At 67.3% G+C, this 56142-nt stretch carries 53 protein-coding genes (1 of these 53 only partly in view); 27 read left to right on the forward strand and 26 right to left on the reverse strand.

Annotation, left to right across the window (positions count from 1 at the left end):
- Positions 1-500: IS1 family transposase (locus EBL84_RS07125; RefSeq protein ID WP_123140181.1), on the forward strand; the 500-nt coding region annotated here is incomplete at its 5' end.
- A gap of 67 nt (positions 501-567) precedes the next feature.
- Here the strand turns inward: EBL84_RS07125 and EBL84_RS16875 are convergent.
- The 14 genes from EBL84_RS16875 to EBL84_RS07190 form a co-directional block, all read right to left on the reverse strand.
- A complete protein-coding gene (locus EBL84_RS16875; protein WP_148040274.1) occupies positions 568-1446 on the reverse strand; it encodes a hypothetical protein in 879 nt (292 codons plus the stop codon).
- A gap of 705 nt (positions 1447-2151) precedes the next feature.
- On the reverse strand, positions 2152-3969 hold the full coding sequence (locus EBL84_RS07130; protein WP_207301302.1) for a V-type ATP synthase subunit A: 1818 nt from the start codon (positions 3967-3969) through the stop codon (positions 2152-2154).
- Entirely contained in the window at positions 3962-4603 is a 642-nt protein-coding gene (locus EBL84_RS07135) for a V-type ATP synthase subunit E (RefSeq protein ID WP_123140182.1), read from the reverse strand. Before EBL84_RS07135 ends, EBL84_RS07130 begins: the two co-directional genes overlap by 8 nt.
- Complete coding sequence (locus EBL84_RS07140) at positions 4587-4964, reverse strand: V-type ATP synthase subunit F (RefSeq protein ID WP_082806062.1); 378 nt, start codon at positions 4962-4964, stop codon at positions 4587-4589. The genes EBL84_RS07135 and EBL84_RS07140 overlap by 17 nt, the downstream gene beginning before the upstream one ends.
- A gap of 7 nt (positions 4965-4971) precedes the next feature.
- Positions 4972-5421 (reverse strand): ATP synthase subunit C, encoded by a 450-nt coding sequence (locus EBL84_RS07145; protein ID WP_005223689.1) that lies wholly within the window; start codon positions 5419-5421, stop codon positions 4972-4974.
- 33 nt (positions 5422-5454) lie between these two features.
- Positions 5455-7341, reverse strand: a complete 1887-nt coding sequence (locus EBL84_RS07150; protein ID WP_123140183.1) for a V-type ATP synthase subunit I — start codon at positions 7339-7341, stop codon at positions 5455-5457.
- Positions 7341-8414, reverse strand: coding sequence for a V-type ATPase subunit (locus EBL84_RS07155; protein WP_123140184.1), 1074 nt, complete (start codon positions 8412-8414; stop codon positions 7341-7343). The genes EBL84_RS07150 and EBL84_RS07155 overlap by 1 nt, the downstream gene beginning before the upstream one ends.
- A 9-nt stretch (positions 8415-8423) precedes the next feature.
- Complete coding sequence (locus EBL84_RS07160; RefSeq protein ID WP_123140185.1) at positions 8424-8741, reverse strand: ATPase; 318 nt, start codon at positions 8739-8741, stop codon at positions 8424-8426.
- A gap of 95 nt (positions 8742-8836) precedes the next feature.
- Positions 8837-10468, reverse strand: coding sequence for a PAS domain-containing methyl-accepting chemotaxis protein (locus EBL84_RS07165; RefSeq protein WP_123140186.1), 1632 nt, complete (start codon positions 10466-10468; stop codon positions 8837-8839).
- Positions 10469-10478: 10 nt separating this feature from the next.
- Positions 10479-12059, reverse strand: coding sequence for a PAS domain-containing methyl-accepting chemotaxis protein (locus EBL84_RS07170; protein WP_123140187.1), 1581 nt, complete (start codon positions 12057-12059; stop codon positions 10479-10481).
- Positions 12060-12375: 316 nt separating this feature from the next.
- The gene (locus EBL84_RS07175) at positions 12376-13380 is read right to left on the reverse strand and encodes a TIGR00341 family protein (protein ID WP_123140188.1); all 1005 of its coding nucleotides are present in this window, start codon (positions 13378-13380) and stop codon (positions 12376-12378) included.
- A 17-nt stretch (positions 13381-13397) separates the two neighbouring features.
- Positions 13398-13811, reverse strand: coding sequence for a hypothetical protein (locus EBL84_RS07180; protein WP_123140189.1), 414 nt, complete (start codon positions 13809-13811; stop codon positions 13398-13400).
- 7 nt (positions 13812-13818) lie between these two features.
- Positions 13819-14013 (reverse strand): hypothetical protein, encoded by a 195-nt coding sequence (locus EBL84_RS07185; RefSeq protein ID WP_123140190.1) that lies wholly within the window; start codon positions 14011-14013, stop codon positions 13819-13821.
- Positions 14014-14250: 237 nt separating this feature from the next.
- Positions 14251-15177 carry a LysR substrate-binding domain-containing protein gene (locus EBL84_RS07190; RefSeq protein WP_123140191.1) on the reverse strand — a complete coding sequence of 309 codons (927 nt, stop codon included), beginning with the start codon at positions 15175-15177 and terminating at the stop codon, positions 14251-14253.
- Between the two features lie 144 nt (positions 15178-15321).
- Here EBL84_RS07190 and clpB point away from each other — a divergent pair, with 144 nt between their 5' ends.
- The 4 genes from clpB (at position 15322) to EBL84_RS07210 (ending at position 22242) form a co-directional block, all read left to right on the forward strand.
- Positions 15322-17922, forward strand: coding sequence for an ATP-dependent chaperone ClpB (clpB, locus tag EBL84_RS07195; protein ID WP_123140192.1), 2601 nt, complete (start codon positions 15322-15324; stop codon positions 17920-17922).
- A gap of 310 nt (positions 17923-18232) precedes the next feature.
- On the forward strand, positions 18233-18685 hold the full coding sequence (locus EBL84_RS07200) for a hypothetical protein (RefSeq protein WP_223805969.1): 453 nt from the start codon (positions 18233-18235) through the stop codon (positions 18683-18685).
- A gap of 25 nt (positions 18686-18710) precedes the next feature.
- Positions 18711-19847, forward strand: coding sequence for a porin (locus EBL84_RS07205; protein WP_223806970.1), 1137 nt, complete (start codon positions 18711-18713; stop codon positions 19845-19847).
- Between the two features lie 7 nt (positions 19848-19854).
- Positions 19855-22242 carry a bifunctional diguanylate cyclase/phosphodiesterase gene (locus EBL84_RS07210; protein WP_123140194.1) on the forward strand — a complete coding sequence of 796 codons (2388 nt, stop codon included), beginning with the start codon at positions 19855-19857 and terminating at the stop codon, positions 22240-22242.
- Positions 22243-22544: 302 nt separating this feature from the next.
- Here the strand turns inward: EBL84_RS07210 and EBL84_RS07215 are convergent, their stop codons facing one another.
- The 4 genes from EBL84_RS07215 to EBL84_RS07230 form a co-directional block, all read right to left on the reverse strand.
- Complete coding sequence (locus EBL84_RS07215; protein WP_123140195.1) at positions 22545-23795, reverse strand: NupC/NupG family nucleoside CNT transporter; 1251 nt, start codon at positions 23793-23795, stop codon at positions 22545-22547.
- A gap of 13 nt (positions 23796-23808) precedes the next feature.
- Positions 23809-24681 carry an Hsp33 family molecular chaperone HslO gene (gene hslO / locus EBL84_RS07220; RefSeq protein ID WP_123140196.1) on the reverse strand — a complete coding sequence of 291 codons (873 nt, stop codon included), beginning with the start codon at positions 24679-24681 and terminating at the stop codon, positions 23809-23811.
- Positions 24682-24760: 79 nt separating this feature from the next.
- The gene (locus tag EBL84_RS07225; RefSeq protein WP_123140197.1) at positions 24761-25612 is read right to left on the reverse strand and encodes a metallophosphoesterase; all 852 of its coding nucleotides are present in this window, start codon (positions 25610-25612) and stop codon (positions 24761-24763) included.
- Positions 25613-25688: 76 nt separating this feature from the next.
- Positions 25689-26003, reverse strand: coding sequence for an MTH1187 family thiamine-binding protein (locus tag EBL84_RS07230; RefSeq protein ID WP_123140198.1), 315 nt, complete (start codon positions 26001-26003; stop codon positions 25689-25691).
- Positions 26004-26278: 275 nt separating this feature from the next.
- Between EBL84_RS07230 and EBL84_RS07235 the strand changes: the two genes are divergently transcribed.
- From EBL84_RS07235 to EBL84_RS07245, 3 genes are all read left to right on the forward strand, one after another.
- Complete coding sequence (locus EBL84_RS07235) at positions 26279-26743, forward strand: hypothetical protein (RefSeq protein ID WP_123140199.1); 465 nt, start codon at positions 26279-26281, stop codon at positions 26741-26743.
- Between the two features lie 59 nt (positions 26744-26802).
- Positions 26803-27057: a DUF6489 family protein gene (locus EBL84_RS07240; RefSeq protein WP_123140200.1), complete on the forward strand. Its 255-nt coding sequence runs from the start codon at positions 26803-26805 to the stop codon at positions 27055-27057.
- A 166-nt stretch (positions 27058-27223) separates the two neighbouring features.
- Positions 27224-29755, forward strand: a complete 2532-nt coding sequence (locus EBL84_RS07245) for an EAL domain-containing protein (RefSeq protein ID WP_123140201.1) — start codon at positions 27224-27226, stop codon at positions 29753-29755.
- Positions 29756-29801: 46 nt separating this feature from the next.
- Here the strand turns inward: EBL84_RS07245 and purN are convergent, their stop codons facing one another.
- Together purN and purM are read right to left on the reverse strand one after the other, a co-directional pair.
- Positions 29802-30467, reverse strand: a complete 666-nt coding sequence (gene purN / locus EBL84_RS07250) for a phosphoribosylglycinamide formyltransferase (RefSeq protein WP_123140202.1) — start codon at positions 30465-30467, stop codon at positions 29802-29804.
- Positions 30460-31533 carry a phosphoribosylformylglycinamidine cyclo-ligase gene (purM, locus tag EBL84_RS07255; protein ID WP_123140203.1) on the reverse strand — a complete coding sequence of 358 codons (1074 nt, stop codon included), beginning with the start codon at positions 31531-31533 and terminating at the stop codon, positions 30460-30462. The genes purN and purM overlap by 8 nt, the downstream gene beginning before the upstream one ends.
- A gap of 238 nt (positions 31534-31771) precedes the next feature.
- Between purM and EBL84_RS07260 the strand changes: the two genes are divergently transcribed.
- Entirely contained in the window at positions 31772-32329 is a 558-nt protein-coding gene (locus EBL84_RS07260; RefSeq protein WP_123140204.1) for a CDP-alcohol phosphatidyltransferase family protein, read from the forward strand.
- 7 nt (positions 32330-32336) lie between these two features.
- On the opposite strand, the gene hda is transcribed toward EBL84_RS07260, so the two are convergent.
- Positions 32337-33041, reverse strand: coding sequence for a DnaA regulatory inactivator Hda (gene hda, locus EBL84_RS07265; RefSeq protein ID WP_123140205.1), 705 nt, complete (start codon positions 33039-33041; stop codon positions 32337-32339).
- Entirely contained in the window at positions 33038-33655 is a 618-nt protein-coding gene (gene wrbA / locus EBL84_RS07270) for an NAD(P)H:quinone oxidoreductase (RefSeq protein WP_123140298.1), read from the reverse strand. Before wrbA ends, hda begins: the two co-directional genes overlap by 4 nt.
- 135 nt (positions 33656-33790) lie before the next feature.
- Between wrbA and EBL84_RS07275 the strand changes: the two genes are divergently transcribed.
- Positions 33791-34087: an acylphosphatase gene (locus tag EBL84_RS07275; protein WP_123140206.1), complete on the forward strand. Its 297-nt coding sequence runs from the start codon at positions 33791-33793 to the stop codon at positions 34085-34087.
- 2 nt (positions 34088-34089) lie between these two features.
- Here the strand turns inward: EBL84_RS07275 and EBL84_RS07280 are convergent, their stop codons facing one another.
- Positions 34090-34899, reverse strand: a complete 810-nt coding sequence (locus EBL84_RS07280; protein ID WP_123140207.1) for a metallophosphoesterase — start codon at positions 34897-34899, stop codon at positions 34090-34092.
- 351 nt (positions 34900-35250) lie between these two features.
- Between EBL84_RS07280 and EBL84_RS07285 the strand changes: the two genes are divergently transcribed.
- Complete coding sequence (locus tag EBL84_RS07285) at positions 35251-35670, forward strand: rubrerythrin family protein (protein WP_123140208.1); 420 nt, start codon at positions 35251-35253, stop codon at positions 35668-35670.
- Positions 35671-35815: 145 nt separating this feature from the next.
- A complete protein-coding gene (locus tag EBL84_RS07290; protein ID WP_223806971.1) occupies positions 35816-36043 on the forward strand; it encodes a BPTI/Kunitz domain-containing protein in 228 nt (75 codons plus the stop codon).
- 27 nt (positions 36044-36070) lie between these two features.
- Here the strand turns inward: EBL84_RS07290 and EBL84_RS07295 are convergent, their stop codons facing one another.
- The 3 genes from EBL84_RS07295 to ftsH all read right to left on the reverse strand — a co-directional run bounded on the left by EBL84_RS07295 (position 36071) and on the right by ftsH (position 40369).
- Positions 36071-37486, reverse strand: coding sequence for a lytic transglycosylase domain-containing protein (locus EBL84_RS07295; protein ID WP_123140210.1), 1416 nt, complete (start codon positions 37484-37486; stop codon positions 36071-36073).
- 217 nt (positions 37487-37703) lie between these two features.
- On the reverse strand, positions 37704-38312 hold the full coding sequence (locus EBL84_RS07300) for a nucleoside triphosphate pyrophosphatase (RefSeq protein WP_123140211.1): 609 nt from the start codon (positions 38310-38312) through the stop codon (positions 37704-37706).
- Between the two features lie 128 nt (positions 38313-38440).
- The gene (gene ftsH, locus EBL84_RS07305) at positions 38441-40369 is read right to left on the reverse strand and encodes an ATP-dependent zinc metalloprotease FtsH (protein ID WP_123140212.1); all 1929 of its coding nucleotides are present in this window, start codon (positions 40367-40369) and stop codon (positions 38441-38443) included.
- Positions 40370-40531: 162 nt separating this feature from the next.
- On the opposite strand from ftsH, the gene EBL84_RS07310 reads away from it, so the two are divergent.
- From EBL84_RS07310 to EBL84_RS07380, 15 genes are all read left to right on the forward strand, one after another.
- The gene (locus EBL84_RS07310; protein ID WP_190287902.1) at positions 40532-41356 is read left to right on the forward strand and encodes an ABC transporter permease; all 825 of its coding nucleotides are present in this window, start codon (positions 40532-40534) and stop codon (positions 41354-41356) included.
- A gap of 423 nt (positions 41357-41779) precedes the next feature.
- Positions 41780-42859, forward strand: coding sequence for a beta-N-acetylhexosaminidase (gene nagZ / locus EBL84_RS07315; RefSeq protein WP_123140214.1), 1080 nt, complete (start codon positions 41780-41782; stop codon positions 42857-42859).
- The gene (locus EBL84_RS07320) at positions 42856-43407 is read left to right on the forward strand and encodes a hypoxanthine-guanine phosphoribosyltransferase (RefSeq protein ID WP_123140215.1); all 552 of its coding nucleotides are present in this window, start codon (positions 42856-42858) and stop codon (positions 43405-43407) included. Before nagZ ends, EBL84_RS07320 begins: the two co-directional genes overlap by 4 nt.
- Before the next feature lie 154 nt (positions 43408-43561).
- Positions 43562-44011, forward strand: a complete 450-nt coding sequence (locus EBL84_RS07325) for a hemerythrin domain-containing protein (RefSeq protein WP_123140216.1) — start codon at positions 43562-43564, stop codon at positions 44009-44011.
- A gap of 116 nt (positions 44012-44127) precedes the next feature.
- Positions 44128-44868, forward strand: coding sequence for an S-methyl-5'-thioinosine phosphorylase (locus tag EBL84_RS07330; protein WP_123140217.1), 741 nt, complete (start codon positions 44128-44130; stop codon positions 44866-44868).
- Positions 44869-45027: 159 nt separating this feature from the next.
- Positions 45028-45666, forward strand: coding sequence for a hypothetical protein (locus tag EBL84_RS07335; RefSeq protein WP_132229579.1), 639 nt, complete (start codon positions 45028-45030; stop codon positions 45664-45666).
- A 297-nt stretch (positions 45667-45963) separates the two neighbouring features.
- Entirely contained in the window at positions 45964-46419 is a 456-nt protein-coding gene (rimP, locus tag EBL84_RS07340; RefSeq protein ID WP_123140219.1) for a ribosome maturation factor RimP, read from the forward strand.
- 90 nt (positions 46420-46509) lie between these two features.
- Positions 46510-48006: a transcription termination factor NusA gene (gene nusA / locus EBL84_RS07345; RefSeq protein ID WP_123140220.1), complete on the forward strand. Its 1497-nt coding sequence runs from the start codon at positions 46510-46512 to the stop codon at positions 48004-48006.
- Between the two features lie 18 nt (positions 48007-48024).
- Positions 48025-50733 carry a translation initiation factor IF-2 gene (gene infB / locus EBL84_RS07350; RefSeq protein ID WP_123140221.1) on the forward strand — a complete coding sequence of 903 codons (2709 nt, stop codon included), beginning with the start codon at positions 48025-48027 and terminating at the stop codon, positions 50731-50733.
- Between the two features lie 22 nt (positions 50734-50755).
- Positions 50756-51148 (forward strand): 30S ribosome-binding factor RbfA, encoded by a 393-nt coding sequence (gene rbfA, locus EBL84_RS07355; RefSeq protein WP_123140222.1) that lies wholly within the window; start codon positions 50756-50758, stop codon positions 51146-51148.
- Between the two features lie 2 nt (positions 51149-51150).
- Entirely contained in the window at positions 51151-52074 is a 924-nt protein-coding gene (gene truB, locus EBL84_RS07360) for a tRNA pseudouridine(55) synthase TruB (RefSeq protein WP_123140223.1), read from the forward strand.
- Positions 52075-52237: 163 nt separating this feature from the next.
- The gene (rpsO, locus tag EBL84_RS07365) at positions 52238-52507 is read left to right on the forward strand and encodes a 30S ribosomal protein S15 (protein ID WP_062276050.1); all 270 of its coding nucleotides are present in this window, start codon (positions 52238-52240) and stop codon (positions 52505-52507) included.
- Between the two features lie 188 nt (positions 52508-52695).
- On the forward strand, positions 52696-54795 hold the full coding sequence (pnp, locus tag EBL84_RS07370) for a polyribonucleotide nucleotidyltransferase (protein ID WP_123140224.1): 2100 nt from the start codon (positions 52696-52698) through the stop codon (positions 54793-54795).
- A 101-nt stretch (positions 54796-54896) separates the two neighbouring features.
- Positions 54897-55643: a molybdopterin-binding protein gene (locus EBL84_RS07375; protein ID WP_123140225.1), complete on the forward strand. Its 747-nt coding sequence runs from the start codon at positions 54897-54899 to the stop codon at positions 55641-55643.
- Between the two features lie 147 nt (positions 55644-55790).
- Positions 55791-56142, forward strand: partial view of a transporter gene (locus EBL84_RS07380; protein WP_123140226.1) — the 5' end (the start) only. It continues 611 nt past the right edge of the window; the window shows 352 of its 963 coding nt (coding positions 1-352); its start codon is at positions 55791-55793; the stop codon falls past the right edge of the window.

The raw sequence follows: 56142 nt of genomic DNA on the forward strand, positions 1-56142 counted from the left end.
GAGGCTTGGCTGCAGAACTACGTGAACGAGAAGTACAAGAAGGTTCCTCGTCAGGTCGCGCTAAAAAAAACACCACACCCTACGGAGTAATCCTGGAGTGCGACGAACTGTGGTCCTTTGTCGGAAAACGCCTGAACAAACAATGGATCTGGCTCGCCATGGATCGCCTGACCCGGCGCATCGTCGGGGTCCATGTCGGCGATCGTGCGGAGCGCTCCGCACAGGCTCTGTGGGATTCCATCCCAGCGCAATATCAGACTTCCGCTCCCGTCTACACAGATTTCTGGAGCGCCTATGCGCGGATCATCCCGGCACACCGACATTATCCCAGTGCGAAGTCACAAGGGGAAACCAACCACATCGAACGGTTCAACGGTACACTCCGGCAGCGTATCTCCCGCTTGGTGAGAAAGTCGCTTGCGTTCTCGAAGAACCATGAAAACCATCTGGGTGCACTCTGGAACTTCATTCATCACTACAACGCTACGATGTGCGTGTGATTCATTGCGGGAAAGCTCAAAAACATCGAGCTATTCAAAATCCTATCAGTCAGGGCACTACCAATTTTTATGCATAAATCGCGATGGGGAGGATTTGAATGGCCGGCCCTTTAATTTCCAATTTTAAGTCTGGAATATCAAACCCTTGTTCGCTTCCTAGCGAACTTAAATGTCCAAGTGCTTCAAGCATTAGATGTGATGGCATTTTGCTAAGCGCAGTTTTTCTGAGTAAGTTTATGGAATCTGAATGTTCATTAACGCTTTTAATAACTTTTCCAATTATTTTGAACTGACCGTCAACCAAGTCTGACATCAATGGATCGTTAAGGAAGCTGGTCTCGACTGTTACGACAGCGGTGTAACCGGATTTCAAGCTTGCCGAACTTAAGTCAATAGTGCTGCCAGCTTTTAATGCATCTGAAAATCGCTCCATTTGTTGCTTAATTTTCTGAATTTCAGAGACCTGATTGCGACCTCCTTTTTTCGGTTGCGGTTTGTCTTCAAATGCCTCTACCATATCCATCATTTCAGCAAGGCTATCGATTGTTTCTACGATGGGGTTTCTTTTTAGATAGCCCTCAAACTCTACAAAATCCCCAGCCTTAGGTAGTTCATTCCCCGTATTTTCTGTTAAATATCCTTTTTCTATTAAAATATTTCTTAGTTGAAAAAGCAATGATGCAGGGGTGTGAACTCTTTCCTGAGATGAAGTGCTTTTTTCTTCATTTCCAGAAGAATTGTCTCGTGATCCAGAAAGGTCAATTTTAAGGAGTGTTGAAAAAGCCTCACTTAACCCAAAGCCAGCGGATACTTTTTCTCCTTCAGAATGATTGCTCTTTGAAGTCTCTGTTACAGAGGTAATCGTGCTTATCCCTCCCTGAAGCATCGCTAGTAAATCAAATACAAATTTTTGATTAAGATATACAGGGATTATTAATCTTTCCACAGTTTCTCCTTGTGTATGGCACCGACAGCAGGGCGCGACTTTAAGTGGCGCCCCTTACCTGTATTTTTTAGGTGGATTACAGTACATATTGACCCATTTTCGCTGAAAGCCAAAAAATAATCATTGCCGCTTATTTTTGTTTTCGTCTCAGCTTTCTTGGTGTCAATACAACGATCACCTTTTGGTATCTCTATTTTTACTGTGATCTTTTTCGGCAACCCTAAAGAAGTATCGGTAGCGCCCTGGTCGATAAGTTTCGATAAGATCAGAGTCTCTTATTTTAAAGGTGAAGAAGATGTATTTGACATGCCCGCAGTGTCACTTTAACTGCGTGACAAAAAATGGATTCAACTGGCTGCATAATCAGTTGTGCAAGTGTCAAGATGGCGGCCGCCATTTCGTTTTTCATGCTTCCATAGTTAGCCGTTTCTCAGGAAGTCAGAGAACTGATCGACTGATGCTGGGAAAAATCTCCCTGGCACGGAGTTGCTCGTGCGATGAAGGCATCTAAGGCTTTGCTGCAGAACTACGTAACGAGAAATACAAGAAGGTTTTTCGTCAGGTTGCGCTAAAAAAATACCAGGCTCTACGGAACGATCTTAGACGTAAATCATACATTATGATGCTAGTATGATCTCTAAAAATTAAGAATTAGGCGTAAACTCAAAGCCCCCGATGATCTGCGAATTTGCGACGGCAATAAATCTATTCCACGCCGGCTCCTCTATCCAGCTTCGCATACTCACCCCGAACCCCCTCCATCGCCTCCTCCACCTCATCCCGAAACCCCTGTATCCGATCCAGTTCCTCACTCGAATACAGTGACTTGATCCGGCGCATCTTGGCCAATAGCGGCAGGTTCTGCAGTTCCGAGACCGGCACGCCGAGTCGAATCAGCGATTCGCCGCTGCGGTAGATCTCGATGGCCAGATCCAGCAGGGCGAATTGCTTGGCCGGGGAGCAGAAGGTGTCGATGTCGTCGAGCGCGCTCTGCTGCAGCACGCCTTCCTTGATGAGCGCGGCGCCTTCCAGCTCCCAGCGCTGGGGATCGGAGAGGGCCTCGGGGCCGACCAGGTTGACGATGCGCGAGAGTTCGGCGTCGCGGGCGAGGAGGGCGAGGGCGGCGGTGCGGCGTTGCTCCCAGTTCGGGTCGATCTCCTGGTGCCACCACTCGGCGGCGGTGTGGACATGCCCGGAGAAGCTGCCGACCCAGTCGATCGAGGGGTAGTGACGGGCGTCGGCCAGCTCCTTGGAGAGCGCCCAGAAGGTCTCGACGATGTCCTTGGTGTGGCTGGTGACGGGCTCGGAGAAGTCGCCGCCCGGCGGCGAGACCGCGCCGATCAGGGTCACCGAGCCGGAGGCCCCGGCGAAGGTCTCGACCCGTCCGGCGCGCTCGTAGAGCGCGGCCAGACGCGAGGCGAGATAGGCGGGGTAGCCTTCCTCGACCGGCATCTGTCCGAGCCGCCCGGAGACCTCGCGCAACGCCTCGGCCCAACGGCTGGTGGAGTCGGCCAGCATCACCACGTCGTAGCCCATGTCGCGGTAGTACTCGGCCATGGTCAGGCCGACATAGACCGAGGCCTCGCGCGCCACCACCGGCATGTTGGAGGTGTTGGCCACCAGCAGGGTGCGCTCCATCAGCTTGCGCCCGGTGTAGGGGTCGTCGAGCTGGGGGAAGGTCTCGAGCACGTCGACCAGTTCGTTGCCGCGCTCGCCGCAGCCGACATAGATGACGATGTCGGCGTTCGACCAGCGCGCGATCTGCTGCTGCACCACGGTCTTGCCCGCGCCGAAGGGGCCGGGGACCGCGCCCTTGCCGCCCTTGAGCTGGGGGAAGAAGGTGTCGATCACCCGCTGTCCGGTGATCAGCGGCGCGACGCCGTCGTCGCGGCGCCGGTAGGGGCGCGGCTGGCGCACCGGCCAGCGGTGATAGAGCCCGAGCCTGCGGCTGGCGCCGTGGGCGTCGCGCACCCGGGCGATGGTCGCCTCGAGGTCGTAGTCGCCGGCCGGGGCGATCTCCTCCAGCTCGCCCTCGATACCGGGCGGCACCAGTACGCGATGCTCGATGGTGGCCGTCTCCGGGACGGTGCCGAGCAGGGTGCCGCCGCCGATCCGGGCGCCGGGTTCGAGCGCCGGGTTGGGGGTGAAGCGCCACTCGCGGGCGCGGTCGAGGGCGTTGAGGTCGATACCGCGGCGGATGTGATCGCCCGAGGCCAGGGCGATCGCCTCGAGCGGTCGCTGTACGCCGTCGAAGATGCCGCCGAGCAGCCCGGGGCCGAGTTCGACCGAGAGCGGTCGGCCGAGTCCGCGCACCGGCTCGCCGGGACGCAGCCCGTCGGTCGATTCGTAGGTCTGGACGATGGCATCGCCGCCACGCAGCGAGATCACCTCGCCGAGCAGCCCGAGTTCGCCGAGCTTGACCTGCTCGCCGCTGCGCGCGCCGGGCAGTTCGATGGTGACGATGGGGCCGTTGATGTCACGCACCCGGCCGGTTCTGTTGGCGTCTTTCACGGCATCATCCATTGAACAGGTTGGCGGTATCGAGCCCGTTGGGGAGCAGGCGTTCGAGGATCACGCGCTGGATCTCGGGGCGCAGCCGTTCGAGCCGACCGGCATGGGTGTCGTCGATGCGCACCCGCCCCTCGGCGTCGCTGACCCGCACCCCGCCGAGGGCGGTGATCGGCTCCTCGACCAGCTCGGCCTCGCGCCCCTCGGGCAGCGCCTCGAGGATCGCCGCCCAGCGCTCGCGCAGCAGCACCAGATCGTGGGCGTTGGCCTCGACGCGCAGCCGCGGCTGCTCGATCAGCCCGGCATCGCGCACGATCAGCGTCGCGAGCCAGTCGCCATAGGCGTCGCGTTCGGCGACGAAAGCGCGCATCCGCTCCTCGAGGCCGCGCTCGACGGCCTGCATCAGGTTCCAGCGCACCCGGTCGAGATGGGTCTGGAGCTTCAGCTCGCTGGCCTGGACCTGCTGGCGGAAGCTGCGTTCGGCCAGGGCGCGGGCGACCTGCTCCTCGTGTTGCTCGCGCGCGCGCAGCCGCTCGGCGGCCTCGCGCAGGATGGTGTCGCGACGGCTGGCGGCGCGCGCCCGATACTCGGCGGCGAGGCGCTCGGCGCGCGCGAGGATCGCCTGTTCGAGTTCATCGACCTGGGTCATGTCGTTCCTCCGTCTCGTCGTCCGGCGCGGCGCCGAACAGCGCATCGAGCCGATCGGCCACCGCGCTGGACAGACGCGGCGGCTCGGCGCCGAGCGCGGGCACCGCGACCACCACGATGCGTCCGCCCTCGCGGCGGATGCGCTGCAGGCTGGGGATGTCCGCGGCCATCAGCGCATCGTCGACCACCACCAGCGCCTTGGCCCGCGCGCGCAGCAGCCCGCGCAGCAGGCGCTCGACGGTCTCCGGGGCGGGGTTCTCGTGGGCCTCGAAGCCGATCAACCGGAAGCCGTCGGCGAGCCGCTCGTCACCGATGAACACGAGCCGCGCCGGGGTGGCGGTCTCGGTGCTGGGGGTGTCCATGCCGCGCTCAGATCTTGTTGATGAGCAGGATCGAGACCACCAGCCCGTAGATGGCGATGCCCTCGGCCAGACCGAGATAGATCAGGGTGCGCCCGAGGTTCTCCGGCTTCTCGGTGATCGCCGCCAGCGAGGCCGCGCCGATCGGGCCGACGGCGATGCCGGCGCCGATGGTCGAGATCGCGGTGGGGATACCGGCGCCGATGATCGCCAGCCCCATGCCGAGGCTGATCTCGGGCGCGGCGGTCTCGGCGAGGGTCTCGGTGGCGGCCAGGGCGTCGTTGAGCCCGAGCACGAGCAGCCCGAGCTGGGCGCCGACGAAGACCACCAGCTGGGTGCCGAGCGCCGGGCGGAACCAGTCACGGAGCCGGGCGCTGGCGCGGGGGCGCAGCTCCAGCACCAGTCCGGTGAGGATCAGGCCGAGGATGGCCAGGGTCATGAGGGCGACGAGCCAATACATGTGACGCTCCTGATGTGGTGGATGGTGCCGGGGTCAGTCACGCGGCAGGCGCAGTGGCGCGAAGGCGTGTCCGTCCCCGGAGAAATAACGCGAGAACCCCTCGTAGTACTGCAGTCGCATCACCTGGATCATCACGATCCCGCCCTCGAGCACGATGATGAAGAGGTTGCCGAGGACCAGGGTGATGAGGTGGCCGACCTCGCCGAGCATCCCGGCGAGGGTGTAGACGGCGATGGCGAGCGCGACATGGTTGAGTCCGAAGGCGGCGACGCGGAGGAAGGAGAGGGTGTTGGAGACATAGCCGATCACCGTCTCCAGGGTGGCGATGAAGACCACCAGCGCGCGCTCGATCAGCGGGCCCTGTTGCTCGCGCCAGCTCGCCCAGGCCAGGGTGGCGAGGGCGAGCCCGGCGATGGTCGCCGGCCAGGGGGCGAGTGCGCCGTCCTCGGCGAGTCCGACCCCGGCGCCGACCAGCGCGAGATAGAACACCAGATTGACCGCACCGTGATGCCCGAGCACGGCGTCGCGCCAGCGCCCGACGGCCACCCGGTTGTAGATCGCCAGCGTACAGGCGAGGGTGATGAACCCCACCCCCCAGAGGAGCGCCAGGGTGAGCATCCGCAGCGGATCGGTGAGCGGGCTCATCCACAGCGCCGGGATCAGGTGCTCGTTGCCGAAGACGCTGCCGAAGACCAGTCCGAAGGCCATCGACGACAACCCGGCGAGCAGTCCGAAGGGCCAGAAGCGCCCGAGCCGTCGGCGCAGCAGCCAGGCGGCGAGCGCGATCACCGCGCCCTGACCGAGGTCGCCGAACATGCTGCCGAACATCAGCAGGAAGGTGACGGCGAACAGCGGCGTGGGGTCGACCTCGCCGTACTCGGGGATGCCGTACTGCCCGACCAGGGTGGCGAAGGGCGCGAGCAGGCGATTGCGGGTGATCACCGTCGGCACCAACCTTCGCTCGTCGGCGCGCGGGTCGCGGGCACTCAGGGCGAAGGGATGCGGGAGGGTCTCGCGCAAGCGTTGTTCGAGCGCCTCGACCGCACTCGCCGGCACCCAGCCGGCGAGATGGGCGAGCGGTCCGCTGGCGCGCAGCGCCGGGTCGAGCGCGACCAGCGGGGCGGCGAGCAGCAGGGTCTGCTGCGCGGCGAGCAGCTGTGCGCGATGGTCGGCACCCCACTCGGCAAGCTCGCGTTCGAGCGCGGCGCGGCGTCGGGCGATGTCGGCGCTGCGCGTCTCGAGCTGCTGGCGTACCCGCGCCGGTTCGCGGTCGAGTTCGACCGGGATCGGCAGCGCCTGGAAGCCGGCGGCGGCGAGCACCTGGGGCAGTGACTCGGGAGCGGCGTCGCTGGGACCGACGATCACCACATGGGTCTGGTCGCCACGCTGCATGTAGACGTGGACCAGATAGTGGGCGAGCCCGAGCGCGCCGCCGAGCCGGGCGAGGTTCTCGCGCGGCACCATGCCGACATGGATATCGAGGAAACGGGTGTTGTTGCGCAGCACCGCCAGATCGATGTCGAGCGCGGCGAAGTTGGCGAGCGCGGCCTGGTGCTCGGCGACCAGTCGCGCCTCGTCGTCGAGCTGGCGCAGGCCCTCGGCATGTGCCGAGGCGGTCTGCCACAGCTCGCCGAGCCAGTGATCGAGCGCGGCGAGGGACTCGGGCTCGATCACCCGAGGCCGGTCGATGTGCTGCGGCAACGCGAGGTCGAGCAGCTCGGCGAGCTTGTCGAGCCGCTGTCGGGCACGCTCGTGATGACGGCGATAGTCGCGTGCCGGGGCGGTGCCGAGCCGCGCCTCGTCGGGGTCGCGCGCGTCGGGGTGGAAGTGACCGGTCTCGGCGAGCGCGAGCGAGGCGGTGGGCAGGTCCTCGGCGAGGACCAGCAGGCGGACGTGTTTCATCGCCGTGGGCGAGAGCATCAGGTCTCCTCTCGCCGGGTACAGGCCGCGGCGCGCCAGGTACAGCCCGAGGGGGCGCGCTCGAGCGCCGCGTCGATGGTGTGCTGGGCGAGACCGAGCAGACGCCCCTGGATGATGGCGAACAGCCTCAGCAGGTCGGCCTCGCGCAGCATCAGATAGGCCAGCGCGCGCGCTGGCGCCGAGTCGCCGTGGGCGAGCAGGGCGCGGGCGATGGTGGCGCTGTGGATGTTGACGCGTCGCTGCACCTCGGCGATGTCCTCGCTGCCGGCGAGCTGACCGGCGAGCGGCGCGGGCAGGGCCTCGATGACCGGTTCGAGCCCGTCGAGCGCGACCAGGCGCAGCAGTCGCTCGCGTCCGAGCAGTCCGGTCGAGGGCACCAGCCAGTAGAAGGTCTCGGAGGGTGAGAGTCCGTAGCAGAGCCGGAAGCGCAGCAGCCACAGCAGGTCGACGCGGTCGAGCGCGGCGCCGATCAGGCGTCTGAGCGCGGTGCCGTGCGGTGCGCCGAAGGTGCGGACGTGGCGCGCCAGCCCGAGGTAGTAGTGCTGGTCGATCGCCGCCTCGAGGGCGAAGGGTTCGCGGCGCCGGGCATAGACCTCGCGTGCCTGGCGGGCGATCTGGCGGTAGGGACCGGTCTCGAGCTGGCGCAGCAGCTCCTCGACGCTCTCGGCGCGGAACAGGGTATGGATCGGCAGCCGGATCGGGGCGGGCAGGTCGAACAGTTGCTCGGCGATGGTCTCGGCCTCGAGCGCATGGAGCTTGCCGCGCAGCAGGGTCTTGAGGTTGTAGAGCGCATACTTGCGCCCCCAGGCGAGCATCAGCTCGCGCTCGTCGCCCTGCAGCGGTCGGATCAGCACCTGCAGCTCGGCGAGCAGCTGGTGGACCAGCGCCTGCTCGATGGCGCGGCTACGCGCGCGCGGTGATGGTGCGGCGTCGAGCAGGGCGTCGAGCCCGAGCTGGTCGACCAGGGCGCTCAGCGGCAGGGTGGCGAGTCGATCGATGGTGTCCGGGTCGTGCAGCCCCGTGGCCATCATCGAGACCCGGGCGTCGAGATAGGCGTGGTCGGCATCGGCCATGGCGCGGGGTCAGCGGCTGGTGTCGATCAGGACCTGGAAGGCGGCCTCGAGTGCCTCGGCCTCGCGCTGTTCGGCCTGATCGCGCAGGTGGACGTGGCGCTCGTCATAGCGGCGTCGCAGCTGGGCGATGCTCTGTTCGGCGCGCTCTCCGGCCTTGGCGACGAAGCCCTGGCGCAGCTCCGGGATCCTGGCGGTGAAACGCGCCTGCTCGGCGTGGACCTCGGCCATCGCCTGATCGACGATCCGGCCCTGTTCGGTCTCGGCCTGCTGGGCGAGCCGCTCGGCCCGCATCTCGACATCGAGCAGTCGCTTGAGGGTGTCATCCATCGGTCGCGCTCTCGGCTGGTCTGGGCATTCGCGACCCTAGCTTACGCGAAAGACGCCGGCGATGGCGCAGAGCATCGTCGGCGTCTTGCGCCAGGTCAGCCGCGTTGCCCGCCCGCCGAGCCGTTCAGGCGAACCGCATCGGTCATGCAGACCCGGTGGCTCCAGAACTGATCGGCGAGCACCCGCAGCTCCTCGGCGAGGGTGGCCAGTGTCTCGGCGGTGCGCTCGATCTCGCCGGTGGTCGTGGCGTTGCCGTCGGCCGACTGGCGGATATTGGTGACGCTGCGGTTGATCTCCTCGCTGACCGCGCTCTGCTCCTCGACGGCGGTGGCGATCTGGGTGGTCATGTCGGTGATCTGCTGCACGCTGGCGGCGATCGCCTCGAGCGCGCCGCCGGCCTCGCGCGCCTGGGCGACGCTCCGCTCGGCCTGGGCGCGGCTGCCGTGCATCACCTCGACCGAGGCGCGCGCGCCGTCCTGCAGCTTCTCGATCATCGCCTGGATCTCGGTGGTCGACTGCTGGGTGCGATTGGCGAGGTTGCGCACCTCGTCGGCGACCACCGCGAAGCCGCGTCCCTGCTCGCCGGCGCGCGCCGCCTCGATCGCGGCGTTGAGCGCGAGCAGGTTGGTCTGCTCGGCGATGCCGCGGATGACGTCGAGCACGGCGCTGATCTCGTCGCTGTGCTGCTCGAGGGTGTGGATCACCGCGGCGGCGTTCTCGACCTCATCGGAGAGTCGTGCGATGGCCTCGCGGGTATCGATGGTGACACGTTTGCCATCGCGCGCGGCGCTGTCGGCGCTGTCGGCGCTGTCGGCGGTGTGCTGGGCATTGCGCGCGACCTCGCGCACGCTGGCGCTCATCTCCTCGATGGCGGTGGCCACCAGATCGGTCTGCGACTGCTGGTTGAGGATGGCCGCGCGCAGCTCGGTGATGGTCTCGACCGCGGCCTCGGCCTGACGCGAGAGCTTGGCCGCGGTATCGGAGATGCGCACCGCCGACGAGCGGCTCTCGGTGCGCAGCATGCGCATCGCCAGGGTGATGGCGCCGTACTCGGTGTTGCTGCCGGTATAGAGATACTGTGCGGTGGGGTCGTCGATGACCTGACGTGCCCGTGCGTTGAGTCGCGCCAGCGCACGGGTCTGAATCCATGCGACCAGGGTGCCGGCCGCCAGCAGCAGCGCGATGAGGGCGAGCCCCGGGGTCGGCGGCAGGTCGGTCAGCGGCAGGGTGGCGAGGGCGAGCAGCGCGGCGAGCACCAGCCAGCCGGTCAGTCGCCAGAACGCCGAGAGCCGTGGCAGGCGCAACGCCAGCGGCAGGCGTCCGGCACGGATCCCGGCATAGAGCCGCTCGGCCTTGTCGACCAGATCGCGCGCCGGGCGCAGGCGCACCGACTGGTACTCGAATACCTTGCCGTCGCGCATGATCGGGTTGACGAAGGCGTCGACCCAGTAGTGATCGCCGTTCTTGCAGCGATTCTTGACCAGGCCCATCCAGGGGCGACCCGATTTGATGGTCTGCCACAGATGGGCGAAGGCCGCCGGTGGCATGTCGGGATGACGCACCACGTTGTGGTTGACGCCGACCAGTTCGTCGCGATCGAAGCCGCTGATCTCGACGAAGGTCTCGTTGACATCGGTGACGATGCCCTTGAGATCGGTGGTCGACATGATGTTGTCGGTCTCGGCGAAGGAGCGCTCCTGGCCGGTGACGGGGAGATTGGTCTTCATCTTGGAGTCCTCAGCGCCGATGTTCCCAGAATTGCCGTGCCAGGGTGCGTAGCTCGCTGGAGAGCTCGACGACCTGGCTGGAGGCCTGTCCGATGGCATGGCTGCCGGCGGCGGTCTGGTCGGCGCCTTGACGGATATCGGCGATGCTGCGGCTGATCTCTTCGCTGACCGCGCTCTGCTCCTCGACGGCGGTGGCGATCTGGGTGCTCATGTCGGTGATCGACTGGATACCGCTGGCGATGCGCTGGAGTGCCTCGCCGGCCTCGCGTGCTTGGGCGACGCTCTGCTCGGCCTGGGTGCGGCTGTTGCCCATGACCTCGACCGAGGAGCGGGTGCCGGCCTGCAGCTTCTCGATCATCGTCTGGATCTCGGTGGTCGACTGCTGGGTGCGGTTGGCGAGGTTGCGCACCTCGTCGGCGACCACCGCAAAGCCGCGCCCGGCCTCACCGGCGCGCGCCGCCTCGATCGCGGCGTTGAGCGCGAGCAGGTTGGTCTGCTCGGCGATGCCGCGGATGACGTCGAGCACGGCGCTGATCTCGCCGCTGTGTTGCTCGAGGGTGTGGATCACCGCGGCGGCCTGCTCGATCTCCTCGGCGAGCCGGCCGATCGAATCGCCGGTGGCGCCCACCACCTCGCCGCCGTTGGTGGCATTGGCGTCGGCCTCGTGGGCGGTGTCGGCGGTCTGTTGGGCGCTTTGCGCGACCTCGCGCACGCTGGCGCTCATCTCCTCGATGGCGGTGGCCACCTGATCGGTCTCCGACTGCTGCTGGAGGATGGTGCCGCGCGCCGACTCCACCGCCTCGACCATGTGCTCGGCCTGTCGCAGCAGTCGTGTCGCCGAATCGTCGACTCGACCCACCGCCGCGCCGCTCTCGGCCTCGAGCATGCGCAGGGCGAACTCGACCGCGCCGAACTCGTCGCGACGCTGGGTATAGGCGTACTGGCTGATGGGGTTGTCGGCGACCATGCGCGCCTGGGCGGCGATGGTGGCGAGCGGGCGGGTCTCGAGCCAGGCCAGGGCGATCGCCGTCAGGGTGAACACCAGCACCGGCGGTGCGGCCTGGAGCGTGCCGAGTCCGAGCAACGGGGCGGCGGCGAGTGCGCCGGCACCGAGCAGCGCGATGGTGCCGAGCAGGCGCCAGCGCGCCCGGGTCATGCCCAGGCGCCAGCGCCAGGGGCGCCGGTCGCGCATCAGCTCGGCGTAGAAACGCTCGGCCTGCTCGACCCTGGCGCGGCTCGGCTTGGTGCGCACCGATTGGTATTCGGTGACGGTGCCGTCGTGGGTGATCGGGGTGACATAGGCGCTCACCCAGTAATGGTCGCCGTTCTTGCAACGGTTCTTGATCAGGCCCATCCAGGGACGCCCGGACTTCAGCGTCTTCCACAGGTCGGCAAAGGCCGCCGGCGGCATGTCGGGATGGCGCACCATGTTGTGGTTACGCCCGATCAGCTCGTCCTCGGTGAAGCCGGAGATGTCGACGAAGCGGTCGTTGACGTAGGTGATGGCGCCCTTCAGATCGGTGGTCGACAGGATGTTGGTGTCGTCCGGGAAGGACACCTCCTGTTGCGTCACTGGATAGTTCTTTTTCATGCGGGGAAATCCCTGGGGGTACAGCCCTCGGTTAGCGTAGGGTCGGGACCGCTGATGCCTTGGCCAGTCGCAGTACCGAGTCGATCTCGGTACACATTGTGTTTCTGGCGGGCGATCTCGACCTGACAGGCGGGGCGGTTTGCCCCCCACCTGCCGGTTTGCGATCACGTTCACATCGATCCCGTGCTGTGGCGCCGTCCTGGCCCCCGGGCATGAGGGACGCGCGTGCCCGAATCGGCATCGTCCAATGATGACACGACTCGTCGAGCGATGCGCGCTCTGCTCGGCTCGCTCATCGGGGCGCTGTCTGAGCGGCTCAGGCGAACTGGGGCAGGCCGCCCGAGCGAGTCAGGATGACGGTGATCAGAGCAGCGAGCAGCAGCGCCCAGAGCGCCAGATAGAGCCGCATCGACTGACGTGCGCGGTTGCGCTCGGTCCAGGTGCGCGGTCGCACGCCCTTGAACAGGAAGACCAGCTTGGCGGCGAGCAGGACGCAGACGATGTTGACGGCGAGCAGCAGCAGGGCGCCGAGCGCGAGGTCCCAGCGGGCGCTGCCGAGGGCGAGCCCGATGGTCGCCGTCGGGGGCAGCAGGGCGACGGCGACCATCACCCCGACCAGGGTCGAGGACAGCCCGGAGGTGAGCGAGAGCACCGCCGCGGCGCCCGAGGCGAGCGCCAGCACGACCCCGGCGAGTCCGACGTCGGTGCGCGCGGCCAGCTCGTTGAGCGAGAAGTCGATCTCCCAGATCAGGCCGATGGCGACGGCGAGCAGCAGCGACAGGCCGAGTCCGGCGGCATTGGTGCGCAGTGCCTGCCACACCAGGGCGCGATCGCCGAGCGAGGTGGCGAAGGCCAGGGCGATGTTGGGGCCGAGCAGCGGGGCGATGACCATCGCGCCGATCACCACCGCGACATTGTTCTCGAGGAGACCGATGGCGGCGACCAGGGTCGAGAGCGTGGTCAGCACCAGGTGGTTGGTGTCGAGCCGCGCGCCCTTGACGATCTCGCTGTAGAGCTCCTCGCGCGTGGCGGCGATCGCCCGCGCCCGGCGCAGCTCCTCGTCCTGGCGGCGCGGGGTATCGCGGGTGAGCACGGTGTCGACCGGCTGGATGACGATGCGGGCGTCGGCATCGGCCTTGAAGAGGTCCTGCAGCGAGTCGGTCAGCGCCTGGCGCGACTGGTCGTCGACCAGCATGCGCACGGCGCGCCGGCCATCCTCGCCGGCCTCGCCGCACCAGGCGTCCTCGGCGCCATAGAAACCGGCCATGCCGAGCAGCGTCTTGGTGTGTCTGGCGTCGGCGATGACCTCGACGATGCGCATGGCGGTGTTCTCTCCTCTCAGGGCCCGAGCAGGATGCCGAGCGCCAGCAACAGCAACAGGGCGAAGACGCCGATGGCATTGAACACCAGGTCGACCCGGCGGGTGTGGGTGCGGTAGCGGGCGATCAGCGGCGCTAGTCCGGGGTCAGACTCCACGGCGGGATCGAACATGATCCGGCGGTGGGGCAGGGCGATGGCCTCGATCGCGGCGCAGGCGGTGACCGGATCGACACGATAGAGTCCGGCGTCGATGTCGACCAGACGGCGTCGCAACCGCTGGTGTGCGTGCATGCGAGCGGTGTCGACGTCCTCGAAGCGGATTGCGCAGCGTAGCTGCGGGGTGACCGACGGCGGTTGATCGCACGCCTGCAGGCGCACCAGTCCGGGGTGGTCCGGATGGGTCTCGACGGTCAGGTGTCCGCTGTGCATCATGAAGTGGTCAGGCTTGGACGCTGACCCTGTCGATCTCCCAGTTGCACTGTTCGATCAGGGTCTCGAGCGAGCGCGGGATGTGCAGCGCCCCATCGGGCTCGTAGCGCCGGCCCTCGCTCCAGTGGCGGGCGGCCGACTCGGCGATGTCCGGTAGTCCCTGGCGCTGTAGCTCCCACAATGCCTGTGTCTGTTTGGTGTGCATGGGCTCCCCTGGGTGGATCGCAAGATCCGTGCTTGAATGTGGTTTTTTAGAGACGTGGTATCCGTTGGCCGGATCTTATCCTTTTTTCTTCGAGTTTAGTCGAAGATTCGGGGCTAGAAGCCCGGCCAACAAGGCTTGGAACGCATTGTTGCGGTTTTTTCCCAGTGCCGTCAAAAGGATGCTGGGTCTTGTGCCGACGGGTGTGGCGGTGATGATGCGTCTGGTCGTGAGGTGGAGTCAGGCGACGGCCCCGAGGCTGTGGACGCTATCGGGGAGCTGGTCGCGCACGACCTCGGCGAAGCGTTCGAGGACCTGCCGTCGCGGGAAGCTGCGCCGGTAGACCAGCGAGATGCGCCGATAGGCATCGGGCAGGTGCAGCTGGCGCGAGACGATACCGTGGTCGCGCATCCAGGTCTCGCGCACCGCCAGGGCCGGGACCAGGGTACAGCCGAAGCCGGCGCTGACCAGTTGCAGCAGGGTCTCGAGGCTGGAGGCGCGCAGATCGGCCATCTCGCCCTGGCTGGGGCGCTGCGACAGCCGGCAGACCTCCATCACCTGATGGGCCAGGCAGTGACCGTCGGCGAGCAGCAGCAGCTCGCACGACTCCAGGTCCGCGGCGCTGATCTCGGCGCGTTGCTGCAGCGGGTGGCCCGTGGGGTGGGCGAGCCAGAAGGGTTCGTCGAACAACTCGATGGCGGCGAGGTCGGAGTCCTCAACCGGGGTGGCGAGCAGCGCGGCGTCGATCTCGTGGTGGCTGAGGCGCGTGAGCAGGGTATCGGTGATCTCCTCGGAGAGCACCAGCTGCAGCTTGGGACAGCGCGCGCGCAGCGGGCGCAGCAGCAAGGGCACCAGATAGGGGCTGACGGTGGGGATGGCGCCGATGCGCAGCGGTCCGGCCAGCGGGTCCTGATGGGCGTGCGCGACCTGCTCGATGGCGGCGGTCTGCTCCAGCGCCAGTCGGGCGTGATGGAGGATCTCCTCGCCGACCGGGGTGATCTCGACCGAGCGGTTGGTGCGCTCGAAGATGACCACGTCGAGCTCGTCCTCGAGCTTCTTGATCTGGCCGCTGAGCGTCGGCTGACTGACGAAGCAACGCTCGGCGGCGCGCCCGAAGTGGCGCGTCTCGGCGACGGCGAGGATATATTTCAGGTCACGTAGATTCACCCGCCCATGATAGCGGAAATCGCGCCCGATTCGGACCCATGATGTGCGCCGCGCGGCGATTCCTGGGGCGGTGGGGGCGGCTTGATTCGATTCGGCGCCTACCCAATCTTCGACAATAACTTACAAAAAACCGGAGAATTCACCGTGAGAATGGACAAGTTGACGGCAAAGTTCCAACTCGCGCTGGCCGATGCCCAGAGCCTGGCGGTCGGTCGCGATCATCAGTTCATCGAGCCGGTCCACCTGCTGATCGCGCTGCTCGATCAGGAGGGGGGCACGGTACGCCACCTGCTTACCCGCGCCGATGTCAACGTCAATCAGCTGCGCTCGGCGCTCGGCGAGCTGCTCGACCGTCTGCCGGTGGTCGAGGGCGCCGGTGGCGAGGTGCACGTCGGCAACGACCTGGGGCGCCTGCTCAACCAGACCGACAAGCTCGCCCAGCAGCGCCAGGACCAGTACGTCTCCTCCGAGCTGTTCGTGCTCGCCGCGCTCGATGACCGCGGCGAGCTGGGCCGGGTGTTGCGCGAGGCCGGCGCTTCGAAAGGGGCGCTGGAGCGTGCGATCGAGTCGGTTCGAGGGGGGCAGAAGGTCGACGACCCCAACGCCGAGGAGCAGCGTCAGGCGCTCGAGAAGTACACCATCGATCTGACCGAGCGTGCCGAGCAGGGCAAGCTCGATCCGGTGATCGGGCGCGACGACGAGATCCGCCGCACCGTGCAGGTGCTGCAGCGGCGCACCAAGAACAACCCGGTGCTGATCGGCGAGCCCGGCGTCGGCAAGACCGCCATCGTCGAGGGGCTGGCGCAGCGCATCGTCAACGGCGAGGTGCCCGAGGGGCTGAAGTCCAGGCGGCTGCTCTCGCTCGACATGGCCGCGCTGATCGCCGGGGCCAAGTTCCGCGGCGAGTTCGAGGAGCGGCTCAAGGCGGTGCTCAACGACATCGCCCGTCAGGAGGGCAACGTCATCCTCTTCATCGACGAGCTGCACACCATGGTCGGCGCGGGCAAGGCCGAGGGCTCGATGGACGCGGGCAACATGCTCAAGCCGGCGCTGGCGCGCGGCGAGCTGCACTGTGTCGGCGCCACCACCCTCGACGAGTACCGCAAGTACGTCGAGAAGGACGCGGCGCTCGAACGGCGCTTCCAGAAGGTGCTGGTCGACGAGCCCAACGTCGAGGACACCATCGCCATCCTGCGCGGGCTCAAGGAGCGCTACGAGGTCCATCACGCCGTCGAGATCACCGACCCGGCGATCGTCGCCGCGGCGACCCTGTCGCACCGCTATATCTCCGATCGTCAGCTCCCCGACAAGGCGATCGACCTGATCGACGAGGCCGCCTCGCACATCCGCATGGAGATCGACTCCATGCCCGAGGAGATGGACCGCCTCGATCGGCGGCTGATCCAGCTCAAGATCGAGCGCGAGGCGCTGAAGAAGGAGTCCGACGAGGCCTCGCGCAAGCGCCTCGCCGACCTCGAGGGCGAGGTGGCGCGGCTCGAGCGCGAGTTCGCCGATCTCGACGAGGTCTGGAAGTCGGAGAAGGCGGCGGTTGCCGGCACCGCGCACATCAAGGAGGCGCTCGACCGTGCCCGGGTGGAGATGGAGACGGCGCGCCGTGCCGGCGACCTGGGACGGATGTCGGAGCTGCAGTACGGGCGCATCCCCGAGCTCGAGAAGCAGCTCGCTTCGGCCGCCGCCGGGGCCGAGCAGGGCGATAACCGGCTGCTGCGCAACAAGGTCAGCGACGAGGAGATCGCCGAGATCGTCTCGCGCTGGACCGGTATCCCGGTGTCGCGGATGCTCGAGGGCGAGCGCGACAAGCTGCTGCGCATGGAGCAGGAGATCGGCCGGCGGGTGGTCGGTCAGGACGAGGCGGTGGGCGCGGTCAGCGACGCCATCCGCCGCTCGCGCGCCGGGCTCTCCGACCCGGCCCGCCCGATCGGCTCCTTCCTCTTCCTCGGACCCACCGGCGTCGGCAAGACCGAGCTGTGCAAGACGCTGGCGAGCTTCCTCTTCGATACCGAGGAGGCGATGGTGCGCATCGACATGTCCGAGTTCATGGAAAAGCACTCGGTGGCGCGGCTGATCGGGGCGCCGCCCGGCTATGTCGGCTATGACGAGGGCGGCTATCTCACCGAGGCGGTGCGCCGCCGCCCCTACAGCTTGATCCTGCTCGACGAGGTGGAGAAGGCCCACCCCGACGTCTTCAACGTGCTGTTGCAGGTGCTCGACGACGGTCGGCTCACCGATGGTCAGGGGCGCACCGTGGACTTCCGCAACACGGTGATCGTGATGACCTCCAACCTCGGCTCCGAGGTCATCCAGCAGCACGCCGGCGAGGCGGCCTATGCCGAGATGAAGGCGGCGGTGATGGCGGTGGTGCGTCAGGCCTTCCGTCCCGAGTTCATCAACCGGCTCGACGAGATCGTCGTCTTCCATCCGCTGCAGCAGGCGCAGATCCGCGCCATCGCGCGCATCCAGCTCGACTATCTGCAGCGGCGCCTGGCCGATCGCGAGATGCGTCTCGAGATCAGCGACGCGGCGCTCGATCTGCTCGGCGAGGCCGGTTTCGATCCGGTCTACGGTGCCCGCCCGCTCAAGCGCGCGATCCGCGCTCAGCTCGAGAATCCGCTGGCTCAGGAGATCCTCGCCGGCAAGTTCGCGCCCGGAGATCTGATCGAGGTCGGGGTGGCAGACGGCGCCCTGCGCTTCGAGCGGGTGCTCGCCGGCGAACTGGTCGACTGACCGACCCCGCCTGCTGGCGCCACCGCCCCGTCCAGGTCGGACGGCGGCGGTGGCGAGCGGCTGGTTTCGCCATTCCCGTTGTTTCCCTGAGACAATAGCCTCGGGGTCTCGGTATGCTGTATGGTCGCGCATCACCGCGCCGCATCCGGCGGCGCGGTGATGGCACCGAGCAGTGCGCGAGGCCCGCGGGGGCATTTGCCCCGGCCGATGGTGTGCGCGTTGCATGACCCGCCCGGTGGCGATCGCCGCGCGCAATGGAACGGAACTGATGGTCAGGATATGCGACCGGGCCTAACCTTGGACATCCGCCTTGACACCTCTCGCATCCCGTCGCGCCCCTCGCCTGCGTCCCAGCGCCAAGTCCCTGATCTGTTCGCTGCTGTTGATCTGGATGGCCTCGGTCGATGCCCAGGTGTTGATCGCGCACGCGGCGGTGGAGGTGGATCACCTGACCCAGAACGAGGCGCGGCGCTATCTGATGATGCGCGTACCGCGCTGGCCGGACGGGCACGCGGTACGGGTGTTCGTGCTACCCGACGAGCATGTCCTGCACCGTCGCTTCGTCACCGGCGTGCTCGGGCTCTATCCCTACCAGTTGCGACGGGTCTGGGATCGTTTGCTGTTCTCGGGCACCGGTCAGGTGCCGATCACCGTGACCTCGCCACATGAGCTGGTCCGCAGCGTTGCTTCCACTCCGGGGGCGCTCGGCTATGCCGACGCTCCGCCTCCGGGCTTCGAGGTACGTATCATCGAGGTGCGCTAGGGTGCGGGCGGCATGGATGAGTGGCATGGTGTTGGCGCTGTACTGGCTGCCGAGCCTCGCCTGGGCGACCGAACCGGCGCTGCAACTGCACGGGTTCGCCAGCCAAGCTCTGGTCTGGACCTCCGATAATCGCTTCTTCGGCGACAGTCCCGACGGCTCGCTCGATTTCACCGAACTCGGTCTCAACGGCTCCTGGCGCGCCGACCCGCGCCTGCTGCTCGCCACCCAGGTGTTGGTGCGGCGCGCCGGGGAGATGAGCGACGCCACGCCCTGGCTCGATTACGCCCTGGCCGACGCCACCCTGGTGAGCGCCCCGACACACCGCATCGGGCTGCGCATGGGGCGGATCAAGAACCCGATCGGTCTCTACAACGAGACCCGTGACGTTCCCTTCACCCGTCCCGGGATCTTCCTGCCCCAGGTGGTCTATTTCGATCGGGTGCGCAACATGATGCTCGCCTCCGACGGGCTGATGTTCTACGGCGAGCGCTATACCGATCTCGGCACCTTCTCGGCCACCCTGGGGGCTGGACTGCCGCTGCTTGACGCCAACGTCGAGTGGAACTATCTGCTCGACGACCATGATGGCGAGCTCGAACCCGAGCATCCGGTGCCACTGCTCAGCCTGTGGTATGCCGATCCCGCCGAGCGGTTGCGCCTGGGACTCAGTGGCGCGGCCATGCACAGTCGCTTCGATCCCGGCTCCGAGGCTGCGATCGGCGCCGGCAACCTGGATATCCGCTACTGGCTGGTATCGGCACAGTACAATGCGGCGAACTGGACCCTGGCGGGCGAATACGCCCATATCCTGATCGATTGGCGTCATTTTCGGCCCGAGGCCGATCGTCATCACGCCATCCAGACCGGATGGTACCTGCAGGCGGCCTATCGGCTCTCGCCGGCGATCGAGCTGATGCTGCGCTATGAGGAGGGGGATGCAGATCGTCGTCTGGGGGACCTGCACCTTCACTGTCCCGCCTCGGATCACTCCCGGATCTGGGTCGTCGGGACGCGCTGGGATCTGGGTAGGCGGTTGATGCTGCGTCTGGAGTATCAGCGTCATCACGGCGGTTTCACCCTCTCGTACCGTGAGAACCCCCCAGGCGACGGGGTGGTCGAGGACTGGGACCTGTTTGCCGCCCAGATCTCACTGAGGTTCTGAGGTGTCCATGAACACCGCCCCCGTTACGCCCACCTCGCCGCCGATCCTCAGCCTGCGCTGGAAGGCGCTGGTCGCGCTCAGCCTGTTGCTGCTGGTGGTCAACCTCTCGCTGGTGCTGCTCGCCAATGCGCGGGCCCAGGCGCAGTTCGCCCTGCACCAGTCGCAGTTGCGCGAGCAGCAGGTGCGCCAGCTCCATGCGATCCTCAAGACGCGCGAGCACGAGCTCTCCAAGCTCGCCACCCTGGTGCCGGGGTTCGGCGTCGATGTCAGCGGCGCGGGGCGCGCGGCCCAGCTCGCCGCCGCGCTCGCCAGCAACGGGGTGTTGCTGGAGATCGAGTGGGGCATCGGCTCGGCGTACTGGATCGATGCCGAGGGGCGTCTGTCGGTGAGCTGGCCGGAGGGCGTCGAGCCACCGCCACCGGTGCTGCTCCATGCACTGGCGGATGACCCGGAGCGCTCGCTGTGCAAGCTCGTCTGTCGCGGCCGCGACGGGTGTGCGCACTATCTCGCCACGCCGCTGCTGTGGCAGGGTCGGTATGCCGGCAGCCTGGTGCTGGGACGCTCGCTCGCCGATGTACTGCTCGACTTCAATGCCCTCACCGGGGCGGAGGTCGCCGTCGCCAGTGCCGCCGGCGAGGCCGCCTTCCCGGTGCTCACGCACCCCGAGTACTCGCGTCCACTGCTCCGGGCGGCGGGCCCCGCACTGTTCGCACTTGCCCCCGACGAGACCCTGGAGCTGCGCCACGAGGGCCGCGAGTTCGTGCTCTATCGGGTGGCGGCGCTGGCCCCCGGGGTCGATGCCTATGTGATCAACGAGGTCACCGAGCAACGCGCCGGCATCCGCGCGAGCACCCGCGATGGCCTGTTGCTCGGGCTGCTCGGGCTGCTGCTCTCCGAGGGCTTGTTGCTGCTGATCATGAAGCCTCCGCTGCGTCGGCTGCGGGCGTTGGCGCTGGCCTTGCCTCTGCTCGCCGAGCAGCGTTACGCGGCGTTGCGCGAACGGCTCGCGCGTCCGCCTCGGGGCTGGTTGCAGCGTGATGAGATCAGCCTGATGTTCGAGACCGTGTGGCAACTCAGCGAACGGATGGAGCGGTTGCAGCGCGCCCGTGATCAGGCCGAGGCGCAGCTGATCTGGCTCGCCGAGCACGACCCGCTGACCCAGCTCGCCAACCGTCGTCGCTTCAGCGAGTCGTTCGCCCAGGTGGTCGACCAGGCCTGTCGCTTCGGACACGGCGGCGCGCTGCTGTTTCTCGACCTCGACGACTTCAAGGAGGTCAACGACCTCAGTGGTCACCAGGTCGGCGATCAGTTGCTGCAGGGGGTGGCCGATCGGCTGCGCGGGCTGGCCGAGCGCGGTGACCTGCTGGCGCGTCTCGGCGGCGACGAGTTCGCCTTGGTGTTGCCCGAGTCCGAACCCGAGCAGGCGCGCCGGTGCGCCGAGCGTCTGCAGCAGGCGATCGCACAGGTCTGTATCGAGTCGCGCGGCCGGTTGCACCGGGTCTCGGCGAGCATCGGTATCGTGCTCTTTCCCGCTCAGGGCGAGTCCACCGAAGAGCTGCTCGCGAGCGCCGATCTCGCCATGTACCGGGCCAAGCGGCAGGGACCCGGACGCTGTCATCTGTTCTCGCTCGAGGATGCCGAGCGCGAGCAGCTCGATGCCCGGATCCTGTGGCGCGAGCGTATCGCCGGCGCGCTGCGCGAGGATCGCTTCGAGCTCCATGTCCAGCCGGTTGTCGAGGTCGCCAGCGGCGAGACCTGTCACGTCGAGGGGCTGCTGCGGATGCGTGATCACGACGGCTCGCTGATCTATCCCGATCGCTTCATCCCGGTCGCCGAGCACAATGGACAGATCCAGCTGATCGACCACTGGGTGGTCGAGCATGCGCTGTGCTTGCTGGTCGCGCATCCGGGCTTGCGCCTGGCGGTCAATCTATCGGCCAATGCGATGGTCGATACCGGGTTGCTGGATCTGCTCGAGCGACGACTTGCGACGCTCGAACTCGATCCCGGGCGGTTGATCTTCGAGGTCACCGAGACGGCGGCGATCGAGTGCCTGTCGAGCGCGACCCGGCTGATGCACCGTATCCAGGCACTCGGTTGTCGCTTCGCGCTCGACGACTTCGGCACCGGCTATGCGTCCTACGCCTATCTGCGCCAGCTCCCGGTCGACGAGGTCAAGATCGACGGCGCCTTCGTGCGTGAACTGAAGAGCAGCCGCGAGGACCGGATCTTCGTCGCCGCCATCACCGACATGGCGCACGCCATGGGCAAGCGGGTGGTGGCCGAGTTCGTCGAGGACGCCGAGACGCTCGCGCTGCTGCGCGAGATCGGCGTCGACCGCGCCCAGGGCTATTACTTCGCCCGCCCCGCGCCGCTGCGGCTCGATGGGGAGTGAGCGACCAGCGACCAGCGACCAGCGACCAGCGACCAGCGGGATTGAACCGCAAAGCCGCGAAGGGCGCAAAGGGGCTTGAGTTGCAAGCGACCAGCCTCCAGCCGCCAGTGGGTGTGTGCCCTCGACGACAGCACGGCTTGCCCGCATCCGTGGCGCACGTTCTTGGCGCCAGTGTTTGTGGGTAGCCAGCCACTGGCGGCTGGAGGCTGATCGCTGGAGGCTCTTCTTCCCTTTGCGGCTTCGCGGTTCAATCCCCCGGCTGGCGGCTGGCGGCTGGCGGCTGGCGGCTGGCGGCTGGCGGCTCAGATCACCAATGCCACCACCGCCCCGGTCATCAGCGTGGCCAGGGTGCCGGAGACGATGGTGCGTGGGCCGAGGGCGACGATCTCGGCGCGTCGTTCCGGGGCCAGGGTGCCGAGCGCGCCGATCATGATGCCGAGGCTGCCGAGGTTGGCGAAGCCGCACAGCGCATAGGTCATGATCAGCCGGCTGCGTGGGCTGAGCGTCTCGGGCGGCAGCGCCGCCAGATCGAGATAGGCCACCAGCTCGTTGAGGACCGTCTTGACCCCGAGCAGGGCGCCGGCGGCGGGGGCCTCGGACCAGGGGATGCCGATCAGCCAGGCCGCCGGGGCCATCAGCCAGCCGAGCACGCGCTGGGCGCTCAGCGGCGCGCCGGCGATCTCTGGCAACAGCCCGAGGGCCTGGTTGACCAGGCTCACCAGGGCGACCATCACCACCAGCATGGCGATGATATTGAGCCACAGCGGGATCGCCTGCAGGGTGCCGCGGGTGATGGCGTCCATCGCCCCGTGCGCCTCGCTGAGCAACGGGGCACGGGTCTCGGCGGTCTCGCGCGCCGTCTCCGGGATCATCACCCCGGCGATCACCAGCGCCGCCGGGGCGCTGATCAGCGAGGCGGTGAGGATGTGACCCATGGCCTCGGGGATCGCCGTGGCGAGGAAGCTCGCGTAGAGCACCATCACCGTGCCGGCGATGGTGGCCATGCCGCAGGTCATCAGCGCGAACAGCGCCGATCGCGACATCTCGCGCAGATAGGGGCGGATCAGCAGCGGCGCCTCGGTCATGCCGACGAAGACGTTGGCCGCCGCGCCGAGCCCCAGCGCGCCACCGCTGCCGAGGGTGCGCTCGAGCACCCAGGCGAAGCCGCGTACCAGCAACGGCAGCACCCGCCAGTGGAACAGCAGCGCCGAGAGCGCGCTGATCACCAGGATCAGCGGCAGGGCGCGGAAGGCGAGGACGAAGCCGTTCTCCGGGTACTGGGTGGCGAAGGGTGCGGCGCCACCGCCGAGATAGCCGAACACCAGCGCGGTGCCGGCCTCGGTGGCGCGCTCGAGCGCGAGCACCAGATCGTTGAGGGCGAGAAAGCCCTGCTGGACCGGGGCGAGCTTGAGGAGCGCCAGGGCGAGCAGCAGCTGCAGGCCCAGCCCCACGAGCACCAGGCGCGGGCGGACTGCGCGACGCGACTCGCTGACCGACCAGGCCAGCGCGAGGATGACGACGAGCCCGAGCAGCGGCTGGAGACTGGTCAGCATGGCAGGTCCCGGCTCAGTGCTGGGTCGGCGGCGAGCTGTGGTGGCTGTCCTCGGCGAGCAGCTGGCGGGCGTCGACCGGATCGAAGCGATAGGTGCGGTTGCAGAACTCGCAGGTCACCTCGAGCCCGTCGCGCTCGGCGAGGATCGACTCGATCTCCTCGGCGCCGAGCAGCTTGACGGTCTGCTCGATGCGCGCGCGCGAGCAGCCGCAGCGAAAAGCGATCGGGTCGGGCTCGAAGAGTCGCACCGGCTCCTCGTTGAACAGCCGGTAGAGGAGTTGCTCGGCGGGCAGCGCGAGCAGCTCCTCGCGGGTCAGGGTGTTGGCGAGCATGCCCACCCGCGACCAGTCCTCGGCAGCGCGGTCTGCGCCGGGCAGGCGCTGCAGCAGCATGCCTGCGGCGCGCTCGCCGTCGGCATCGAGCCAGAGTCGGGTCGGCAGCTGCTCGGAGCCGCTGAAGAAGTGCTCCATGGCATCGGCCAGGCGCTCGCCCTGGAGCGCGACGATGCCTTGATAGGGCTCGCCGGTGCGCGGTTCGATGGTGAGTACCAGACGGGCGGTGCCGAACAGCTCGGCGAGCGGGGCCTCGGGGTCGAGCTCGCCATCCCAGCGCGCCAGCCCGCGCACCGTGCGTGCGCTGGTGGCCTGGGCGACCAGGGTGCGCAGCGGGCCGTCGCCCTGGGCCTGGAGGATCAGCGCGCCGTCGAACTTGAGGGTGGCGGCGAGCAGCGAGACCGCCGCCAGCGCCTCGCCGAGCAGGCCGCGTACCGGCTCGGGGTAGTCGTGGGCATCGAGTACCGCGCGCCAGCTGGCGTCGAGATGCACCAGATTGCCGCGGATGTCGGTCTGTTCGAAGAGAAAACGGTGGAGGCTGTCGGTATCACTCATCGATAGGTCCTGGTCGCCGGGCGGATTCGCCCGGCGCTGATCGTGGGGTGGGTCCCGGCTGGCACCGGGCACCCGGGATTCAATCCGGTGGTGTGTCGAGCTCGGCGAGGAAACTGTCCACGGCGGTCTCGAGCGCGAGTGTCCCGGAGAGCACCTCGGTCTCGAAACGCTCGCGCCATTGCGGCATCAGCAGCTGGGCGCGGTGCCACTCCTCGTAGAGGATGTGCGCGAGCGGTCCGCCCTGTTCGATGAAGCCGGAGTCGAGAAAGGTCCGGCGGGCGCGCTCGCGATCGTAGTCGAAGCGCACGATCTCCCACTGCCAGCGCCCCTGATGGAATTCGAGCAGGGCGTAGCTGCCGCGCGGGTCGCCGTCGAAGGGCGAGCCGACCGAGCCGACGTTGAGGATCGGCAACCCGTCGAGCACCCGGGTGAGCGGGCGGTGGGTGTGGGCGGTGACGAACAGCGCCACGCCCTCGGGCAGGGCGCCGTCGCGTAGCGTCTCGTCGGGGAGCGCGGCGGTGACGCCGTGGCGGTTGCCGCGCATGGTGCCGTGGGTGACGTGCACCCAGCTCGTCTCGCTGCCGGCATGGAAGCACAGATGGTCCGGCCACTGGTTGAGCGTCTCCAGCGCCGGGGCGATCTGGTGCAGCGTCCAGTCGGCGAACGCGCGCATGCGCGCGTCGAGCGCGTCGCGCGGGGCCTCGCGCTGGCAGCGCAGCATCCAGGTCTCGTGGTTGCCGCGCACCGGCAGCCAGCCGTGCTCACGGCGCAGACGCTCGAACAGTTGCAGGCATTCGAGGCTGCTGGGGCCGCGATTGACCAGGTCGCCATCCATGATCACCAGGTCCGGCGACCAGTCGAGGATGCGGGCGACGGCGACCTCCATGGCCGGGAGGTTGGCCTGGACGTCGGAAAAGATCGCGACCTTCATCGGGCTGTCGAGTGCGGCTGTCGTGCGGTGCGCCAACCATACCGGTAAGCGCCGCGCTCGGCCAGTGCCAAGCCGCTCACTCAGGGGCGCCGAGCCGATGCTCGACCGAGGCGATCTTGCCCGCGAGCCGGCCCTCGGCGCGCTTGCGCATATCGAACTTGGCCACCGCATAGACGCGCTCGCAGCCCATCGCGTCGAGGATCGCCTGGGCGCGCTCGATCAGCGCCAGCGCCTCGGGCAGGGTCTCGGTCTCGACCACGGTCCCCATGGGGCCGAGTTGGTGGGGGTAGCCGCTGTCGCGGACCATCGCGACCACGGGGGCGACGAAGCGGCTGACCCCGCTGCCTCCCTGATCGAGCGGGAAGATGGTCAGTTCGAGAAGCACGGACATCGGGGTCTCCAGTGTGGTCTTGGGAATGATCGGGCATGCACGCGATTTGCCGCCCGCGCGCGCGGCGACTTAGACTAGACATCTCCGCCACTGGTCGGGTCGTGACGCGCTGTCGGCATCAGCCTTGCCACCGCTTGCGCGTCGATCTCGATCCGGCGCTCCGCTGCCACTCGGCGTGCCTCGCACGACCATCGGGCCCCGGAGTCCGCAGTGCGCTCCGAACACCCTGTGGGGTCGCCGTCGCTGGCATGGTGGCCCGTTGCTCCGAGAAACGCATGCCCTTAGAAGATACCGTCGGGGATCCCGATCTGGATACCCCCTTGTCGCTCACCCTCTCGCCCGCCATGCTCTTCCATGCCCTGATGGGCTCGGCCAGCGCCGTCCATACCGGCTGGCAGAGTTGTATCGACAATGCCCTGGTGGTCTCCGAGCTGATCGCCACCGATGACCGCGTCGGCAACTATTGTCGTCTGGTCGAGCAGGAGTTCGTCGAGGACGAGCAGCCCGATACCGTTTGGCATGACTGGACGCTCGAGATCCGTATCGATCCGGTGCTGATCACCGGTCACTGGCAGCTCCCGGCCACCGCCCACCCCTCTGAGTGGGAGTGGAACGCCCGCGAGGCCCGCCGCGCCTTCGAGCGCGCCTGTGTCTTGTTCGGGCGCCGTACCCGGCCGGGTGTGGTGATCGATGAACCGGCGCCGGCGGCACCCTCGGTGCCGCGTGCAAGCCGTCACTGACGCCGATCGCGACGTACGGCGTCGCGATCCAAGCCACCGCCGCGAGGAGGTCCGCCGAGATGAAGATCAAGGTCGATGTCGAGATGACCCCGGAGGAGATGCGCAAGCTGTTCGGCCTGCCCGATGTGGAGGCCTTCCAGCGCCAGCTGCTCGACGAGATCGGCGCGCGCATCAGCGAGGGCGCCGAGGGCTACGAGCCGCTCAAGCTGTTCCAGCCCTACATGAACAGTACGCTCGCCTCCTGGGAGATGTTCCACCGCATGATGGGGGGGGTGGCAAGCGCCGAGCGGCGCTCGTCCGAGGCCGACGACTAAGGCGCGCTGATGTCGGAAGAGGGCGTTGATCCTATAATGGCTGGCATGTCGATTGCCCAACCTCCGTCCTGTTACGAGCGGGACCAGCAACGCCCTTGATCGCCCGATGCATCATTGCCGCCGACTCGCCCGCTATCGGGCCCATCCTGTCGTGGGAGTCTGAGGCGTGAACCCTCGCCGCGACCCTCGAGAAGCCATCGCACTGGACCAGGACTTCGCCATCGCGCTGGTCAACCAGCTGGTGGTGCCGGCCTTCGTGCTCGATGCCGATTGCCGGGTGGTGATCTGGAATGCGGCCTGCGAGCGGCTCACCGGGATGCGCGCCGCCGAGGTGATCGGCACTGCCGAGCACTGGCGCGCCTTCTACCGTGCCCCCAAGCCCTGTCTCGCCGACCTGTTGATACAGGGGCGACTCGATGAGCTCAGGGATCGCTACGACCTGGCCGTCGGCGAGGGGCTCGACGCGTCCGGTGCGGCCCATGTCGAGGGCTGGTGCGACATGCCGTTGCTGCACACCGAGCGCTATCTCGGACTCGATGCCGGTCCCATTCGCGACGCCGAGGGGCGGCTGGTCGCGGTGGTCGAGACGCTGCGCGACCTCACCGAGCGCCAGCGTGCGCAGACGGCGTTGCAGCTCAATGCCAGCGTGTTCGAGAACTCGCAGGAAGGGATCGTCATCACCGATACCAGCTCGCGCATCCTCGACGTCAACGCCGCCTTCACCCGCGTGACCGGTTATCCCCGCGAGGAGGTGCTCGGCCGCACCCCGGCGCTGCTCAAGTCGGGGCTGCAGGACGACCAGTTCTATCAGGAGATGTGGCATCGGCTGCGTGAGTTCGGTCAGTGGAGCGGCGAGATCTGGAATCGACGCCGATCGGGCGAGGTCTATCCCGAGATGCTGCGGGTCAACGCGGTGAAGGACGCCGAGGGCACCCTGACCCACTATGTCGGCATGTTCTCCGACATCACCGATCTCAAGGATGCCCAGCGCCGGCTCGAGAGCCTGGCCAACTACGACGCCCTCACCAGCCTGCCCAACCGGGTGCTGCTCAGCGATCGGTTGCATCAGGCGCTGGCCAACGCCAAGCGGCGCGACCGGCTGGTGGCCATCTGTTTCCTCGATCTCGACGACTTCAAGCTGGTCAACGATCATCACGGGCACGACGCCGGGGATCGCTTCCTCGTCGAGATCGCCAAGCGACTGGTGCGCACGGTGCGCGGTGGCGATACCGTCGCCCGACTCGGGGGGGACGAGTTCGTGCTCCTGATCACCGAGCTGCGCAACACCGATGAGCTGGATCTGGTGCTCGAGCGCACCCTCAAGACCATCGATGCGCCCTTCGAGATCGACGGTATCCCGCTCGACGTCTCGGCGAGCATCGGGGTCACCCTCTATCCCTTCGACGACGCCGATCCCGACACCCTGCTGCGCCATGCCGACCAGGCCATGTACCAGGCCAAGCAGCTCGGTCGCAACCGCTACCAGCTCTTCGACATGGAGGCGGCGGCCAACGTCCAGCATCATCATCAGGAACTCGAGCGGATGCGCCGCGCCTTGCAGCACGGCGAGCTGCGCCTGTTCTATCAGCCCAAGGTCAACATGCGCACCGGCAAGGTGATCGGGGTCGAGGCGCTGATCCGCTGGCAGCACCCGGAACGCGGCATCCTCGCCCCGGCCGAGTTCCTGCCGCTGGTCGAGCAGAGTTCGCTGATCGTCGACATCGGCGAGTGGGTGCTGCACGAGGCGCTGGCGCAACTCGCCGAGTGGTCGCAGAAGGGTCACGAGCTCAACGTCAGTGTCAACATCGCCACCCGCCATTTCCAGCACATCGACTTCGTGGCGCGGTTGCAGGCGATCCTGGCCGAATACCCCGGGGTGGCGCCCGAACGGCTCGAGCTCGAGATCCTCGAGAGCGTCGCGCTCGAGGACGTCGAGGCGATGCGCGCGGTGATCGCCGCCTGTCAGGCGATGGGGGTGCGTTTCGCGCTCGATGATTTCGGGACCGGTTATTCCTCGCTCAACTATCTCAAGCAGCTCCCGGCCGAGACCCTCAAGGTCGACCGCTCATTCGTGCGCGACATGCTCGACGACCAGGAGGATCTGGCGATCATCGAGGGGGTGATCGGGCTGGCCAGCGTGTTCGGCAAGGAGGTCATCGCCGAGGGCGTCGAGACCCCGGAACACGGCGTGATGCTGATGCGCATCGGCTGCGATCATGCCCAAGGGTACGCCATCGCCCGACCGATGCCGGCCGACTCGATGCTCGACTGGCTCAAGGGGTTCGAGCCGGATCCGCGCTGGCTGCTGGGGCGCGGCGGACAGGGCGAGCGCTTCGACCTGCCGCTGTTGCTGGCGCAGTACGATCACGTCAAGTGGGTCCGTCAGGTGATCGGTGCGCTCGATGCCGATGTCTCGGCGCTGCCGCTCGAGGATCAGGCCGAGCAGTGTCGTCGACGTTTCGGCGTCTGGCTGGCCGGCGTCGGCCGTGACCGCTATGGCGAGCTGCCCGAGTATGCCGAGATCGAGCGTATCCATGCGCGCATGCACGAGGTCTCCACCGAGATCCTGCGGTTGCGTGTCAATGGTCAGTGGGAGGCGGCGCGGCTGCAGTGCATGGAGCTGATCGGGATGAAGCGCCAGATCCTCGCCAAGCTCGATTGCTTCCAGCGCGCCCTGGTCGACGGCAAGCGCTCCTGAGGGGGACGTCCCGGCGCCCCTGGTCGGGAGCGCCGGGGCGAGAGGTTCAGCCGGCGGCGTCGATGATGCGCGGCCCGGACAGCGGCACGTCGTCGAGCCGGGCCTGGTCCTGATCATCGAGCCTGAGCCGTCCCTGCGCGAACCAGCGCACCACCGTCGGATAGATGATGTGCTCCTGCTTCAGCACCCGTGCCGCGAGGCGCTCGGCATCGTCGTCCGCCTCGACGGCGACGCGCGCCTGCAGCACCACCGGGCCGCCGTCGAGTTCGGCGGTGACGAAGTGGACGCTGGCGCCGTGCTCGCGCTCACCGGCGTCGAGCGCGCGCTGGTGGGTGTGCAGCCCACGATACTTCGGCAGCAGTGAGGGGTGGATGTTGAGCAGCCGCCCGCGGTGTGCGGCGACGAACGCCGGGGTGAGGATGCGCATGAAGCCGGCGAGCACCACCAGTCCGGGATCGTAATCCGCGATCAACCCGGTGAGCGCGGCATCGTAGTCGGCGCGCTCGGCATAGTCGCGATGATCGAGCACTGCGGTGGCGATGCCATGGCGCCGGGCGCGTTCGAGTCCGCCCGCATCGGCGCGGTTGCTGATCACCGCGACGATGCGGATCGGCAGCTCACCGCGCGCCTGGCCGTCGATCAGCGCCTGCAGATTGCTCCCGCCACCGGAGATCAGCACCACCACCGGGAGTGCTTGCTGCGCCTCACCCATCGGTCCGCGTGCCCTCGTAGTGCACCTCCGGCGCGCCTTCGGCCTGCTCGATGCGACCGATGGTCCAGGCCTGTTCGCCGGCGTTGGCGAGCAGCGCCATGGTCTCGTCGTGGTCCTCGGCGGCGACGCAGACGATCATGCCAATGCCGCAGTTGAAGGTGCGCAGCATCTCCTGCTCACTGATCCCGCCGGCCTGCTGCAGCCAGTCGAACACCGCCGGACGCTGCCAGGCGTCGAGATCGATCACCGCGCGGGTGTCCTCGGGCAGCACCCGCGGCAGGTTCTCGGTGAGACCGCCGCCGGTGATGTGCGAGAGCGCGTGCACCCGCAGGGTACGGATCAGCGGCAGGATCGCGGGGATGTAGATGCGCGTCGGCGCCATCAGTCGCTCGGCGAGCGTGGCCTCGTCGAACGGCGCCTGGAGATCGACGCCGCTGACCTCGATGACCTTGCGGATCAGCGAGTAGCCGTTGGAGTGCGGCCCGGAGGAGGCGAGGCCGATGAGCACGTCGCCGGGACGCACCCGCTCGGGGAGGATCAGCTCGGATTTCTCGGCGATGCCGACGCAGAAGCCGGCGAGATCGTAGTCGCCGGCGCCGTACATGCCGGGCATCTCCGCCGTCTCGCCGCCGGTGAGGGCGCAGCCGGCCAGCTCGCAGCCGCGGGCGATGCCGCCGACCACGGTGCTGGCAACCTCGACGTCGAGCTTGGCGGTGGCGTAGTAGTCGAGGAAGAACAGCGGCTCGGCGCCGCTGACCAGGATGTCGTTGGCGCACATCGCCACCAGGTCGATGCCGATGCCGTCATGACGATCGAGCTCGATGGCCAGGCGCAGCTTGGTACCGACACCGTCGGTACCCGAGACCAGGACCGGCTCGCGGTACTGACCGAGCGGCAGCTCGAAGAGTGCGCCGAAACCGCCGAGACCGGTGACCACGCCGGGACGGCTGGTGCGCGCGGCGAGCGGCTTGATGCGCTCGACGAGTTCGGCCCCGGCGTCGATGTCGACACCGGCGTCACGGTAATTGAGCGAAGGGGAGGGGTTTTGAGTGGGATCCTGCGTCACGCTGGGGCTCCGTTGAGTGTGCCAGGGCGCGATTGTATACCGTCAGCGCCCGGTATAACTTGGAGAGTCTCCGGGGCTCGGGTAGGATGCGAGCCGCCCGGGCGGGGCGGTGTCCTCCGCGGTGTCCCGGAGCGTGGCATGGGGCGCGTTGGGCTGTTCGCGAAAGCCCTTCAAAATCAGTGGTCTGGCGCGACCTTTCGGTGTTTCAGTTGGTTGCGATCAGGGTCAGGACAGACAGGTGAAGCTCAGAGATCTTCCCAATATCATCAGTGTGATGCGGCTGGTGGCGGTGGCGCCGGTCGTCTATCTGCTGCTCATCGGCGAGTTCGGCTGGGCGCTGGCGCTGTTCGCCTTCGCCGGGATCTCCGACGGGCTCGACGGTTTCCTGGCCAAGCATTACGGCTGGCAGACCCGGCTCGGCGGCATCCTCGACCCGCTCGCCGACAAGGCGCTGCTGGTGTGCTGCTTCCTGGTGCTGGGATCGCTCGGCGCCATTCCGGTGTGGCTGGTGGTCGCGGTGGTGTTCCGCGATCTGCTGATCGTGGTCGGCGCGGTGCTCTACAACTATCGCGTCGAGACCGTAGAGGCGGCGCCCTTGCCGGCGAGCAAGCTCAACACCCTGCTGCAGATCCTGCTGGTGGTGCTGGTGATCATGGATGCCGGTCCCTTCCCGCTGCCCGAGCTGTTGATCCAGTCGTTGGTCTGGGGCTGTCTGGCCACGGTGCTGGTCAGTGGCGCCCAGTATGTCTGGGTGTGGGGGCGCAAGGCTGCGGTGCGTGGCGCGCATCACGACTGACCCGGGCTCAGGGCGCATCGTGCAGGACCCGTCGCACCATCGGGATGGTCGGCTGGCGCTGTTCGCGCAGGCTGGCCGCGTCGATTCGTTCGATCAGCGCGAGCAGTGACTCGGGGTCGCGGGCGTGATAGTGCATGATGTAGCGCACCAGCGCCGGCCCGAGCCGCAGACCGCGCTGCGCGGCCGAGGTGCTGAGCAGTTGCTCGCAGTCGCGATCGGTCAGTGCGAGCAGTCGATAGCAGGGTCCCCATTGCAGACGTGAGCGCAGATCGGCGCGGTCGAGTGTCAGCCGCTCCGGTGGCTGGCGCGCGGCGACGAGCAGTTGCCGGCCACGCTCGCGCAGACGGTTGTAGAGATCGAACAGCGCCTGCTCCCAGTCGCCATCCCTGGTGACGGCATCGATGTCGTCGATGGCGATCAGGTCGAGTTGCTCGAGGTCGTCGAGCAGCGACGGCGTCAGCCCCGGGGTCTTGAGCGGGAGATAGTGCGCCTGGAGGCGATGCGCGCTCGCTTCGAGACAGGCCGCCTGGAGCAGGTGCGTCTTGCCGGTGCCGCTGGCGCCGTGAAGAAACACCAGAGGCTCGCCCGCCGTGCCGCTCAGCGCGGCGATGGCGGCCACCGCCTCGGCGTTGGGGCCGGGCAGGTATTCGGTCAGTGTCGGCTCGCGTGTCAGCGCGACCGGCAGGTGCAGTTGCGGACTCGGCTGGGTCAAGACGAGATCGGTCCCTGGTTGCCGCTCGGCTCGAGGCTGCGCGCGGTCTGCGCCAGCCGCTGTCCGAGTGCCTGACAGAGCCGCTGCTCTTCCTCGCTCACCGCCAGGTCGCTGTCCGGGCCGGCGAGATGCGAGGGGCCGTAGGGGGTCCCGCCGCTGCGGGTGTGGAGCAGGTCCTCGGCGCTGTAGGGGAGCCCGAGCAGCAGCATGCCGTGGTGCAGCAATGGCAGCATCATGCTCAGCAGGGTGCTCTCCTGGCCGCCATGCAGGCTGGAGGTGGAGGTGAAGACCCCGGCGGGCTTGCCGGCGAGCGCCCCCGAGAGCCACAGCCCGCTGGTGCCGTCGAGAAAATACTTGAGTGCCGCGGCCATGTTGCCGAAACGCGTGGGTGAGCCGAGCGCGAGTCCGGCACACCCGCGCAGGTCGTCATGGGTGACATAGGGCGGTCCCGAGTCGGGGATCGGTGGTGCGCTCGCCTCGCAGTCGCTGGAGACCGCCGGAACGGTTCGCAGTCGCGCCTCCAGGCCGGCCTGCTCGACCCCGCGCGCGATCTGTCGCGCCATCTCCGCGGTGGCCCCGTGACGGCTGTAGTACAACACCAGGATGAAGGACATCTGTTCGCACTCCTTGTCGTTGTCGGCGATACGGGCGCGCCGCCCGGCGCGCTGCACTTGGTGGAGAATGGTCCCGTGCGGCTGTGTTCGCAACCCGCACGGCATGTCGTCGTATTGGCAGAACGGGGGAGCGAGATGAACGGGATGCGGGTGTCTGGCGGGGCGCGGCGGTGTTGTCGCTGTCTGGTTGCGGGGCGGGTGCAGGGGGTGTGGTTTCGTGGTGCGACCCGTGAGCAGGCCGATCGCCTGGGGGTGAGCGGCTATGCGCGCAATCTGCCCGATGGTCGGGTCGAAGTGGTGTGCTGTGGTGAGGCGGGCGCGGTGGAGCGGTTGCGTGACTGGCTGCACCAGGGGCCGCCTGCGGCACGTGTCGAGACGGTCGTTTGCGAGCCGCTCGAGGAAGGCGGCTATCACGGCTTCGTGATCGGCTGAGGTCAGTAGCCGCTGGCCTCGAGATCGGGGTGTTCGGGGTAATCGTTGAGCCTGATCACGCGGGTCTCGATGTGACCGTTGCCATGCAGCAGGAGCTCGCGGTAGCCCGGCGGTCGTGTGTCGAGGGCAAATCCGCGACTCTGCTTGAGGAACTGGACGCTGGTGGCCGGGGCGGCGAGCAGTTCGAGCCGTCCGATGTGCTGGGCAAAGGCCTGATGGACGTGCCCGAAGAGGATCGCGCGCACCTGGGGGTGGTCGGCGCAGAGTGTGACCAGGGCCTCGCCGTTGTCGACCCCGAGGCTGTCGATCCAGGCGCTGCCGACGGCGACCGGGTGATGATGAAGGCAGACCAGGGTCGGCGCTTGGTTGGTCTCCAGCCAGGCGCCGAGCGCGCTGAGCTGGGCCGGTTCGACGTGTCCGCGGACCTCACCGGGCAGGCTCGAGTCGAGCAGCGCCAGACGCCAGTTGCCGAGCGCGACGATGCTGCCCGAGGGTGGTGCGAAATGGCCGAGGATCTCGTGCGCCAGTGGCCAGTGATCGTGGTTGCCGGCGACGCAGTAACAGGGCAATCGGGTCTGCTCGAGCCGGTCTCGCAACAGTCGATAGCCGCCGGCGGCCTCGTCGTGCGCCAGGTCGCCGGTGATCAGCAGGGCGTCGGCCGGGGCGCTGGCCAGCGCGCGCTCGAGCACCGCCTCGAAGCTGTGGCGGGTGCGCATGCCGAGCAGTCTGCCCTCTGCCTGATCATAGAGGTGAGGGTCTGAGAGGTGCAGGAGCCGAAGCGGCTGTGCGGGGACCTGGGGCGATGGCTGCATGAGCGGGTGTCCGGTACGGCGAGGGGCCAAGATAGGAGGTGGCTGGGGGCGGCGCGCCAGCGGGTCGGGAGCAGGTGGGGCAGTGTGGCTCGCCGGCTGGTGGTGTGTCGCTGGATGTCGCGGGACGCTGGCCGATCCTTCGTGTGTCCGAGTATGGCAGTCTTAGCAGTGTGCTCACTGGCTCGCAAGCATGAGGCTGAAGAGCTGCGAGCTGGCGCTCAGCATCGGGATCGGGTGATTTATCATTTTTGCCGATCTTTTTTATCGAAATAATCGATTTTAACTTTCCATTGCCCATCCTCCAATCTGAGTTGCACCGCAGCAGAATCGCTACAGCGTCGTGGAGATCAGATGCAACTCAAGGGCAGCAAGACCGAGCAGAGCCTGATCCAGGCCTTCATCGCCGAGTCCCAGGCCAATCGTCGCTATCTGTACTTTGCCGCCAAGGCCGATATCGAGGGCTATGGCGAGATCGCCATGCTGTTTCGCTCGGCCGCGGAAGGCGAAACCGGTCATGCGCTCGGCCATCTGGAGTATCTCGAGCCGGTCGGTGATCCGGTCACCGGATTACCGATCGGGACGACCGTCGACAACCTCCGCGCCTCCATCGCCGGGGAACAGGTCGAGTCCACCGAGATGTATCCACGGATGGCGCGGCTGGCGCGTGACGAGGGCTTTGACGAGATCGCCGACTGGTTCGAGACCCTGGCCCAGGCCGAGCGTACCCACATCAACCGCTTTCGTCAGGTGCTCGCCCACCTCGAGCCCTGAGCGGGTGCCGGGTTCGGCAGTGGGTCGTCTCTGTGGTTACAATCCTTCCGGCATCGCAGGCAATCGAGCGGTGCGTGAAGGAGTCTCAACGATGCACCCACACCATTCCACGGGGCGCCGCCGATCTGCGTTGTCGTTGCTGCTGATGGCAGCGCTGCTTGCCGGTTGCGCCAGTCAGCCGAGTATCGACACCAACAAGGAACTCCCCGTTGGCTGTCTCGCCAAGCCCGATCCCGGTCCCTGTCGCGCGGCCCAGACGCGCTTCTTCTACGACTATCGCGACAATCGCTGCAAGCCCTTCCGCTATGGTGGCTGCGACGGTCGGGTCCCGTTCGAGACCCTGGCCGAGTGTCGCTCCTTCTGTGAACCCTGATGCCGCGCGTGCGACCTGGGCTCGCCGCTAGATCCCGCCGATGCGCAGTCGTTGTCCGGGATGGATCTCGTTGTCGTCCGGCGCGAGCTGGTTGAGTGCACGGAGCTGGGAGACGGTGAGACCGTTTTCCAGTGCTACGCGGTAGAGGGTCTCGTTCGGCTGCACGACGTGATAGCGCGTCTGGGGTTTCGACTCGGCGCGCTGCGTGCTGGCCATCCGGGGAGGCGTCGGCGGGGTGCGCGAGACCACCACCGGGATCGCCGGCGGGTGGCTGGCGATGCGCTTCAGGCTGCCCGCGGGCAGCCACACGGTGGTGCCGGCCGGGATCGGGCGGCTGCCCGAGACCAGTCGCTTGCGCCAGTGCAGGTTGAGTGAGGCGAGCTGGCTCGGTGAGACCGTGTAATGGCTGGCCAGGCGGGTCAGCGGCAGGCTGTGACGCAGCACCAGGCGGTCGTGACGCCAGGGCTGTTCGTAGGCCAGGCCCTCGGGGAAGTAGCGCCTGGCATGCATGGCGACCTCGCGCGCGGCGACGAACTCGGCGTAGAAGTTACGCGAGGCAAAGCCGAAGTAGCGACCGTCGTACTCCTCGACGATCCGACCGATGTCATCGCCATATCTGGCCTTGGCCTTGGCCATGCCGCCCTGGCCGTGGTTGTAGGAGGTGATCGCCAGCGGCCAACTGCCGAGCTTGCGCTGGGCCTGGGCGAGATAGCGCGCGGCGCCGTCGGCGGCGAGGATGGGGTCGAAGCGCTCGTCGACGTGACGGTCGACGGTCATGAACAAGCGTCCGGTGGCGGGCATGAACTGCCACACCCCGCCGGCGCCGACGCTCGAGCGGGCGTGGGTCTGAAAGGAGGACTCGACGTGCGGCAGATAGGCCAGGTCCTCGGGCACGCCGTGGGCCTGCATGATCTCGCGGAAGATCTGGTCGTAGCGCCCGCTGATCTCGACCCCGCGCTTGAAGCGCTCGCGCAGTCCGCGCTGCGAGCGTACCCGCTCATCGGCCCCGAACACCGCCTCGCGACCAGCGGCCTCCTCGAACTGCGCGAGCAGCTGGCGATCGGCGCGTGCCAGCGAGCGCTGCTCGCGCAGCGCCGCCTCGAGCGCGCGCACTCGATCGGCATGATGACGCTTGCGCGCGGCGATCCAGTCGCGCTGGGCCTGGGTGTAGGACTCGGCGCTGGCGCCGGGCAGGGTGGCGACCTCGTAGATCACCCCCAGGTGCCGGTCGTCGTGGAACACCACCTGGTCGCGTCGCCAGATCCCATAGACATGACGCCAGAAGTCGACGTTGTCGGCGATCTCCTCGGGGACCGGAAAGGTCTCCGAGCCATAGTGACCGTGCTGCCCGGTGGTGGCGCAGCCGGAGAGCGCGAGCAGGGCGAGGATGAGTGCGCCCAGCGTCCAGCGCGGGCGGCAACGGCGAGCGGCATCGGGTCGCATGGTCGGCGGCTCCTGTGGTCATCGAAGGCCCGCGGACGGGCCCGTCGTCGGGGAGGGGAGAGACGGCGTCCAGTACCCTGGAGCGCATGGTGCAAGCCTAAAGTCTCGCCCGGGAGTCGCATCAGGTGCAATCGGCAAAACCCCCTAATTTCGAAGGTGCCGGACAGGTCGGTGGTGCGTGCGCCTCGGCCCGCGGGAGAGGAGCGCGCTCGGCGGTTCAGTCGAGCGGTTGTGTGCCCTGGGTCAGTGGATCGATGCCATGGTCCTGCAGCAGGGTCACCAGCCGGATCAGCGGCAGTCCGATCAGCGCGTTGGGGTCCTCGCCCTCGAGCCGCTCGAACAGGGCGATGCCAAGCCCCTCTGACTTGAAGCTGCCGGCGCTGGAGAAGGGACGCTCGCGCGCGACATAGCCGGCGATCTGCGCCTCGGTGAGCGCGCGCATATGGACCCGGAAGGGTTCGACCAGGGTCTGGGCGCGGCCGCTGGCGGCATCGAGCAGACAGAGACCGGTCTGGAAGGTGACGGCGCGCCCGGCGCAGAGGCTGAGCTGTGCGATCGCCGCCTCGTGGCCGCCGGGCTTGCCGAGGATCTGGCCGTCGATGCTCGCGACCTGATCCGAGCCGATGATCAGCGCCTCGGGGTGAGCGGCGGCGACGGCGCGGGCCTTGGCCTCGGCCAGACGCATCACCAGGGCCTGGGCGGGCTCGTCGGGGAGGGGGCGTTCGTCGACCTCGGGGGCGGCGGTGGCGAAGGCGAGTCCGAGACGCTCCAGCAGGGCGCGGCGGAAGGGTGAGGTGGAGGCGAGGATGAGCTTGGGTTGGGACATGATGGATGCGTGCTCCGGCAGAGGATTGGGTGCAGGAGCGCGATGCTATCACCCGGTCACCGGGCGCCGCGATCGTCTCGCGGCGCCCGGTTCGGGTCGACACGCCCGGTGGGGCGTGCCGGGTCGGATCAGACCTCGCCGACCGGGCCGCCGACGATCGACGGCGGGGTGTTGCCCTTGGGGGCCGGGGCAGGGCCGTCGCCGCCGGCCGTCGGGGTGCCGCCGACATCGTCGTCGGGTTCGCGCATGGTGCGTCCCGACATGATGTCGTCGATCTGCGCCTTGTCGATGGTCTCGAACTTCAGCAGTGCCTCGGCCATCGCGTGCAGCTTGTCGAGGTTGTCATCGAGGAGCTGGCGCGAGCGCTGGTAGTTGCGGTCGATGATCTGACGCACCGCCTGGTCGATCGCCTGCGCCGTCTCCGGGGAGACGTTGCGCTGCTGGGTGACCGAGCGACCGAGGAAGACCTCGCTCTCGTCCTCGGCGTAGGCCAGCGGTCCCATGGCATCCGACAGGCCGAAGCGGGTGACCATGTTGCGGGCGATGTCGGTGGCGCGTTCGATGTCGTTGGAGGCGCCGGTGGTGACGTGCTCGGGGCCGAAGATCATCTCCTCGGCGATGCGTCCGCCGAACAGGCTCGAGATCTGGCTCTCGAGCTGGCGCTTGCTCATGCTGTAGCGGTCGCGCTCGGGCAGGAACAGGGTGACGCCGAGGGCGCGTCCACGCGGGATGATGCTGACCTTGTGGACGGGGTCGTGCTCGGGTACCAGCCGACCGACGATGGCATGTCCGGCCTCGTGGTAGGCGGTGAGCTTCTTCTCCGACTCGGACATCACCATCGAGCGACGTTCGGCGCCCATCATGATCTTGTCCTTGGCCTGCTCCATGTCCTCCATGTCGACACGCGCCTTGTTGCGGCGCGCGGCGAACAACGCCGCCTCGTTGACCAGATTGGCGAGGTCGGCGCCGGAGAAGCCGGGGGTGCCGCGGGCGATGGTGCGCGCGTCGATGTCGTCGGCCACCGGCACCTTGCGCAGGTGCACCTCGAGGATGGCGGCGCGACCGGAGAGGTCGGGCAGGCCGACCACCACCTGGCGGTCGAAGCGTCCCGGGCGCAGCAGCGCCGGATCGAGGACGTCGGCGCGGTTGGTTGCGGCGATGACGATGACGCCCTCGGTGCCGGCGAAGCCGTCCATCTCGACGAGCAGCTGGTTGAGGGTCTGCTCGCGCTCGTCGTGTCCACCGCCGAGCCCGGCGCCACGCTTGCGTCCGACGGCGTCGATCTCGTCGATGAAGATGATGCAGGGGGCACTCTTCTTGGCCTGCTCGAAGAGGTCACGCACCCGCGAGGCGCCGACGCCGACGAACATCTCGACGAAGTCCGAGCCGGAGATGCTGAAGAAGGGCACCCGCGCCTCGCCGGCGATGGCGCGTGCGAGCAACGTCTTGCCGGTGCCGGGGGGGCCGACCATGAGCACGCCGCGCGGGATGCGACCGCCGAGGTTGGAGAACTTCTGCGGGCTCTTGAGGAAGTCGACCAGCTCGCCGACCTCTTCCTTGGCCTCCTCGACGCCGGCGACATCGCGCAGCGTCACCTTGACCTCGCCCTCGGCGTGCTGGCGCGCGCGGCTCTTGCCGAAGTTGAAGATCCCGCCGCCGCCACCGACGCCACCACCGCTGTTGCGTCGCATGAACCAGAACCAGATGCCGATCAGCAACATGAAGGGCAGCCAGGCGGCAATCACTTGCATCAGCACGCTCGGTTGCTCGGGTGGCTCGGCGCGGATGGCCACACCCTGGTTGAGCAGGTCGCCGATCAGGCCGGGGTCGTTGGGGTCATAGGTCTCGAAGCGTGAGCCATCGGTTCGCGTGCCCTGGATGGTCTGATCCTGGATGGTCACCTCGCGCACCGCGCCCTCGTTCAGTTCGCTCAGGAACTCGCTGTAACTCAGGTTGCGGGTCTCGATGCCTTCCGGCGAGGTCATGCCGTTGAGCATCATCACCAGCCACAGGGTGACCGCGATCCAGAGCAGGATGTGGAAGTTTCTTGGGTTCATGCGAGCCTTCGTCCTCGTTGACCAAATACAGCGTGCGCGATGCCCGATGCCGGGCCGTTGTCCGGTTAGATCGGGGCATGGAGCCGAAATCCAACGCGCCTCGGGCGCTCGGCCCGTACCGTGGTCAGAGCCTACCATAGGCGTCGGGGTTCCCGGACGGGGATGAGGGATGAGGAGGGGGATGGGGTGCGTCTGGCGGTCGTGGTGTTGCTGGTCTGGTGCGGTGCAGCGCTGTTCGCGCCCTGGCTGGTCGAGGCGCCGAATCGGGTCGAGCTCAGGGCGATGCTCGCCGGGCCGATGCCGGGGGCGCCGCTCGGGACCGATGATCTGGGGCGCCTGGTTCACGAGCGACTGCTGGTCGGTGCGCGGGTCTCGCTGCTGGTCGGGGTCGGGGTGGTGGCCTTCGCCGCGAGTCTCGGCACCCTGGTCGGGCTCGTCGCCGGGCTGCTCGGCGGCTGGGTGGACCGGTTGGTGGTCAGGCTGATCGATCTGTTCCTCGCCTTTCCGGGGATCCTGCTGGCGATTGCCTTGGCCGGTCTGCTCGGCCCCGGGCTCGACAACCTGGTGATCGCGCTGACCGTGGTCGGCTGGGTCGGCTATGCGCGGCTGGCGCGTGCCCAGGCGCTGACCCTGGCCGGGCGCGAGCACGTCCTCGCCGCGCGCGCCCTCGGCTGCGGTACCTGGCGCATCCTCTGGCGCCATCTGTTGCCGCTGGCGCTCGCGCCGCTGCTGGTCGAGGCCACCTTCGGCATCGCCGCGGCGATCGTCGCCGAGGCCGGGCTCTCCTTCCTCGGGCTCGGCATCCAGCCGCCCGATGCCTCCTGGGGCAGCATGTTGCGCGATGGCGTGTCCTATCTACTGGTCGCCCCGCATCTGGTGATCGCCCCCGGCGTGGCGCTGTTCGCCGTGACCCTCGCCGTCAACCTGGTCGGTGACTGGCTGCGTGATCGGCTCGATGTGCGGACGCGCGCTCGGGATGTCACGTGAAGGATTGAACCGTACGTGACGGACTGAATCGCAAAGATACCGTCTTTCCCGTCAACCCCCGACCGTGCACACCAGCCTCCCCGACTGGAGGCTGGAGGCTGGATGCTGATCGCTGGAAGCTGATGTGAACCGCAAAGCCGCGAAGATCGCGAAGGAAGAGGAAGGCTTGGCCTCCAGTGGCCAGCCATCAGCCTCCAGTGGAGAGCGCGTCGTGAGGTCTGATCATTAAACCCCTTGGCGCCCTTCGCGACTTGGCGGTTCAATCTTCCGGTCGCTGGTCGCTGGTCGCTGGTCGCTGGTCGCTGGTCGCTGGTCGCTGGTCGCTGGTAGCTCCCCCACCGGCGCTGTGTTAAAAAGACGGCCATTCAGACCGGTCCGGTCAGCGCCGGACCCCGACCGCAGCCGCAGCAGGATGACCGCCCCATGTCGCTAGGCCCGATCATGCTCGACATCGCGGGCACCAGGCTCACCGCCGAGGACCGCGAGCTGTTGCGCCACCCGGCCGTCGGTGGCGTGATCCTGTTCGCCCGCAACTATGCCGACCCCGCGCAGCTCGCCGCACTCACTGCCGAGATCCATGCCCTGCGCGAGCCACGTCTGCTGATCGGCGTCGATCAGGAAGGGGGGCGCGTGCAGCGCTTTCGCGACGGCTTCACCCGGCTGCCGGCGATGGGGCGCTTTGCCGCGCTCCATGCTCGCGATCCCGCCCGCGCCCGTGAACTCTGTGACCGACTCGGTTGGCTGATGGCCGCCGAGCTGCGCGCCGTCGGCGTCGACTTCAGCTTCGCCCCGGTGCTCGATCTCGATCGTGGGCTCTGTGCGGTCGTGGGTGATCGCGCCTTCGGTGCCGCGCCCGAGCAGGTCGCCGAGCTGGCGCTGGCCTGGGCCGAGGGGATGCGTCGCGCGGGCATGGCCGCCGTCGGCAAGCACTTCCCCGGTCACGGCGGGGTGGCGGTCGACTCCCATCATGCCCTGCCGAGCGATCCGCGCCCCTTCGGCGAGCTGGCGATGGAGGATCTGGTGCCCTTCGAGCGGTTGATCGCGCACGGCATCGAGGCGCTGATGCCAGCGCACGTCGTCTATCCGCAGGTGGCGCCCGAGCCGGCCGGTTTCTCGCCGCGCTGGCTCGGTGAGATCCTGCGTCAGCGGCTCGGTTTCGAGGGGGTGATCTTCAGCGACGATCTCAACATGGGGGCCGCTGCCGCCGGTGGCGATCATCTCGATCGCGCCCGTGCCGCGCACGCTGCAGGTTGCGACGTGCTGTTGATTTGCAACAATCGCCCCGCCGCGGCCGCACTCGTGGAGTGCTTCGCCGATGCCACGGACCCCGCCCTGGCGCTGCGCCTGGTGCGCATGCACGGGCGTGGCGGCCATGACCGATTGCATCTGCGCGAGTGCCCCGACTGGCAGCGCGCGGTCGACCACGCCGCCCGACTCGAGACCCACCACAGTCTCGATCTCGGGCTCGATGACCCGACAGATTCGGAGACCAATGTAGGATGAAGCTTGATCGTAGTCAGTATGAGGGTGTCGCCGCGCGCGCCGAGTGCCTGGTGTCGCACGAGGAGATGGAGACGGCGCTCGATCGCATGGCGGAGACCATCACCGAGCGTCTCGGCGACAAGGATCCGGTGATCCTCTGCGTGATGACCGGCGCGGTGATCACCGCCGGGCTGTTGCTGCCCCGGCTCGACTTCCCGCTGCGGGTCAACTACATCCACGCCAGTCGCTACCAGGGGGCGACCAGCGGTGGCGAGCTGGCCTGGCGCCATCGTCCCTCGGACGCGATCCGTGACGAGCACGTGCTGGTGGTCGACGACATCCTCGACGAGGGCATCACCCTCGATCAGGTGGTGCGGGCCTGTCACGAGGACGGCGCGGCGAGCGTGCAGAGCGCGGTGCTGGTGGCCAAGCAGCGTCCGCACCAGTGTGAGGCCGATATCGTCGGTGTCGAGGTGGTCGATCGCTATCTCTACGGCTATGGGCTCGACTACAAGAACTATTTTCGCAATGCCCGGGGCATCTACGCGGTCGCCGACGAGGACATCTGAGCGCGGCTCGCCCCGTACCGCGGGAATGGTCGAAAAACACAATATAATTAAGCGCTTTTTGACTATTTCCGCGATCTGTTATACATCCTCGCGGGAGGCGTGGCGGCAGCCCTTGCTTGCTGCGTCCCAGCGACCGATCAACCTCGAGGATGACATGCAAACGCTCGACACCTACCGCGATTCGCACGCGGAACTGCGCCAGATGATCGACGATCTGCGCGCACTGCTCGCTCCCGAACTGTTGCGGATCCGCCCCAACGCGCGGACCGCTCACCAGCTGCTGTGCGACTTCGGTCAGCGGGTGCGCGCGCATCTCGCCGAGGAGGATCGCAGCCTCTACCCGGGGCTGCTGATCCATGAGGACCCGCGGGCGAAGTCGATCGCCTGGGGCTTCATCAGCGGCGAGAAGCCGCTGCGTCAGGCCTTCAGTGCCTACCACAAGCGCTGGCTGAAGGACTGCGACTTCGAGTTCTGCGAGACCTTTCTCGCACAAACTCATGAAATCCTGGAGATGGTTTCGGCCCGGATCGATCGCGAAGAGCAGGTGTTGCTGCCCAAGCTGGTCGAGGCCGGTATCCTGCAGGAGGCCGCCGCGGGGCGCTGATCCCGCACGCCGTGGCAAGCGCGCGTGCGCTCGGTGCCGACTGCCGATCTCCGCCCTTTGGATTCCCGCGCACACTTCGGTAAACTGCCGCCATTTTGAGAAGTGGCGGTGGCTGCATGACTGTTCTGGCTATCATCGGCGGTTCCGGGTTCTCCGAACTGCCGGCGCTGCAAGCGCGTGAGGCGCGGCGCGTCGAGACCCCTTATGGCGAAACCTCGGCCCCGGTGACCCGGGGGCGGCTCGGCGAGACCGAGGTGCTGTTCCTGCCGCGCCATGGCGCCGGGCATCGGTTGCCGCCGCATCGCGTCAACTACCGCGCCAATGTCTGGGCGCTGCGAGAGTGCGGCGCCGAGCGGGTGGTCGCCCTGGCCGCCGTCGGTGGTATCACCGAGCGCTATGGCCCGGCGGTACTGGGGGTGCCGGATCAGATCATCGACTACACCCACGGTCGCGAGCACACCTTCTTCACCGGAGACGAGCAGGGGGTCGATCACGTCGACATGACCGAGCCCTATTGCCAGTCGCTGCGTGGTGAGCTGCTGGGTGCCTGTGCGCGGCTCGGTCACGCGGTGGTCGACGGCGGTACCTATGCCGCCACCCAGGGACCGCGTCTCGAGACCACCGCCGAGGTGACGCGGCTCGAGCGTGACGGTTGCGATCTGGTCGGCATGACCGGCATGCCCGAGGCGGCGCTCGCGCGCGAACTGGGGTTGTGCTACGCCACGCTTGCCTTCGTGGTCAACTGGGCCGCGGGGAAGGGCGAGGGCGAGATCACCATGGCCGAGATCGAGCGCAACCTCGAGGTCTGCTCGGGGCGCATCATCGAGATCCTCACCGAGCTGGCCGGCCACGGCTGATTCGGTCCCCGGGCCTGGTCGTCGTTGCGGCGGTCGCGGCACGGTGACGTGTTTTTGTCGGAGCCCTCCCGGCGTCGTCGCACGCCGAGGCGGCGGCGCATGTCGCGCCCCGGGGCGAGCCAGGGGTTCGTCCCGACCATCTCACCATGGAGTACTCAGATGGCCGCTGAAGAAAAGCCCAAGTCCCGTTCCGTGATTCGTTGGTTCCCGAGGCTCTTCCTGTGGGGGAGCGTGCTCGCCTTCGGCTATCTCTACTGGGATTCGCTGGAGCAGGAGAAACGCGAACTCGCCGCCGCCGATGAGGCCGCCGTGCCCGCGCCACAGCGGGCCGATTCGACCATGCCCGCGACGCAATCGGAGGCGGTGCCGAGCCCGTCCTCGCCCGAGGTCGCCGCCGCCGAGCCAGTGGCAGTGGTGCCGGCCGCACCCGAGGCCGAGTCCGAGGCCGAGCCCGCAGTCGCGCCGGTTGCCGCCGCGCCCGAGGTCGCTGCCGAGGTGGTCGAGGATGCGGCTGGCGCCTCCGCGCCCGAGCCCGCCGAGGCTGCGGCGCAGCCGGCGCCCTCGCCGGTCGCAGCCCAGGCCCCGGTCGTGCCGCACGATCCGTTTGCGGCGCATCAGGCGCGCCTGGCCGCGCATCATGCCGCCATGCAGCGTCTGGCGCAGGCGCGCATGGAGCGTATGCAACAGCGTTGGGCGCAGCGTCCGGTGGCCTGGCCGCACCCGCCGATGCCTCATGCGCCGCCGCTGATGCCGCCCTTCGGCTATGCGCCGCCGGTGGCTGCGGGCGAGGTGCGCTAACCGCCCCCGAGGCGCCGTCGGCAGGCCCCGCTCGCCGGGGCGGCGGCGCCTCCTTGTACCGCCGTGGCGGGCGCGTCGGGGCGGGATGCGCTCCTTGCTTAACTCAATAAGTTACTATAAACTTTCAGCGCTTAAGGAAGTGGCGGATCTGGTAACCATTGCACTGGCCACCCATCAAACCCCGTCTACGGGGTTTTTTTATCGCTCGCGAATTGGTGACAAGCCCGTGCGATGGGTGCTTGGGTCACCGCAAGAGGTTGGGCCACTGGCCCAATTTTTGTTTCTGAAGGGCGGATTATGCAGCCGGCAGACAGCACATTGACGCGCCTTGCGCGTCGCGTCGTCGAACCCATGGGTTACGAGCTCGTCGGGGTCGAGTTCTTCCAGCACGGAACGAACGCGACCCTGCGGGTCTATATCGACCATCCCGACGGGATCACCCTCGACGACTGCACCAGCGTGAGCCATCAGCTCAGCGGTGTGCTCGATGTCGAGGATCCCTTGCCCGGTCAGTACGACCTCGAGATCTCCTCCCCAGGTGTCGAGCGACCGCTGGTATTCCCCGAGCACTATGCGCGCTTCGTCGGCCAGCAGGTGAAGATGCGCCTGGCCGAGAAGGTCCAGGGGCGGCGCAGGCTGCAGGGCGTGCTGGTCGGCAGCGACGATGTGCAGGTCTCGATCGAGGTCGATGGCGAGGTCTGGCAGATTCCCTATGGTGTGATCGAATCGTCGCGCCTGGTGGTCGATTGGTGAGCATGGCGCCGTCGTGGCCGCCGGGCGTACTCTCAACGCGCCGCGGCCCGTCGGGTATGGGGTGCAAGTTCTGAGTTCGGATTAGGTTGAATGAGCAAAGAGATCCTACTGGTCGTTGAGGCCGTTTCCAACGAAAAGGACGTCCCCGCAGGTGTCATCTTCGAGGCCATCGAGGCTGCGCTGGCGTCTGCAACGCGCAAGAAGCACGGCGGCGAGATCGATGTGCGTGTCGCCATCGATCGCAAGACCGGCGACTATTGCACCTTCCGCCGCTGGGAGATCGTCCCCGATCCCGAGGACGGCATGCTCGAGGCCCCGGCGCGCCAGATCACCGCGTCGGCCGCAGCCGTGCTCGAGCCCGAGCTCGATCTCGGCGATTTCATCGAGGAGGAGATCGAGTCCGAGCTGTTCGGACGGATCGCCGCCCAGACCGCCAAGCAGGTCATCGTGCAGAAGGTGCGCGAGGCCGAGCGGGCGAAGATCGTCGACGCCTTCATCGATCGCAAGGGACAGCTCGTCACCGGCATCGTCAAGAAGGCCGATCGTGGCACCATCCTGCTCGATCTCGGCAACAACGCCGAGGCGCTGGTGCCGCGCGATCAGGTGATTCCACGCGAGTCGGTGCGCCCCGGCGACCGGCTGCGTGGCTATCTCTATGACGTGCGCTCCGAGCCCAAGGGGCCGCAGCTGTTCGTCAGCCGCACCGCGCCGGAGCTGCTGATCGAGCTGTTCAAGCTCGAGGTGCCCGAGGTCGGTGAGGGTCTGATCCAGATCATGGGGGCGGCGCGCGATCCCGGCTCGCGCGCCAAGATTGCCGTGCGTACCGCCGATCCGCGAATCGATCCGGTTGGTGCCTGCGTCGGGATGCGCGGATCGCGTGTCCAGGCCGTGTCTGATGAACTCAACGGGGAGCGCGTCGATATCATCCTCTGGGACGAGAACCCCGCGCAGTTCGTCATCAATGCCATGTCTCCGGCCGATGTCGTCTCGATCGTCATCGACGAGGACGCTCGCAGCATGGATGTCGCGGTCAAGGAAGAGAACCTGGCCCAGGCGATCGGCCGTTTCGGACAGAACGTCCGACTGGCCACGCAGCTCAGCGGCTGGGAACTCAACGTCATGAACGAAGCGGATGCCGCAGCCAAGAGCGAGCAGGAGGCCAACCGCTCGGTGCAGTCCTTCATGGACCAACTGGGCATTGATGAGCAGTTGGCCGCGGTGCTGGTGGAGGAAGGCTTCACCAGTGTCGAAGAGGTCGCTTACGTGCCCCTCGCCGAGATGCAGGCCATCGAGGAATTCGACGACGAGACAGTCGAGCTGCTGCGCGAGCGCGCCAACGATCTGTTGCTGACACGCGCCATCGCCTCCGAAGAAGAAGAGGCCCCGGCGGACGATCTGCTCGAGATGGAGGGTGTGGACGAGGCCTTGGCCGACGCACTCGCTGCGCGAGGTGTTTCCTCGCGCGAAGATCTCGCCGAGCAGTCGATCGACGAACTCATGGAAATCGAGGGCATGGACGAAGAGCGGGCTGCGCGCTTGATCATGAAGGCACGCGAACCCTGGTTTGTGCAAGCCGCAGAGGAATAGAGGTTTATAGGTCAGTCCATGAGTGAAGTTACCGTCAAACAACTCGCCTCCACGGTCGGAATCCCGGTCGAGCGTCTTCTCACCCAGCTGAACGAGGCGGGGATCAGTGCCAATGGCGCCGATTCCACCTTGACCGAGCAGGAAAAGAAGCAGCTGCTCGGCTATCTGCGGCGCAGCCACGGCAAGGAGGAGGGCGGCGATAGCGCCGACTCCAGCGAGGTCTCGGTCAAGCGCAAGTCGGTCAGCGAGTTGCGTCAGCCTGCCGCCGCCGGCGCCCGTACCGGCGCGCGTCCCGCACCCACCGTGCGTGGCAAGACCGTCAATGTCGAGGTGCGGCGCAAGCGCACCTACAAGCGCGCCGAGCCCGGTGCCGGCGGCGCTGGACGTCGTTCCGGTCCGGATCGTCGTGGTCGGGGTGGCAACGACCGCAAATCGACGAGCACGGCGCTCGACGACAACCGTCGCCGCGCCGAGCTCGAGGCGATGCGCGCCGAACAGGAAGCGCGTCGTCTCGCCGAGCAGGAGGAGCTGGAGCGCCGTCAGCGCGAGGAAGAGGCCAAGCGTCGCGAGGAAGAAGCCAAGCGTCGCGCCGAGGCCGAGGCCGAGGCCGAGCGCCTCCGTGCCGAAGAGGCCAAGCGTGCCGCCGAGGCACCGCCAGTCGTCGAAAAGCCCGTTGCTGCCGAGAAGGCCGCTGAGCCGGATGCCGGCGCCGACAAGAAGCGTGCCCCCGGCCCGAGTCGTCGCGCCGCCGCCGAGCCCGTCAAGGGCAAGAAGACCGTCAAGAAAGGCGTCGAGAGTCGCGATGATCGCGATGATCGTGGTGCCAAGAAGGGCGCACGCAAGGACGTGCGTGGCGGTCGTCGAGGCGTCGATGACGACAGCGCCGGTCGTCTGCGTCGCCGGCGCAAGGCCGGCAAGATCCAGGTCAGCGACAAGCACGCCTTCCAGAAGCCGACCGCACCTGTGGTGCGCGAGGTCGAGATCCCGGAGACCATCTCGGTCGGCGAGCTGGCCAACCGCATGTCGGTGAAGTCCTCGCAGGTGATCAAGGAGCTGTTCAAGCAGGGCATGATGGTGACCATCAACCAGAGCCTCGATCGCGACACCGCCGCGATCCTGGTCGAGGAGATGGGCCACAAGCCGGTGTTCGCCGACGAGCGCGATGCCGAGGACGTGCTGCTCGACGAGTTCGAGGAGCGGGTCGAGCAGGCCGAGCAGGTCACCCGTCCGCCGGTGGTGACCATCATGGGTCACGTCGACCACGGCAAGACCTCGCTGCTCGACTACATCCGTCGCACCCGCGTCGCCTCCGGTGAGGCCGGTGGCATCACCCAGCACATCGGTGCCTATCACGTCGACACCCCGAAGGGCACGATCTCCTTCCTCGACACCCCCGGCCACGCTGCCTTCTCGGCGATGCGTGCCCGTGGCGCCCAGGTCACCGACATCGTCATCCTGGTGGTCGCGGCCGACGACGGCGTGATGCCGCAGACGATCGAGGCGATCCAGCACGCCCGTGCCGCCGAGGTGCCGCTGATCGTTGCGGTCAACAAGATCGACAAGCCCGAGGCCAACCCCGACCGGGTGATGCAGGAGCTCACTCAGCACGAGGTGGTGGCCGAGGAGTGGGGCGGTGACACCATGCTGGTGCGCGTCTCGGCCAAGGCCGGTGACGGCATCGACGAGCTGCTCGACGCCATCCTGTTGCAGTCCGAGGTGCTCGAGCTCAAGGCCCCGGTCGAGGGTCCGGCGCGTGGCGCCATCGTCGAGTCGAGTCTCGACAAGGGCCGTGGTCCGGTGGCCACGGTGCTGGTCCAGGCCGGTACCCTGAATCGTGGCGACATCATCGTCAGCGGTGGCGAGTACGGTCGTGTACGTGCCATGTTCGACGAGACCGGCAAGCCGGTCGACTCGGCCGGTCCCTCGATCCCGGTGCAGGTGCTCGGTCTCTCCGGCGCGCCCAACGCCGGTGACGACGTGATTACCGTCAGCGACGAGCGACGTGCCCGCGAGGTCGCCGAGTTCCGTGCCGAGCGGCTGCGTCAGCATCGCTTCGAGGAGCAGCGCGGCGCGAGCCTCGACCAGCTGTTCAGCCAGCTCAAGGACGGCGAGCAGAAGAGCGTCAACCTGATCGTCAAGGCCGACGTGCAGGGCAGTCTCGAGGCGCTCAAGGAGAGCTTGGTCAAGCTCACCAACGACGAGGTCAAGGTCGCGCTGGTCGCCACCGGCGTCGGCGGTATCACCGAGTCCGATGCCAACCTCGCCGTCACCTCCAATGCCATCCTGCTCGGCTTCAATGTCCGTGCCGATGCCGCCGCGCGTCGCGTGGTGGAGGAGAAGGGGCTCGATCTGCGCTACTACAGCATCATCTACGAGCTGATCGACGACGTGAAACAGGCCATCTCCGGTCTGCTCAGCCCGATCATCACCGAGGAGATCATCGGTCTGGCCCAAGTGCGTGATGTCTTCCGCTCGTCGAAGTTCGGCGCGGTCGCCGGCTGCATGGTCACCGAGGGCACGATCAAGCGCAACAACCCGATCCGCGTGCTGCGCGACAACGTGGTGGTCTACGAGGGTGCGCTGGAGTCGCTGCGTCGCTTCAAGGACGACGTCCCCGAGGTCAAGGCCGGCACCGAGTGCGGTATCGGCGTGAAGAACTACAACGACGTCCAGGAAGGAGACCAGATCGAGGTGTTCGAGCGTACCGAGCGGGCGCGTCAACTTTGATCAGCTACGGTTACAACCCAGCATGAAGGAATTCGACCGCACCGAGCGGGTCGGCGCCGAGCTGCAGCGTACGCTGTCGGTGCTGCTCCGCGACGAGGTGAAGGACCCGCGTCTGACCAGCATCACCATTCAGGAGGTGCGGGTCACGCGCGACCTGGCGCACGCCAAGGTCTACTTCACCTGCTTCCCGGACGACGTCGATCACGCCATCCAGGAGCGACTGCTCAACGGTCGGCTCGCCGGATACCTGCGCCGTGCACTGGCGCAGCGTGTCCGTCTGCGGGCCATCCCTCAACTGCATTTTGTGTTCGATGCCTCGATCGAGCGCGGGGCCCGGCTCTCCGCGCTGATCGACCAAGCCGTCGGTGCGACCGACCGGAACGACTCACAAGACACCGACGTGGAGCGTGACTAACGATGGCAGCGCGCCGTAGACCGGGACGCAAGATCACCGGCATCCTGCTGCTCGACAAGCCCTGTGGGCTGAGCTCGAACGACGCGCTGCAGCGCGTCAAGCGGTTCTATCAGGCCAAGAAAGCCGGTCACACCGGCAGTCTCGATCCCCTGGCCACCGGGCTGTTGCCCTGCTGCCTGGGCGACTCGACCAAGTTCTCCACCTATCTGCTCGATGCCGACAAGCGCTATCGGGTGCGGGTGCGCCTGGGGGTGACCACCACCACCGCCGACGCCGAGGGCGAGGTGCTCGAGACCTGTCCGGTCGAGGGTGTCGACGAGGCGCGGGTGCGCGAGGTGATCGCCGGTTTCATCGGCACCATCTCGCAGCTGCCGCCGATGTACTCGGCGGTCAAGCACCAGGGGCAGCGACTCTACAAGCTCGCCCGTCAGGGGGTCGAGGTCGAGCGCACCCCGCGCGAGATCGAGATCTTCGCGCTCGACCTGATCAGCTGTGAGCTGCCCGAGATCGAGCTCGACGTGCACTGCTCCAAGGGGACCTACGTCCGCACCCTGGCCGAGGACATCGGTCGCGAGCTCGGCTGTGGGGCCCATGTCAGCGCGCTGCGCCGCACCGGGGTCGGGCCTTATCGCGAGGGCGAGACCGACTTCGTCACCCTCGATCAGGTCGAGGCAATGGCCGGGGCCGAGGAGGGCGCGCTGGCTCAGCTCGACGCCCAGCTGCTCGGGCTCGACACCGCGCTCGGTCACTGGCCGGCGGTGCGACTGTCGGCCGATGCCGCCTTCTATCTGCGCCAGGGTCAGGCGGTGCTGGTGCCGCAGGCGCCGACCGAGGGGCTGGTACGGCTCTATGATCCCTCCGAGCAGTTCCTCGGCGTCGGCTGCATCCTCGACGACGGCAAGGTCCAGCCGAAGCGATTGATTTGAACGTTTCCAGTCCTCCGCGCCGTTGCGGTGCGGAGGACGTCATCGCGGGCGTGCCCCGCGCACACCACGACAGGTCGGATTCCCTGAGGTCATTGTCGGAGGATCCATCCGGCGGCGCCGGATCTGTGCCTGTCCATCGTCAGCCTCATCCAGGAGACACCCAATGACCATGACCGCAGAAGACAAGAAGAAGATCGTCGAAGAGTACCGTCGTGGCGAGAGCGACACCGGCTCCCCCGAGGTGCAGGTTGCGCTGCTCACCGCGCGTATCCAGCAGCTCACCGATCACTTCAAGGAACACAAGCACGACCATCACTCGCGCCGTGGCCTGGTGCGCATGGTCAACTCCCGGCGTAAACTGCTCGACTATCTCAAGCGCAAGGATCTCGATCGCTACCGCGACCTGATCGCGCGCCTGGGGCTGCGTCGCTGACGCGTACTCGAAGGCTCGAGGACCGGACCGCGAACGCGGTTCCGGTCTGGCCGTCGGCGCTGTCTCTGATGTGACCGGCGTCAGCGTCGACAACCACCCTGCCAACCCCGGCGAGCATCGGCGCCAGGCGGTTAGCAGGGGTCCACGGCCCGAAGCTTCGACGGACCATACACCCCGAGGATTTACCTGTGATTCCCACCCCTATCGTTAAACAGTTCCAATTCGGAAATCAGACCGTCAGGCTCGAGACCGGCGAGATCGCGCGCCAGGCCGATGGCGCCGTCCTGGTGAACATGGAAGACACCGTGGTCCTGGTGACCGTGGTCGTGGACAAGCGCCCCGGTGTCGAGCGCGACTTCTTCCCGCTCACCGTCGACTACCAGGAGAAGACCTACGCCGCTGGCCGCATCCCCGGTGGCTTCTTCCGTCGCGAGGGTCGCCCGAGCGAGGCCGAGATCCTCACCGCCCGTCTGATCGACCGCCCGTTGCGGCCGCTGTTTGCCGATGGATTCAAGCGTGAGGTGCAGATCATCGCGACGGTCAAGTCGCTCAACCCGGCGGTCAACCCCGAGGTGCCGGCGCTGATCGGTGCTTCCGCGGCGGTGGCCCTGGCCGGTCTGCCCTTCAACGGCCCGATCGGTGCTGCCCGGGTCGGCTACAAGGACGGTGAATACATCCTCAACCCCCCGGTGGTCGGTCTCGGACCGGACTCCGACCTCGACCTGGTGGTCGCCGGCACCGAGCAGGCGGTGCTGATGGTCGAGTCCGAGGCCCGTGGTCTCTCCGAGGAGGTGATGCTCGGTGCCGTGCTGTTCGGTCACGAGCAGATGCAGGTCGTCATCGAGGCGATCCGTGAACTTGCCGCCGAGGCCGGCAAGCCGCCCTTCGAGTGGAGCGCCCCGGAGCGTGACACCGCGCTCGCCGACGCCGTCGCCGAGGCCTGTGGCACGCGCATCGCCGAGGCCTATCGCATCCACGACAAGAAGGCGCGTTACACCGCGCTCGACACCATCCGCGCCGAGGCCCTGGCCGCGCTGTGCGAGGGCGAGGACGCGGCCTGGACCGAGCAGCAGGTGATGGGCGAGATCGAGGGGCTGGAGAAGCGCACCGTGCGCTCGGCGGTGATCGCCGGCGAGCCGCGCATCGACGGCCGCGACAACGCCACCGTGCGCCCGATCACCATCCGCACCGGCGTGCTGCCGCGCACCCACGGCTCGGCCCTGTTCACCCGTGGCGAGACCCAGGCGATGGTGGTCACCACCCTGGGCACCGAGCGTGATTCGCAGATCATCGACGCACTCGATGGCGAGCGGCGCGAGCACTTCATGCTCCACTACAACTTCCCGCCCTTCTGCGTCGGTGAGTCGGGTCGTGTCGGCAGCCCCAAGCGCCGCGAGATCGGTCACGGGCGTCTGGCCAAGCGTGGCGTGCTGGCGGTGATGCCGAGCATCGAGGAGTTCCCCTATTCGGTGCGCGTGGTCTCCGAGATCACCGAGTCGAACGGCTCGAGCTCGATGGCCAGCGTCTGTGGCACCAGCCTCGCGCTGATGGATGCCGGCGTGCCGATCAAGTCCCCGGTGGCCGGTGTCGCCATGGGGCTGATCAAGGAAGATGATCAGTTCGCGGTACTCACCGACATCATGGGCGACGAGGACCATCTCGGCGACATGGACTTCAAGGTGGCCGGTACCGCCGAGGGCGTCAACGCCCTGCAGATGGACATCAAGATCGAGGGCATCACCAAGGAGATCATGGAGATCGCCCTGGAGCAGGCCAAGGCCGGGCGTCTGCACATCCTCGAGGAGATGAACAAGGTGCTGTCGACGCCGCGCGAGGAGATGTCCGAGCACGCGCCGCGCATCATCGAGTTCAAGATCCACCCCGAGAAGATCCGCGACGTCATCGGCAAGGGCGGTTCGGTGATCCGCTCGATCACCGAGGAGACCGGCGCCACCATCGACATCAACGACGAGGGCGTGGTGAAGATCTTCTCGGTGGCCAAGTCCGCCGGTGAAGAGGCGAAGAAGCGCATCCGTCTGATCACCGCCGATGTCGAGGTCGGCAAGGTCTACGAGGGCAAGGTCGCGCGGCTGATGGACTTCGGTGCCTTCGTCACCATCCTGCCCGGTCGCGACGGTCTGGTGCACATCTCGCAGATCTGCGAGGAGCGGGTGCAGAGCGTCAGCGACAAGCTCTCCGAGGGCGACGTGGTGCGCGTCAAGGTCCTCGAGGTCGACAAGCAGGGCCGTATCCGCCTGAGCATGAAGGCGGTCGAGCCCGGCGAGTGATCGCGGCCCCTCGGGGCCGGATCGATCGACCGTGAAAAGGGGGGCCGCAAGGCCCCCTTTTTTCGTTGAACAACCCCTGTTGACAGGAGCGATTGACAAAGATGGCAACCGAGACCCAGCAGCGCTTCGGGCTGATCGTGATCGGTGACGAGGTGCTCAACGGCGCGCGTCGCGACCAGCATCTGGAGCGTTTCAAGGAGATGATCGGCGGTCGCGGCCACGAGCTGGCCTGGCAGTGGATGCTGCCCGACGACCCCGAGGTGATCACCGCGCATCTGCGCTTCTCGATGGCGCGCGCCGAGCCGGTGTTCGTCTGTGGCGGCATCGGCGCCACCCCGGACGACCATACCCGCGGCTGTGCGGCCGCCGCCGCCGGGGTCGCGCTGACCCGCCATCCCGAGGCGGTGGCGCTGCTCGAGGAGAGGTTCGGCGAGGCGGCCTATCCGCACCGGATCCTGATGGCCGAGCTGCCCGAGGGCTGCGCGCTGATCGACAACCCGGTCAACCGCATCCCCGGTTTCGTGGTGCGTGACCACTGGTTCCTGCCGGGTTTCCCGAAGATGGCCTGGCCGATGGCCGAGCAGGTGCTCGAGACGCGCTACGGCCTGGCCGCACGCCAGCGCGAGGTCGCGCTCAAGGTGCGCGGTATCCCCGAGAGCCAGTTGGTCCCGCTGATGGAGCGTTTCGGCGAGCGTTTCCCCGAGTTGAAGATGTTCAGCCTGCCGCACATGGACGAGGATCCGCACATCCTGCTCGGCTTCCGTGGTCGCGATCGGCTCGAGGAGGCGCTCGCGGCGCTGCGCGAGGCGTTGGGCGATGCGCGGATCGAGGAGGTCGCGCCGCGCTGAGCGGCCCAGGCTTTGCCAACCGCCCTGCATTCCTCTAAGATCCGCGCGGTCTTTTCGTGTGCGATCGATCATCATTCTGGGGCGGGCGAGCGACGGTTCCGGTCGTCGCTCAGCCCCGCGCCATCAAGACGACAGCGAGGTGTGTGCATGGGCGTGCGAGGATGGAAGGCGGCGGTCGCCGCCGTGGGGCTGGTCTGGGGACAGGGCGCGCTCGCCTATGATCTGCCGGCGGTCAATCTCGGGTTCACCAGCTTTCTCGATGGCGGTCCGCCATCCGGGCCGGGCTGGTATGCCAGCCAGTATCTGCAGTTCTATCGCAACGGTGCGCTCAAGGACGCCGCCGGCGATGATCTGCGGGTCCCGACCCCACGCGGGCTGGAGCGCGCCGAGCTCGATCTCAACCTCAGCCTCACCCAACTCGTCTATCAGTCGGATCAGCCGCTGCTGTTCGGCGGCAAGTGGGGCATGGACCTGATCCTGCCGCTGGTCGATTTCGATC

It is taken from the genome of Marichromatium sp. AB31, assembly GCF_003718685.1.
Taxonomy (GTDB): Bacteria; Pseudomonadota; Gammaproteobacteria; order Chromatiales; family Chromatiaceae; genus Marichromatium; species Marichromatium gracile.

Excerpts from the sequence above, each read along its gene's own strand:
- EBL84_RS07130 (WP_207301302.1), bottom strand. The coding sequence starts at position 3,969 with ATGGATGATGCCGTGAAAGACGCCAACAGAACCGGCCGGGTGCGTGAC.
- EBL84_RS07135 (WP_123140182.1), bottom strand. The coding sequence starts at position 4,603 with ATGACCCAGGTCGATGAACTCGAACAGGCGATCCTCGCGCGCGCCGAG.
- EBL84_RS07140 (WP_082806062.1), bottom strand. The coding sequence starts at position 4,964 with ATGGACACCCCCAGCACCGAGACCGCCACCCCGGCGCGGCTCGTGTTC.
- EBL84_RS07145 (WP_005223689.1), bottom strand. The coding sequence starts at position 5,421 with ATGTATTGGCTCGTCGCCCTCATGACCCTGGCCATCCTCGGCCTGATC.
- EBL84_RS07150 (WP_123140183.1), bottom strand. The coding sequence starts at position 7,341 with ATGCTCTCGCCCACGGCGATGAAACACGTCCGCCTGCTGGTCCTCGCC.
- EBL84_RS07155 (WP_123140184.1), bottom strand. The coding sequence starts at position 8,414 with ATGGCCGATGCCGACCACGCCTATCTCGACGCCCGGGTCTCGATGATG.
- EBL84_RS07160 (WP_123140185.1), bottom strand. The coding sequence starts at position 8,741 with ATGGATGACACCCTCAAGCGACTGCTCGATGTCGAGATGCGGGCCGAG.
- EBL84_RS07165 (WP_123140186.1), bottom strand. The coding sequence starts at position 10,468 with ATGAAGACCAATCTCCCCGTCACCGGCCAGGAGCGCTCCTTCGCCGAG.
- EBL84_RS07170 (WP_123140187.1), bottom strand. The coding sequence starts at position 12,059 with ATGAAAAAGAACTATCCAGTGACGCAACAGGAGGTGTCCTTCCCGGAC.
- EBL84_RS07175 (WP_123140188.1), bottom strand. The coding sequence starts at position 13,380 with ATGCGCATCGTCGAGGTCATCGCCGACGCCAGACACACCAAGACGCTG.
- EBL84_RS07180 (WP_123140189.1), bottom strand. The coding sequence starts at position 13,811 with ATGATGCACAGCGGACACCTGACCGTCGAGACCCATCCGGACCACCCC.
- EBL84_RS07185 (WP_123140190.1), bottom strand. The coding sequence starts at position 14,013 with ATGCACACCAAACAGACACAGGCATTGTGGGAGCTACAGCGCCAGGGA.
- EBL84_RS07205 (WP_223806970.1), top strand. The coding sequence starts at position 18,711 with ATGGTGTTGGCGCTGTACTGGCTGCCGAGCCTCGCCTGGGCGACCGAA.
- EBL84_RS07210 (WP_123140194.1), top strand. The coding sequence starts at position 19,855 with ATGAACACCGCCCCCGTTACGCCCACCTCGCCGCCGATCCTCAGCCTG.
- EBL84_RS07215 (WP_123140195.1), bottom strand. The coding sequence starts at position 23,795 with ATGCTGACCAGTCTCCAGCCGCTGCTCGGGCTCGTCGTCATCCTCGCG.
- hslO (WP_123140196.1), bottom strand. The coding sequence starts at position 24,681 with ATGAGTGATACCGACAGCCTCCACCGTTTTCTCTTCGAACAGACCGAC.
- EBL84_RS07225 (WP_123140197.1), bottom strand. The coding sequence starts at position 25,612 with ATGAAGGTCGCGATCTTTTCCGACGTCCAGGCCAACCTCCCGGCCATG.
- EBL84_RS07230 (WP_123140198.1), bottom strand. The coding sequence starts at position 26,003 with ATGTCCGTGCTTCTCGAACTGACCATCTTCCCGCTCGATCAGGGAGGC.
- EBL84_RS07235 (WP_123140199.1), top strand. The coding sequence starts at position 26,279 with ATGCCCTTAGAAGATACCGTCGGGGATCCCGATCTGGATACCCCCTTG.
- EBL84_RS07240 (WP_123140200.1), top strand. The coding sequence starts at position 26,803 with ATGAAGATCAAGGTCGATGTCGAGATGACCCCGGAGGAGATGCGCAAG.
- purN (WP_123140202.1), bottom strand. The coding sequence starts at position 30,467 with ATGGGTGAGGCGCAGCAAGCACTCCCGGTGGTGGTGCTGATCTCCGGT.
- wrbA (WP_123140298.1), bottom strand. The coding sequence starts at position 33,655 with ATGTCCTTCATCCTGGTGTTGTACTACAGCCGTCACGGGGCCACCGCG.
- EBL84_RS07275 (WP_123140206.1), top strand. The coding sequence starts at position 33,791 with ATGAACGGGATGCGGGTGTCTGGCGGGGCGCGGCGGTGTTGTCGCTGT.
- EBL84_RS07280 (WP_123140207.1), bottom strand. The coding sequence starts at position 34,899 with ATGCAGCCATCGCCCCAGGTCCCCGCACAGCCGCTTCGGCTCCTGCAC.
- EBL84_RS07285 (WP_123140208.1), top strand. The coding sequence starts at position 35,251 with ATGCAACTCAAGGGCAGCAAGACCGAGCAGAGCCTGATCCAGGCCTTC.
- EBL84_RS07290 (WP_223806971.1), top strand. The coding sequence starts at position 35,816 with ATGGCAGCGCTGCTTGCCGGTTGCGCCAGTCAGCCGAGTATCGACACC.
- EBL84_RS07295 (WP_123140210.1), bottom strand. The coding sequence starts at position 37,486 with ATGCGACCCGATGCCGCTCGCCGTTGCCGCCCGCGCTGGACGCTGGGC.
- EBL84_RS07300 (WP_123140211.1), bottom strand. The coding sequence starts at position 38,312 with ATGTCCCAACCCAAGCTCATCCTCGCCTCCACCTCACCCTTCCGCCGC.
- ftsH (WP_123140212.1), bottom strand. The coding sequence starts at position 40,369 with ATGAACCCAAGAAACTTCCACATCCTGCTCTGGATCGCGGTCACCCTG.
- EBL84_RS07310 (WP_190287902.1), top strand. The coding sequence starts at position 40,532 with ATGAGGGATGAGGAGGGGGATGGGGTGCGTCTGGCGGTCGTGGTGTTG.
- nagZ (WP_123140214.1), top strand. The coding sequence starts at position 41,780 with ATGTCGCTAGGCCCGATCATGCTCGACATCGCGGGCACCAGGCTCACC.
- EBL84_RS07320 (WP_123140215.1), top strand. The coding sequence starts at position 42,856 with ATGAAGCTTGATCGTAGTCAGTATGAGGGTGTCGCCGCGCGCGCCGAG.
- EBL84_RS07325 (WP_123140216.1), top strand. The coding sequence starts at position 43,562 with ATGCAAACGCTCGACACCTACCGCGATTCGCACGCGGAACTGCGCCAG.
- EBL84_RS07330 (WP_123140217.1), top strand. The coding sequence starts at position 44,128 with ATGACTGTTCTGGCTATCATCGGCGGTTCCGGGTTCTCCGAACTGCCG.
- EBL84_RS07335 (WP_132229579.1), top strand. The coding sequence starts at position 45,028 with ATGGCCGCTGAAGAAAAGCCCAAGTCCCGTTCCGTGATTCGTTGGTTC.
- rimP (WP_123140219.1), top strand. The coding sequence starts at position 45,964 with ATGCAGCCGGCAGACAGCACATTGACGCGCCTTGCGCGTCGCGTCGTC.
- nusA (WP_123140220.1), top strand. The coding sequence starts at position 46,510 with ATGAGCAAAGAGATCCTACTGGTCGTTGAGGCCGTTTCCAACGAAAAG.
- infB (WP_123140221.1), top strand. The coding sequence starts at position 48,025 with ATGAGTGAAGTTACCGTCAAACAACTCGCCTCCACGGTCGGAATCCCG.
- rbfA (WP_123140222.1), top strand. The coding sequence starts at position 50,756 with ATGAAGGAATTCGACCGCACCGAGCGGGTCGGCGCCGAGCTGCAGCGT.
- truB (WP_123140223.1), top strand. The coding sequence starts at position 51,151 with ATGGCAGCGCGCCGTAGACCGGGACGCAAGATCACCGGCATCCTGCTG.
- rpsO (WP_062276050.1), top strand. The coding sequence starts at position 52,238 with ATGACCATGACCGCAGAAGACAAGAAGAAGATCGTCGAAGAGTACCGT.
- EBL84_RS07375 (WP_123140225.1), top strand. The coding sequence starts at position 54,897 with ATGGCAACCGAGACCCAGCAGCGCTTCGGGCTGATCGTGATCGGTGAC.